This window comes from Leptolyngbya sp. FACHB-541 (assembly GCF_014695875.1).
Lineage (GTDB): Bacteria > Cyanobacteriota > Cyanobacteriia > Elainellales > Elainellaceae > JAAUTN01.
Map to the genome: position 1 here is coordinate 1 of NZ_JACJPC010000065.1, position 57,671 is coordinate 57,671.

Annotated in this window: 41 protein-coding genes and 2 pseudogenes (1 of these 43 running past the window's edge); 20 read left to right on the forward strand and 23 right to left on the reverse strand. The window is 48.0% G+C overall.

The genetic code is table 11. From position 1 onward, the window contains the following. Positions 1–361: 361 nt before the first annotated feature. From H6G00_RS14175 to nrdJ, 3 genes are all read right to left on the reverse strand, one after another. On the reverse strand, positions 362–2,074 hold the full coding sequence (locus H6G00_RS14175) for a GH3 auxin-responsive promoter family protein (protein WP_190646562.1): 1,713 nt from the start codon (positions 2,072–2,074) through the stop codon (positions 362–364). A gap of 653 nt (positions 2,075–2,727) precedes the next feature. Next, positions 2,728–2,943: a hypothetical protein gene (locus H6G00_RS14180; RefSeq protein ID WP_190689463.1), complete on the reverse strand. Its 216-nt coding sequence runs from the start codon at positions 2,941–2,943 to the stop codon at positions 2,728–2,730. 134 nt (positions 2,944–3,077) lie between these two features. Then, positions 3,078–5,252 (reverse strand): ribonucleoside-triphosphate reductase, adenosylcobalamin-dependent, encoded by a 2,175-nt coding sequence (gene nrdJ / locus H6G00_RS14185; protein WP_190797236.1) that lies wholly within the window; start codon positions 5,250–5,252, stop codon positions 3,078–3,080. A gap of 257 nt (positions 5,253–5,509) precedes the next feature. On the opposite strand from nrdJ, the gene H6G00_RS14190 reads away from it, so the two are divergent. Then, positions 5,510–6,091: an Npun_F5749 family FMN-dependent PPOX-type flavoprotein gene (locus H6G00_RS14190; protein WP_190797237.1), complete on the forward strand. Its 582-nt coding sequence runs from the start codon at positions 5,510–5,512 to the stop codon at positions 6,089–6,091. Between the two features lie 127 nt (positions 6,092–6,218). Here the strand turns inward: H6G00_RS14190 and cysE are convergent, their stop codons facing one another. From cysE to H6G00_RS14205, 3 genes are all read right to left on the reverse strand, one after another. Then, entirely contained in the window at positions 6,219–7,046 is an 828-nt protein-coding gene (gene cysE / locus H6G00_RS14195; protein WP_190797238.1) for a serine O-acetyltransferase, read from the reverse strand. A gap of 139 nt (positions 7,047–7,185) precedes the next feature. Beyond that, positions 7,186–7,674 (reverse strand): hypothetical protein, encoded by a 489-nt coding sequence (locus H6G00_RS14200; RefSeq protein ID WP_190689451.1) that lies wholly within the window; start codon positions 7,672–7,674, stop codon positions 7,186–7,188. Positions 7,675–7,902: 228 nt separating this feature from the next. Further along, entirely contained in the window at positions 7,903–9,021 is a 1,119-nt protein-coding gene (locus tag H6G00_RS14205; RefSeq protein ID WP_190797239.1) for a hypothetical protein, read from the reverse strand. A 448-nt stretch (positions 9,022–9,469) separates the two neighbouring features. Between H6G00_RS14205 and H6G00_RS14210 the strand changes: the two genes are divergently transcribed. Both H6G00_RS14210 and uvrA read left to right on the forward strand, forming a co-directional pair. Next, a complete protein-coding gene (locus H6G00_RS14210; protein ID WP_190646569.1) occupies positions 9,470–10,573 on the forward strand; it encodes a calcium-binding protein in 1,104 nt (367 codons plus the stop codon). Between the two features lie 313 nt (positions 10,574–10,886). After that, complete coding sequence (gene uvrA / locus H6G00_RS14215) at positions 10,887–13,997, forward strand: excinuclease ABC subunit UvrA (RefSeq protein ID WP_190797240.1); 3,111 nt, start codon at positions 10,887–10,889, stop codon at positions 13,995–13,997. A 304-nt stretch (positions 13,998–14,301) separates the two neighbouring features. On the opposite strand, the gene H6G00_RS14220 is transcribed toward uvrA, so the two are convergent. Beyond that, entirely contained in the window at positions 14,302–16,698 is a 2,397-nt protein-coding gene (locus H6G00_RS14220) for an NACHT domain-containing NTPase (RefSeq protein WP_190797241.1), read from the reverse strand. Between the two features lie 137 nt (positions 16,699–16,835). Here H6G00_RS14220 and H6G00_RS14225 point away from each other — a divergent pair, with 137 nt between their 5' ends. Next, positions 16,836–17,069: a hypothetical protein gene (locus tag H6G00_RS14225; protein WP_190797242.1), complete on the forward strand. Its 234-nt coding sequence runs from the start codon at positions 16,836–16,838 to the stop codon at positions 17,067–17,069. Here the strand turns inward: H6G00_RS14225 and H6G00_RS14230 are convergent. Further along, complete coding sequence (locus H6G00_RS14230) at positions 17,019–17,189, reverse strand: hypothetical protein (protein ID WP_190797243.1); 171 nt, start codon at positions 17,187–17,189, stop codon at positions 17,019–17,021. The genes H6G00_RS14225 and H6G00_RS14230 overlap by 51 nt on opposite strands. 446 nt (positions 17,190–17,635) lie before the next feature. On the opposite strand from H6G00_RS14230, the pseudogene H6G00_RS35370 reads away from it, so the two are divergent. The 4 genes and pseudogenes from H6G00_RS35370 to H6G00_RS14245 all read left to right on the forward strand — a co-directional run. Continuing rightward, positions 17,636–17,746: pseudogene (locus H6G00_RS35370) on the forward strand (IS5/IS1182 family transposase); the annotation flags it as partial. A gap of 368 nt (positions 17,747–18,114) precedes the next feature. Next, a complete protein-coding gene (locus tag H6G00_RS14235) occupies positions 18,115–18,468 on the forward strand; it encodes a peptidoglycan-binding domain-containing protein (protein WP_190797244.1) in 354 nt (117 codons plus the stop codon). A gap of 49 nt (positions 18,469–18,517) precedes the next feature. Beyond that, complete coding sequence (locus H6G00_RS14240) at positions 18,518–19,366, forward strand: hypothetical protein (protein WP_190797245.1); 849 nt, start codon at positions 18,518–18,520, stop codon at positions 19,364–19,366. 82 nt (positions 19,367–19,448) lie between these two features. Further along, positions 19,449–19,838, forward strand: a complete 390-nt coding sequence (locus tag H6G00_RS14245; RefSeq protein ID WP_190646574.1) for a hypothetical protein — start codon at positions 19,449–19,451, stop codon at positions 19,836–19,838. Positions 19,839–19,993: 155 nt separating this feature from the next. Here the strand turns inward: H6G00_RS14245 and H6G00_RS14250 are convergent. Continuing rightward, positions 19,994–21,226 (reverse strand): annotated as a pseudogene (locus tag H6G00_RS14250) (chloride channel protein). Positions 21,227–21,755: 529 nt separating this feature from the next. Here H6G00_RS14250 and hisG point away from each other — a divergent pair. The 5 genes from hisG (at position 21,756) to H6G00_RS14275 (ending at position 25,874) form a co-directional block, all read left to right on the forward strand. After that, entirely contained in the window at positions 21,756–22,400 is a 645-nt protein-coding gene (gene hisG, locus H6G00_RS14255; protein ID WP_190646575.1) for an ATP phosphoribosyltransferase, read from the forward strand. 141 nt (positions 22,401–22,541) lie between these two features. Then, the gene (locus tag H6G00_RS14260; RefSeq protein WP_190646576.1) at positions 22,542–24,419 is read left to right on the forward strand and encodes an ABC transporter ATP-binding protein; all 1,878 of its coding nucleotides are present in this window, start codon (positions 22,542–22,544) and stop codon (positions 24,417–24,419) included. Beyond that, entirely contained in the window at positions 24,420–24,767 is a 348-nt protein-coding gene (locus H6G00_RS14265; protein WP_190797246.1) for a hypothetical protein, read from the forward strand. Positions 24,768–25,047: 280 nt separating this feature from the next. Next, positions 25,048–25,428, forward strand: a complete 381-nt coding sequence (locus H6G00_RS14270) for a cupin domain-containing protein (protein ID WP_190797247.1) — start codon at positions 25,048–25,050, stop codon at positions 25,426–25,428. A 47-nt stretch (positions 25,429–25,475) separates the two neighbouring features. Then, the gene (locus H6G00_RS14275; RefSeq protein ID WP_190797248.1) at positions 25,476–25,874 is read left to right on the forward strand and encodes a hypothetical protein; all 399 of its coding nucleotides are present in this window, start codon (positions 25,476–25,478) and stop codon (positions 25,872–25,874) included. Here H6G00_RS14275 and H6G00_RS14280 read toward each other — a convergent pair. The 6 genes from H6G00_RS14280 to H6G00_RS14305 form a co-directional block, all read right to left on the reverse strand. Further along, on the reverse strand, positions 25,871–27,877 hold the full coding sequence (locus tag H6G00_RS14280) for an amylo-alpha-1,6-glucosidase (protein ID WP_190797249.1): 2,007 nt from the start codon (positions 27,875–27,877) through the stop codon (positions 25,871–25,873). The genes H6G00_RS14275 and H6G00_RS14280 overlap by 4 nt on opposite strands. Before the next feature lie 11 nt (positions 27,878–27,888). Further along, positions 27,889–28,983 (reverse strand): VOC family protein, encoded by a 1,095-nt coding sequence (locus H6G00_RS14285; RefSeq protein ID WP_190797250.1) that lies wholly within the window; start codon positions 28,981–28,983, stop codon positions 27,889–27,891. A gap of 37 nt (positions 28,984–29,020) precedes the next feature. Continuing rightward, positions 29,021–30,592: a GMC family oxidoreductase gene (locus tag H6G00_RS14290; RefSeq protein WP_190797251.1), complete on the reverse strand. Its 1,572-nt coding sequence runs from the start codon at positions 30,590–30,592 to the stop codon at positions 29,021–29,023. A gap of 125 nt (positions 30,593–30,717) precedes the next feature. After that, complete coding sequence (locus H6G00_RS14295) at positions 30,718–31,542, reverse strand: aquaporin (RefSeq protein ID WP_347278183.1); 825 nt, start codon at positions 31,540–31,542, stop codon at positions 30,718–30,720. 1 nt (position 31,543) lies between these two features. Further along, positions 31,544–34,201 carry a glucosidase gene (locus H6G00_RS14300; protein WP_190797252.1) on the reverse strand — a complete coding sequence of 886 codons (2,658 nt, stop codon included), beginning with the start codon at positions 34,199–34,201 and terminating at the stop codon, positions 31,544–31,546. 2 nt (positions 34,202–34,203) lie between these two features. Beyond that, complete coding sequence (locus H6G00_RS14305; protein ID WP_190797253.1) at positions 34,204–34,986, reverse strand: glucose 1-dehydrogenase; 783 nt, start codon at positions 34,984–34,986, stop codon at positions 34,204–34,206. Positions 34,987–35,571: 585 nt separating this feature from the next. On the opposite strand from H6G00_RS14305, the gene H6G00_RS14310 reads away from it, so the two are divergent. Then, positions 35,572–36,054 (forward strand): DUF2721 domain-containing protein, encoded by a 483-nt coding sequence (locus H6G00_RS14310; RefSeq protein WP_190797254.1) that lies wholly within the window; start codon positions 35,572–35,574, stop codon positions 36,052–36,054. 21 nt (positions 36,055–36,075) lie between these two features. Here the strand turns inward: H6G00_RS14310 and H6G00_RS14315 are convergent, their stop codons facing one another. The 5 genes from H6G00_RS14315 to H6G00_RS14335 form a co-directional block, all read right to left on the reverse strand. Then, a complete protein-coding gene (locus tag H6G00_RS14315) occupies positions 36,076–37,449 on the reverse strand; it encodes a glycoside hydrolase 100 family protein (RefSeq protein ID WP_190797255.1) in 1,374 nt (457 codons plus the stop codon). A 523-nt stretch (positions 37,450–37,972) separates the two neighbouring features. After that, positions 37,973–39,349: an FAD-dependent oxidoreductase gene (locus H6G00_RS14320; RefSeq protein ID WP_190797256.1), complete on the reverse strand. Its 1,377-nt coding sequence runs from the start codon at positions 39,347–39,349 to the stop codon at positions 37,973–37,975. Between the two features lie 486 nt (positions 39,350–39,835). Then, positions 39,836–40,150: a DUF2500 domain-containing protein gene (locus H6G00_RS14325; protein ID WP_190797257.1), complete on the reverse strand. Its 315-nt coding sequence runs from the start codon at positions 40,148–40,150 to the stop codon at positions 39,836–39,838. A gap of 51 nt (positions 40,151–40,201) precedes the next feature. Beyond that, positions 40,202–41,698: an ATP-binding protein gene (locus tag H6G00_RS14330; protein WP_190797258.1), complete on the reverse strand. Its 1,497-nt coding sequence runs from the start codon at positions 41,696–41,698 to the stop codon at positions 40,202–40,204. Positions 41,699–41,807: 109 nt separating this feature from the next. Then, positions 41,808–47,081: an AAA family ATPase gene (locus H6G00_RS14335; RefSeq protein WP_190797259.1), complete on the reverse strand. Its 5,274-nt coding sequence runs from the start codon at positions 47,079–47,081 to the stop codon at positions 41,808–41,810. Between the two features lie 137 nt (positions 47,082–47,218). Here H6G00_RS14335 and H6G00_RS14340 point away from each other — a divergent pair, with 137 nt between their 5' ends. The 4 genes from H6G00_RS14340 (at position 47,219) to H6G00_RS14355 (ending at position 53,687) form a co-directional block, all read left to right on the forward strand. Further along, the gene (locus H6G00_RS14340) at positions 47,219–49,405 is read left to right on the forward strand and encodes an ATP-binding protein (protein ID WP_190797260.1); all 2,187 of its coding nucleotides are present in this window, start codon (positions 47,219–47,221) and stop codon (positions 49,403–49,405) included. Positions 49,406–49,619: 214 nt separating this feature from the next. After that, entirely contained in the window at positions 49,620–50,303 is a 684-nt protein-coding gene (locus H6G00_RS14345) for a hypothetical protein (RefSeq protein ID WP_190797261.1), read from the forward strand. A 58-nt stretch (positions 50,304–50,361) separates the two neighbouring features. Beyond that, positions 50,362–52,227, forward strand: coding sequence for a hypothetical protein (locus H6G00_RS14350; RefSeq protein ID WP_199318482.1), 1,866 nt, complete (start codon positions 50,362–50,364; stop codon positions 52,225–52,227). Beyond that, entirely contained in the window at positions 52,224–53,687 is a 1,464-nt protein-coding gene (locus H6G00_RS14355; RefSeq protein WP_190797262.1) for a DUF1802 family protein, read from the forward strand. The genes H6G00_RS14350 and H6G00_RS14355 overlap by 4 nt, the downstream gene beginning before the upstream one ends. Before the next feature lie 35 nt (positions 53,688–53,722). On the opposite strand, the gene H6G00_RS14360 is transcribed toward H6G00_RS14355, so the two are convergent. Continuing rightward, entirely contained in the window at positions 53,723–53,959 is a 237-nt protein-coding gene (locus tag H6G00_RS14360; RefSeq protein ID WP_190797263.1) for a helix-turn-helix transcriptional regulator, read from the reverse strand. A gap of 226 nt (positions 53,960–54,185) precedes the next feature. Between H6G00_RS14360 and H6G00_RS14365 the strand changes: the two genes are divergently transcribed. Both H6G00_RS14365 and H6G00_RS14370 read left to right on the forward strand, forming a co-directional pair. Then, entirely contained in the window at positions 54,186–54,458 is a 273-nt protein-coding gene (locus H6G00_RS14365; RefSeq protein ID WP_199318483.1) for a hypothetical protein, read from the forward strand. Positions 54,459–54,503: 45 nt separating this feature from the next. Then, positions 54,504–54,863 carry a DUF4351 domain-containing protein gene (locus H6G00_RS14370; protein ID WP_347278184.1) on the forward strand — a complete coding sequence of 120 codons (360 nt, stop codon included), beginning with the start codon at positions 54,504–54,506 and terminating at the stop codon, positions 54,861–54,863. A 53-nt stretch (positions 54,864–54,916) separates the two neighbouring features. On the opposite strand, the gene H6G00_RS14375 is transcribed toward H6G00_RS14370, so the two are convergent. After that, positions 54,917–56,245 (reverse strand): TIGR03279 family radical SAM protein, encoded by a 1,329-nt coding sequence (locus H6G00_RS14375; protein WP_190797264.1) that lies wholly within the window; start codon positions 56,243–56,245, stop codon positions 54,917–54,919. Positions 56,246–56,262: 17 nt separating this feature from the next. After that, positions 56,263–57,671: the 3' portion of a class I SAM-dependent methyltransferase gene (locus H6G00_RS14380; protein ID WP_190797265.1), read on the reverse strand. Its footprint extends 427 nt past the window's final position; 1,409 of the gene's 1,836 nt are visible here — the last part of the coding sequence; its start codon lies off the right edge, out of view; its stop codon occupies positions 56,263–56,265.

Consider the following 57,671-nt stretch of genomic DNA (forward strand, 5'->3'; position numbering starts at 1 on the left):
ACCGCTTGATGCTGACAGCCGCAGGGTTATGGAACTTTTACCTGATGGTTGCTTAGACCAGAGTCACTCCAAAACTAGCAGTCGCTTCCTTACTCTTATTTCCCGACAACTCTTTTATCCAAGTTGAAACTTGATACTAAACCCGTCTGTGGAGTAGCAGTATCGGTAGGGGCGAAGCATTCGGTCAGAATCCTTGCAACTGAAGCACAATTCTTTTGCTGAATGCTTCGCCCGTACACCCAATAGTGCTTTTTCACGAGACAGATTCCGTGTGAGTTGGGTTAGGGTCAATACTTCTTGAGAAAGGGAAAGAGATGAAAACCAGTTTTCATCTCTTTCTCTTAAAGTTTTGCCCTTCCCCTCACTTGACCGCAATTTGTGCCAGTTCTAACTCCGTTTCTTCTGGCAATCGCACCTCTTGCTCAACAGTGAGTCCAGCAAGAAACTGGCGGTCTTCAGTAATATGAGGCAGTTTCAGTTGCGAGTCTGTAATCCCCCGCTGCATCAGGCGTTGTCGCAGTGTGGCAAAGCTGCCCGGCGCTAAAATTCGCAGTCGGGGAGCAGGGACCTGGTCAGGACGCTTGTTGGCGTAGGAAAGGTGAATCTCCTTCAATCTGAAATCAAATCGCTCTAGAAACGCTTGCGGGTTGCTGAGGATATAATTCGGCGTGAGTTCGATGTTCACCAGGTAATGAGCTGGAATTTCATCCTCTGATAGCGTGATGCAAAAGTCTTCAAGCGACAGTTTGAAATCTTGCTGAAGCCGCTGCATGACCTGAATGGCATGAAATTCTGTCGTTTTTTCGGTTGTTGAGGAAAGTAGCCCGCCCAACCGATGCCGAAAGGCGATCAGAGGCGCTTTTTCGTGGAAGCCTAAAACCTCAACCACATCGCCGATGTCGTACCGATATAGCCCGTTGTAGTTGGTCACCAAAACGCGGTAGCGCTCATGTGGCTTGACTTCTTCGGCTAAGAGTGTTTTGGGCTGGTCTACATGCCACTGGTCCTCAGGAATGAATTCGTAGAAGGCATTTTCGATCGCCAAAATTGCATTGTCGTTGTTGAATTCGTAATAGGTGCCAAACGCGCTTTCTGAGGAGGCATAGATGCCGCCAAAGACAGGAGTATCACCAAAGTAACTGGGGAACCGCTCAAAGTAGAAGTTTGATGTGCCGCCCCGTGCCGTGATGATAAACGAGAGATTTGGCCAGACCAATTCTGGAGTCAGGCGACCTTCGGTTTTAAGGATTTGTCGCAGCTCAGCGGCTCGTTCTGGAGTAGCTGAAAAGAGCTGTTCTAACTTGGCTCGTAATTCAGGTTCGAGGTTGAGCCACGGGGCGATCGCCCCTGTCTCCAAATCTCGAATTAAATCTTCAGCGTAGGATTCCAGATAGTCACATAGCCGCAGCGCCAGAATTGGAAATGTTGCCGCAATCACGCTAAGCTGCGGGTCTTGCAGCGAAAACAGCAGACACATATAGTGGCGCGCCAAACTGTCTACGATTTGCAGCGCATCGTAGGGCTGAGCAAACAGTTGACGATAGAGTGGGTTGCTTTGACGCACAGTACTCGCGCTGACCGGGCCGTAGTCAATGCCGCCTGTGGTCTGCCCAATCCCTTGAACTGAGCTGGTCAACAGCATTTTGCCAATCGATACGCCATATTTCTTGGCTTCCTCGACCGCAAAGCCGATGCTGACCTGGTTGATCCGCTGAGAAACTCGTTGCGATCGCCGCGTCACCGGGATCATCTTCTGTTTCCCTGTAGAACCGCTAGTCAAATTGAGGTAAACGACCGGATCGGGGGTCAAAATATTTTGCTCACCCTGGGCAATCCGCTCAATGTAAGGCTCATAGGCGCTGTAGGGCAAAATCGGCATCCGTTGACGAAACTGGTCAACCGTTTTAATGTCCCTCAGTCTGTACTTGCGCCCAACCTCTGTATTTTGATGTGCCCGTAGGAGCGATCGCAAAAATTGCTCCTGCACCTGAGCAGTCCGTTTAGTTTTACGCACAAAACCTGCCTTCGCCTGTCTCGCAAAGACGGGCAAAAGCGACAGCACTAGATTTTTCATTCAGTCAAACCTCACACCACACAAACCCACTCTGGCTCTGATTAAAGCGGATTTGTTAAAGAACTTCAAATTATTGAACTTTCGCCAACATAACGAACAAAGCCATTTCTGTTTAATACACTGCCAATCTCCCAGAAATCTGAAGCTGATCCTCGAAGAATCGGACTGATGCACTTAACTTCAGAATAAGGGGAAACGGTGTTGCATAGATGTTCCTGAGAGACACAAGTGAGACCGACACATAGGGTGGGTCAGTTCGAGCTTGGCTGACCAACGTCGAACTCTACAGATAACCACAACTCGGTACGGGGCGATTTCGCAGACAAAACCCTGTCAGAGCCGAGGTTCAATGGCAGAACTCACCTCGGTATTGCTGATTCGATGCATGAATTTCGTAGGGGCATGGCAATGCCATGCCCCTACAGAGGAGATTGAGATCCATGAATCGTAGCCGCATTCGCCAACGCCACCCACCCCTACCCAAATTGCGGTTAATTGAACAAACTCGACCACCCATTAACGGTAGGGGCGCAGCATTCGGCAGATAAACCCTAGAATGAACCAGAGTTTCTGCCCGAATGCCACGCCCTACAGGGATATTCGCGACTGTTCAAACCAACCTGTAAAACCAAGCAGTACGTTAGTCAATTGCGCTAGTCAATAGATATCGACTGTGGCCCGCCGTTGCTACTGCCATTGCTGCTATTAGTCGTGGAGTAAGACGAGGTACCCGATTGCTGATCAAGCCAGGTTTTAACCGGATCTTCAGCCAGGTTTAGCCGAAACAGCCCTGAAAAGAAACCGCCCGCAAACGCTAAAGGTTGGGCTGTCAATTCTCTGAACAAGGGGGTAAGTTCATCAATAAACATGGCAGGACTTCTCGCTAGAACTTTTGATCATGCTAAGTAAACAAACGCTTATAAAGCCAAGGAGCGCTCCAAGGGGGACTTCCCCGACTTTATAACGGTAATACTGACCCGATCGTAACGCGAAATTCGGAGATTCAACCTTTCTGCTCTGGCATCATGCATTTGTCGCTGTCGCAGCCTGCGGGCCCTTCGACGCTGAGTTCACCGGAGTCGTAGCGTGTGAGAGCCGCATAGAAATCATCGGTTCTTTGACGTGACTGCACCTCACGCTGAAGCTGGACGTAGGTAGGGCGATCGATTTTCTCAAACGGCAAGCGTGGGAACGGCGCGTCAAATCGAGCCAGCAGTGCCGCACTGATGTAGCCCTCGTCATGGGCGATCGCCCTATAAATCCGTTCTGCCAATAGCTCAATTTCGTCTTCCCGCAGCTCAATCGTGGCACTGGTGTTGTGAGCCGTGTAGTGCTGCTGCACCTGCATGTAGAAGTCAAACTGAGCCAGCGCTGAGAATTTCTCAATCTCAATTTCATCGGCTCCCGGCAGATTTGCCCAGGGCACCTCAACTGGAATTTCCACCAGCCATTCCGTGCAGCGGGGATCAAACGGATCATCCAAAAGCTGACCGTTTTCATCCTTATCGGACTGAGACGGCACAATCCTATAGCCATACTCTAGGCAAGCTAGCGCAACCGGATCGTTTTTGCGGAAGGTAATCCGCCGAATGAAACGCTGTGCTTTGGGGGGATGCCATCCGGGACTCGCACCTGTGAGCAATGATTTGGTTCCCGCAGGCTGAACGGTGGTGCAGCGGTTGGGACGCTTGATTTGGTGGCGATCGCAATATTCCCACACAACCCGATGCACAATCTCTTTCCAGCGGCTCAGATATTCCTGCTCTCGCTGCTTAAACTCCAGTCCTTTCATGGTGTCGGGACGACCCGCTTCCCACCAGCGCAGCCACTCCACACCAAACGCCCGCACAAAGAAGTCAAACAGCCCAGTAAAGGAAACTCCGACAATCGGGTCATCAGCACGCGACTCCTGATAGCGCGGCTCCATAAACCGATGCTGAAGTAATGCCGCTACCGATAGTGCCCCAGCAGTAAACGCTTCCTCCTGTTCGGCAAAATTTTCGGGATCAAGTTGATTGAGGTGGACTTCAGCCAGATTGCAGTGAAAGTTCTGCCCCAGAATCTCGCCGCAGGGATTCAGACCATAGCGGCCTTCACCTTCAGCTCGTCTCTCGGCTTCCCCAGCCCACTGAATCGCACCCTCGCCGGAATAGTACTGTTTACGAACGGCTTCCGTGCATTCCTCTAAAGTGGGTTTGCGATGAAACACCCGCGTGTGATTTGCCATGCGTAGCACGTCGCGTTCAGGGTCAATTCGCCAGTTGCCTGCTTCGTCCTGTATCCAGAGATTTTCTTTTGCGGTTGCGGCAGACTGATCTTCGCTGTCAAACTGACGCATTCCAGCCGATCTGCGAATGTTACCCGCTACCACACAGGCAGCGGCTTCATCGATCAGCAAGCAGCATTCGATCGAGCTAAGCTGTCGTCCTAGCGCTTTATTTAGAATTGCAGCACAGCGCTCATACAGTCCTGGTAAACGAATGGGGTTTGCAACACCACCAAATCCCTTTAGCCTTTCCCCAGCAGGACGAACATCGCTGAGGTCGATCGCCACCTGTACGACACCCGAAAACTGCTCATCGGTGGAAAGCTCTAGCAGCGATTGGTAAGACTTGACCCAACCCTGGCGGCTATCGCCAACGCAAATTTGAACTTGGTTCCCAGAGATTTCGACCGTTGTTTCATCTCGTCGCTGCTGGACTGGAGTAGCTCCGATCGCTCCTTGCATCGTCACCACTAACCGATTACGGATTGCGGGCAATTGGTTGATATACTTTGGCTCTAGCACGGCTCCTGTACCGCATCCCATCATCGCCAAATCCATCATCAGCCCAAATGCCCGCCAATCTACGACGTTAGTGCTGGTGCAGTTATAGGCTCCCGAAAAGTTTTCAGATCTTTCTACCCACTTTGTGCCACCAACCCACAGCCAGCGACCAGAGGGCAAGCTTTTAAGCTGTCGCTGCATTCGTCCCAGGAGCTCGGCTTCTGTAGAGGTGAGCTTGCCCAGCCGAATGATGCCGTTGATGGTGCGATCGCACACTTCATCCCAGGTTTCGCGCAGGTTTTCTGCTTTTTCTCCCCGACGGCTGTATGTCCGATAAAATACCGGATTCGCAGCCGGAGCGGCTTCAGGAAACTGGCTACTTTGACGGGTACGTTCGATGTCTTGAACCATAGGTCAAATCTCGTTAGTGTTACAGGTAGGGCTGAGGCGATGTACCCCGTAGATGTAGTGTCTTACCCTTAAAATGAACACTATATACGCTAAAACCCAGAAAGATCTATCAAGATCTATCCAAATAAACACTTTGGCTGAAATAGGCGAAAATTTGAATGCAAAGTTTCCTTGCCTGCTTGATCCGGACGGGCAAGATGCCCACTCCTAAAAAGGCTCGGAACAATGCCATAGCCCCCAACCCTTAGCCCCTTCCTATGCCTTTAGCTCCGTGGCGATCGCCTCTTTCCCGTGCTCTGCACCGCAACCGCTCCCTGGTTTATGCCCGTTACCTTCAACTGGCGACCGTTCGGGCGGATGGTCGTCCTGCCAATCGCACTCTAGTGTTTCGCGGTTTTTTGAACGACAGCAATCAGCTTAAATTTGTCACCGATTCTCGTAGCGAAAAGGCAGACCAAATTCAGCACCAGACCTGGGGAGAAATCTGCTGGTACTTTCCCAGTACCCGCGAACAGTTTCGGCTAGCGGGTGAATTAACTTTGGTAGGACAAGACTTTAACGACGACACACTCACAAAAGCCCGGCAGACACTCTGGCAAGAACTCTCTGATGTTGCCCGTCTGCAATTTGCCTGGGCGCATCCTGGGAAACCCCGGTCAGAGGACGATGCTTTCTCACCACCGCCCTCTGATCCGGCGTTTCCCTTGCCTAACTTTTGCCTGCTTCTGTTAAATCCTGAACAGGTAGACCATCTGGAGTTGCGAGGCGATCCCCAGAATCGCTACCTGTATTTGCGCGATCAGAACCAGGAATGGTCAAGCCAATCAGTGAATCCGTAGGCTGCTGTGTAGGGGCAAAGCATTAGGTCGCAAACTCTGCAATCCAACCACAATCTCTCTACCGAATGCTTTGCCCCTACAGATACCGCTATTCCACGAAGGATTTGGGACTATCTATTTACCAACTCTAGATCCCTGCGCCGTCTAGAAATTCTTCAATGACTTTGTCTCGAATCCGGCAGCTAGCTTGCGCTTCGGGCTGACTACCATTTTTGGACATACCATTTTGGGGCAGGCTTCCATTCAAGCTGTTTCTATTTCTATTTAAGTCAACTGTATCTAGCGCTAAAACTAGTTCACGTGAGTGACCTGCTGGAAGTGAGTTTTGCTGGAGGCTTTGCAACTGTTGCTCCAAGGATTCCAGGCGATCGACCAGTGCTCGAATCACTTGCGCTTCGGAGTCAGGCAAGCGTCCATGTTCCAACGGCTCGACCCGCTCACCCGAACGATAGACAATGCGACCGGGTACACCTACCACGGTGCAGTCTGAGGGCACATCCCGCAGCACTACAGAGCCAGCACCGATTCGCACATTGTTGCCAATTTCCAGATTGCCTAATACTTTTGCTCCAGCACCGACAACAACATTCTCACCCAGGGTAGGGTGACGCTTGCCGCTCTCTTTGCCTGTACCACCGAGGGTGACTCCCTGATAGATCAGCGCATAGTTGCCAATGATTGCTGTTTCGCCAATCACAACGCCCATACCGTGGTCGATGAAAACGCCACAGCCGATCGCAGCACCAGGGTGAATCTCAATTCCGGTGAGGAATCGGGCAATGTGGGAAATCAGCCGAGGCACAAACGGAAGCTTGAGCTTGTAAAGTCTGTGAGCAAAGCGGTGCAGAATTAAGGCTTGTAAACCGGGGTAGCAAAACAGCACCTCTAGCCAGTTACGAGCCGCAGGGTCACGCTCAAAAATGATGCGGAAATCAGCAATCAGAGTGGTTAGCACGAGTAGTTACCCCGTTAGGTAAGACAAACCACTCTCTATCGTAGCGTCACATCGGGTCGAAGAGAGGGACGTTCTCCAAGCGGACTTATTTCATCGCTGAAACTAACGCAAACAAACAGGTTGGTTACCGGTTTAGGCATTATTCACGCACAGTTAGCGTGTATTCATGTCGACTTCCCGACTCAAAGGCACCGACCCAAACCTTGTACGTTCCAGCTTGCCAGCTAGAATCTTGAATGCTGGCATCGGTGTTGGTGCGCCCAGTATCATCGCCGCAACGAACAGTGCTATCGCTTGGACCTTGTACCAGTAAGGTGGTATCGCCGCCGCCACTATTAACTTGAAGCGTGAGTTGAGAAAAGTCTTGCTGAAGCACCAAAATATGGTCGGGCGTGGTGTCAGCAAACCCAACACAAAGGTTTTCGGAGCGATCGCGGTTAGCAATTGACGAAAGGGAAAACGAACCTTGGGTATATCCCTGCACGGTTCCATCGGCAGATGAGAAACCGGGGGACAGCGTCAGGGAGTCGAAGTTAGCGCTTTGGGCTAACACAGGTGCAACTCCTAAGGTCGCTAACAAAGCCAGAAAGCCCGTCCACTTTAAGGACGGGAGGACAAACTTAGACATCAATAAAACTCCTCATCACAGGTGCAATGCAGTCTGACCCACATCGCTAGGGAAACACGGACTGACCAAACTGACAAATCTGATACACAATTCCAGTTTATCGTGTGCGCTAGAAGACTGGTTTGGACGCTGTGATGTTCCTCATCTACGGATGGGTCAAAAAAGGGTTACAGATGGGAAGGGGCACCCGCGTCGCGAATGCCCCTTCCCATCTGTTCTGTATTATCACTAGCGGCCATCTGGATAGCCAGGAAGGCGATCGCCCGGTGTCCATGCGGTGGGATCGTCAAAGACCTGAACGGACTCATTATTCTGGTCAAACGTGATTCTCAAGCGGTTTGTTCTGCCAACCACAAGGTAGCCCGACTGCCAGGAATCGTCGTTGAGAATAGGGCTAAATCGAACCCTATAGGCTCCTGGTGACAGATAAACCGTTTGCACTCCGTTGCCAGTGAAGGAGACTTCTTGAGCGGTATTAATCCCTTCAATCCAAACGGTCGTCCAGTTGTTGTCGAGAGACGTGAGCTCAAGGATAGTTGCCTCAACTAGGGTAGGTCGATAGGTGCGCTGCCAAGTATCCCAGTGCCAGCGCAGCACATTCTGCTGTTCTTCCCAATCTCGCCAAACAGCAGCTTGATGTTCCCGGTTTCTGTAAGCAGCTTCGTCCTGCCGTTCCCGTTCTTCTCGCTCTCTCGCATCCCAATCATCGTCAGCATCCTGGTACCAATCGTACTGGTTACGGCGTTCGTAGCGATCGCTCTGCCAGTCGTCATAACCATAGTCATAGTCATCATCGTGGTCATCGTTATCGTAATAATCATCGTTATCGTAATAATCATCACGATCAAAGTAGTCATCCCGGTCAGAGTCGCGATCGCGATTATCGCGCCACTCTTCACGGGCTTCTTCTTGGCGGTCGCGATCGCGCTCCTCCTGCCATTCCCGCTCGGCTTCTTCTTCCCACTCTTCCTCCTGCCACTCTTGTTCTTGCTGTTGGCGGGCTTCTTCCTGCCGTTGTCGATCTTGTTCTTGCGCTTGCCGTCGTTGCTGCTGCTGTCGGCGGGCTTCAACCGGCCGCTGCCGCTGCTGTTCTTGCTGTTGACGAATTTCTTGACGGCGTTGTCGTTGGGCGTCCTGACCGGGGCGGGACTGTTTCGTGTTTGCTTCTGTTGACTGGGCTGAGTCGCAGGTCAAGCAATCTTGCGAAGCGATCGCAGTTTGAATTTCAATTTCACTCTGTTGAGTTTCTGCATCAGGTGAGGCAAGAGGCAAAACAGAGACAGCTTTAGCGGGTGCGGCAAAGCTAGTAGCTGTAAGTAAAACCAGCGCAGCAATGGGGAGTTTCATAACGCCTTATACCTTAAGCAGGAGCAAAACCAAGTCAAGTATGATCTGATATTCCTTTTGACACTAGCCTGTTTTTTTGGCAACCGGATCGCTTCCTACAACTGGGTCACCCAACTGGGTGAAGTTTGTACTTTTAGAGATGGATTGATCGATCGGTGACGCAGCTTCTTCTAAGAAGTTCCTTCGCAAAATAAAGCTACTTTAATTAAAGCTTTTTTGCGCCAAAGAAAGCCATTTTTGAAATAATTTGTGAGGGTAGCGATCGTCCCCATAGAGGTCTTTTAACTTCCTATTTTTATTGGGTTAGAGAGAAACTTACTAACCCTCTTCTTCGTCTTTGTAGCTAGTTCAAAATCACCTGGTTGGGCTAGTCGTCTGGATGAGGTGTCAACACTTGCACCCAGCCTAATCTGGTCAACAGAGACTCAAAAAACAAAAGCGTAAACCTATGGCAACCTACTACGGAAACTCCAGAGATAATGACTATATCGGCACCTTATCGAATGACTTGATTTACGGCTACGATGGTGACGATCGTCTAGACGGAAATAGCGGCAACGATCGAATTTATGGCGGTGACGATGAAGACATTTTGTTTGGCTATAGTGGAGCAGACCGGCTCGATGGTGGTGACGACGAAGATAGACTCTATGGCGAAAACGGCAACGACTATCTAGAAGGAGACAACGGCAACGATCGCCTCTATGGTGACAGAGGAGATGATCTGCTCTATGGCGGCAGAGACAGGGATTACCTGAGCGGCGGCACTGGCAACGACCGGCTCTATGGCGAGGATGATAGCGATCGCCTGGTTGGGAATGACGGTGACGACGACCTTTACGGTGGGGACGGCAACGACACCCTCTATGGCAGTGATGGCAAAGATTACCTCAGCGGTGGTGAGAACGACGACCGTCTTTATGGTGAAGAAGGCGAAAACTTCTTAGAAGGCGATAGCGGTCAAGACCAGCTATTTGGTGGAGCTGATGAAGACCTGCTCTATGGCGAGGAGGGTAACGACCGTCTTTATGGCTATGCCGACGAAGACGCACTGGTTGGCGGCAACGGCAACGACTACCTTTACGGCAGCACTGGTAGGGACAGGCTAGACGGTGGCAGCGGCAACGACCGCCTCTACGGTGGCAGCGGCGGCGATCAATTACTTGGTAACTCCGGCAGAGATATCCTGGTGGGAGCCGATGAATTTGCGACGCGACCTGGCGCTGGTGAAATTGACAGTCTCACAGGTGGTGCAGACATCGACCGTTTCGTTTTAGGCACTACCCAGAAGGTCTTTTACGACGACAGAAGCAACAGCACCGGATCTGCAGACTATGCGCTGATTAAAGACTTCAATACTGCCGGAGACAAAATCCAATTGAAGGGGACAGCCGCCAACTACTTCTTGCGTCCCTCATCTTCTTCTGGTTCCTTGCCCGGAAGCACAATAATTTACTTCAACAAACCTGGCGGCGAACGAGATGAAATAATTGGTGTGATTCAAGGAGTTAGCAACCTCAGCGCAAACGGTCGCTATTTTTCCTATGTTTAGGCAAAACGAACAGTTTAGAGCAGTGGGTTGAATAATTTGCCTTCTGCCGAAGGCAAGAGGTGAAAGGCAAAGGGCAGAGAGCAGAAGCGGTTTTATCGGCTTAAGCTTCTGCTTTTTGTGCTTTGCCTGCTTCTGCGCCCAAAGATCTACTGGCATCTAAAACGCATGTACTAATGTGGCAAGTCGAGGTAATATAGGAGGCTAATAATCCTATGCCTTGCGTGGGTCTTTCCTGCGACTCCCCAAGAGTTAGCGGTAAGATTATTAAGAACTATTTCCATATTTTCGGTGGAAGCGCAAGAAGTTTGCCTCTATGCCTACTCGTGCCAAGGCTTCAAAGTCCCAGATTAAAGAACAGAATGGACATCCTGTGGATGGCGATCGCCCTAACCCTCCAGTCAATTTGCATAACCCGCAAAACACGATTCGGATTCGGGGAGCGCGACAGCACAACCTGAAAAATATTGACCTGGAACTGCCCCGCGATCGCCTCATCGTCTTCACGGGTGTTTCGGGTTCAGGCAAGTCCTCCTTAGCCTTTGACACAATTTTTGCTGAAGGGCAGCGTCGCTATGTCGAATCACTTAGCGCTTACGCCAGACAGTTTCTAGGACAGGTCGATAAGCCTGATGTCGATGCGATCGAGGGTTTAAGTCCAGCAATCTCGATCGACCAGAAGTCTACCTCCCACAACCCCCGCTCGACCGTGGGCACGGTGACGGAAATCTACGACTATCTGCGGCTGCTGTATGGGCGAGCCGGGGAACCGCACTGTCCCCATTGCGATCGCTCCATTGTGCCGCAAACGATTGATCAGATGAGCGATCGCGTTCTGGCATTGCCTGACCGGACTCGATTCCAAATTCTTGCGCCTGTCGTACGCGGTAAAAAGGGAACGCACAAAAAACTGCTTTCAAGCCTCGCTTCAGAAGGATTTGTGCGAGTTCGAGTGGATGGTGAAGTGCGAGAACTGAGCGACTCAATCGAGCTGGACAAAAACCAGTTTCACAACATCGAAATTGTGGTCGATCGCCTGGTCAAGCGAGACAACATTCAGGAACGCCTAGTCGATTCGCTGGGCACCTGTCTGCGCCGCTCCGGAGGCATCGCCATTATTGACTTACTGAAGGAATCAAAGGGCGATCGCTCGGATAAATCTACAGCCAAGTCAGGCGATGGCTCGAACGTGATCCCAATCGCACCGGGACAGTTGGCGATCGCCGCTGAGCTAGGTGGCAAATACGGTGACCAACCCGCACCTCAACTGGAAACTGACGACTCAGACGAGGACGATCAGCCCGCTGAGCTAGTCTTTTCCGAAAACTTTGCCTGCCCAGAACATGGAGCGGTGATGGAGGAACTGTCGCCCCGCCTATTCTCCTTTAACTCGCCCTACGGAGCTTGCCCCAACTGTCATGGCTTAGGCACGCTTCGCACCTTTTCTGCCGAACTGGTGGTGCCCGATCCCGCTTTGCCCGTATATGCGGCGATCGCCCCCTGGTCTGACAAAGACAATACCTATTACTTTTCGCTACTCTTTAGCGTTGGCAAAGCCTTTGGCTTCGAGATTCAATCCCCTTGGAATCAGCTTACACCCGACCAGCAGCACGTAATCTTGCACGGTTCTGAGGAGAAGATTCATATTGAGTCCGATTCCCGCTATCAGGAAGGCAAAGGCTATCAGCGCCGCTATGAAGGTGTGTTGCCAATGCTGGAACGGCAGTATCGCGAATCCACTTCAGAGGTTTACAAGCAAAAGCTAGAGCAATATCTGGTTGAGCAACCCTGCGAAGTCTGTAAGGGCGAGCGCCTCAAACCCGAAGCGCTAGCGGTGCGATTGGGACAGTGCCGCATCAAAGACCTAACCAGCGTTGCCATCCGCGACTCCCTGAGTCGAATTAATGGACTGGAGTTAAGCGATCGCCAAGCCCAGATCGGTGACCTGGTGCTGCGCGAAATCAAAGCCCGTCTGCAGTTCTTGCTGGATGTCGGACTTGATTACCTTACCCTCGACCGCACCGCCATGACCCTCTCTGGCGGAGAAGCGCAGCGAATTCGACTGGCAACTCAAATCGGCTCCGGTCTAACAGGAGTTCTCTACGTCCTCGACGAACCCAGCATTGGACTGCACCAGCGCGATAACGGTCGCCTACTCCGCACCCTCACTCGCCTGCGCGACCTGGGCAACACGCTGATTGTGGTCGAACACGACGAGGAAACGATTCGTGCTGCCGATTACCTGGTAGACATTGGCCCCGGTGCAGGTGTGCATGGTGGCAGCATTGTCTCTGAGGGATCGCTAGAAGATTTGCTGAAAGCGCCAGATTCCCTCACGGGTGCTTATCTGTCGGGACGCAGCCTCATCCAAACACCAGCCGAACGACGGAAGGGAAATGGGCGATCGCTCAAAATCAGAAATGCTCACCGTAACAACCTGAAGACTGTCAGTGTTGAAATTCCGTTAGGCAAGCTAGTTTGCGTCACGGGTGTATCTGGTTCCGGCAAATCAACACTGATAAATGAGTTGCTCTATCCTGCGATTCAACATCACTTTGGGCGCAAAATTCCCCAGCCCAAAGAGATGAAAGAACTAACGGGGTTAAGTTCTTTGGATAAGGCGATCGTGATCGACCAATCCCCCATTGGTCGCACTCCTCGTTCTAACCCTGCCACCTACACTGGTGTGTTTGATGTAATTCGCGACCTGTATGCTGAAACGATTGAGGCAAAAGCCAGAGGCTACAAACCAGGGCAATTCTCCTTCAACGTTAAAGGTGGACGCTGCGAAGCCTGCGGCGGACAGGGTGTCAACGTGATCGAGATGAACTTCTTGCCTGATGTGTATGTCCAATGTGAAGTCTGCAAAGGCGCACGCTATAACCGGGAAACACTTCAGGTGAAGTACAAGGGCAAGTCCATCTCCGATGCGTTGAATATGACTGCCGACGAAGCCCTCGACTTTTTCCAAAACATCCCCAAAGCGGCTGCCCGTCTGCAAACAATGGTGGATGTCGGTCTGGGCTACGTTCGCCTTGGGCAAACTGCTCCCACCCTCTCAGGCGGTGAGGCACAGCGCCTCAAACTGGCAACCGAACTCTCTCGCCGCGCCACTGGAAAAACCCTTTACCTAATTGACGAACCGACCACCGGACTCTCTTTCTACGATGTCCACAAACTGCTAGACGTGTTGCAACGCCTGGTAGACAAAGGCAACTCTGTCCTGGTAATCGAACACAACTTAGATGTAATTCGCTGCTCCGATTGGGTAATTGATCTAGGTCCAGAAGGGGGCGATCGCGGCGGTGAAATCGTTGCTGTAGGGACTCCCGAAACTGTGGCAGAGTGCGATCGCTCTTACACAGGTCAATATCTCAAACAAGTCCTGGCTCAACATCCACCCATGCCAGCAGAAGCAGAAGAATAGTGAGAGGATGCTCAAATAACCTATAACCGGCAACCCGCAGGGGCGCGGCATTCGGCAGACAACCTCGAAAATAAACAGAAAACTTCCGCCCGAATGCTACGCCCTAGAGATATTCGCTATTCTCCAAAAACTCAAATCAACTCCACAAATTTGAGCCGATCGAGCTAAAACTTCAACTCGATTAACATCTTGCTGTTCTACCTGTTCTATAAATATCCTCTAAAAGGGCGTAGCATTCGGGCAAAATTCCTTAGTCTATTCCAGGGTCTACCTGCCGAACGCTACGCCCCTACGGGTTTCTGGATTACAGATTGGGCTGTTCAACTGTCCTCTCAGTGCTGTTTCTCTGTTGAATGAGTGCGATCGGCAACAGCAACGTCTCCTCAATTTCCTGACGCACCGCTCGACTGATGTAGCACTCGCTCTTTAGGCAACTTACTAGCAGCTTGTTTGCATCATAATACTGTTGCAAACGTTCTGTTTGTTTTCGGCTGAACTGCCAATCATGACCAATATTGCAATATGTAATCGTGACAGCTCTAAGTTGCTTGATCCACGATTGACTATTTTTTTGCCACCATGGCCAAAAGTTCTCTGTATTGTTAAAAGAATTGTCAGGTAATTGGCTTTGCAACTCTTGTAGCTTGCTTTGTAATTCGAAACCAGAATCTAAAACAAGGGCACGGTTAAGGGCACGGTCGAGAGCGAGGGCATGGTCGAGAGCAGAGGTGAGATCACGATCAAGGTCAAGGGCATAGTCAGATTCAAGATCACGAGCGTTATCGAGGGCATAGTCGAGAGCAAGAGCGCGGTCAAGGACCAAATCAAGAGCCAAATCAAGAGCAAGAGCGCGGTCAATGTCATGATCAAGAGCTAAATCCAGATTAAAGGCGAGAACAAAGTAGAAAGCACGAATGGCAGCAGGTTTGTGGGTAGTGTTAATTGACTGTGATTTTTGATTTAGCCAGACAAGAAACTGTTGAAGCTTTCTGTCTCCCTTAAGTAGATTATCAATCTGAGCTTTTATCGATTGCAGCAGAGTATTGGCATTGTCCAACATACCAGCAGTTAATAGAATTACTTCCCGCCAGCGTTTTTCAGTCATGTGATTTATCAACTGCTGTAGAGGGGTTTCATGTTCAACCGGTGATGATTGAAGAGATATGCCTTCGTTTGGCGAAGACAACGCAATTTTGCGGGCAGTAAAGTACTCATGAAAGGTTAGGTGAGAGAAGGAGTAAATTTCTCGTGCCCGTTCTACAAACAGCCCATGCTGCGCTTCAATAGATTTCAACACGGCAACGCTATCCAGTTCCAGTGCTTCTGGGTCAGTGCTAGCATCAGACAAGTTTTGAATGTAGCAGCTGATGTATTTCTCCAGTTCCCGTTGCTTAAAAAAGTAGTTGCCAACTTGAAAAGTGGTATAAGCAATCTGGCTGAGCAAATCTTCCTTACGTTTCAGCGAGAGCCGTTTATAAACCTGATCACGTTCAATATTGCGCTTTGTGTCCCATTTCTTTAGCAGTACATCTACCCCATTCTGATAAAGCTCGGCACGATTAGTAGGAAAGCTGCCAGAATCCTCAAACACTAGACACAGCAGGGTTAGCAACAATGGACTAGTTGCTAGCTCTCGGATGGGAGCCTCTTGCTTCAGCTTTTGCAAAAATTTCTCTGCTTTTATCTCGTCCTTTTTGCTGCAAAACCATTTATTTGAGAAGTCAGCAATTTGCTTATCGTTGAAGTCAGCAATTTCAACTTCGGTAAATTGCTCAAAGGTGTATTCTCGTGCAGCAATGCGGCAGGTAATAACAAATTGGTTTTTGGAAAACTGTTGAGAAAAATCTCGGATTTGACGCAGCGTTCGGCTGTGATCCGCGTCTTTTACCTCGTCTAATCCGTCTAATAGAATCAATGTTTTACCAGCCTGCAAAACCTGCTGTAAAACCTCTTCTAGGGGAAGCTTACTGTCTACTCCATCCTGTGAATTAGCCAGATGTCTCCACGTCTGGGCAAGATACTCCAATAAATCAGGATGATTCTGAGCTTCGGCAAAATCCTTCAGCGTGATGAAAACTGGAATTCGTTCTGGCTGAAATTCACCACCGATGCACTGAATTGCCAGGTGCTTCAGAAACGTGGTTTTCCCGGCTCCCGGCTTGCCTAAAATCATTAACTTTGGGAACTGTGTAACCGCTTCCAATCCTGGCACTCGTCGCTGTCGAAGATCGCCTAAGCAAAACCGCTCAAAGTTTTCTGGGTCAGCATCCTGCATCAGTTCGGCTAGATTCAAACCTCTGCGCCCTGTAATTCTTTCCAGAATGTTGATGCTGGTGTAGATTTCGCCCAGGACGATCGGTTGGGTCATGTCCAATACCCGCATCGTGCCGCACTTCTCTTGAATAAAGGGTTTTACTCTAGCGCGGATTGTCTGAACGAGATTATCGATACTAGGATATTTATCTGGCTCCAGTTCTGGTGAATCTGGTTCTGCAATCTCAACCCAACTTAACCCCAACTGACTACAAACCTCTATAAACACGTCACAGTCTGTTGGATTACCTTGCAACAGACTCCAAATTGTTTGGCGAGAGCAACCTACTGCTCCAGCAATGTAAGTCTGTGACCACTTCTTGCGCTTCAGCGCTTTTTTGAGCGTTTGAATTCCTTGTTCAGATGCTTGAAGCGATCGCCTTGCCATAGGTCAACCAAAATCTTTTCCCTTAATTCTGACAAATCTGACAAATCTAACAAGAAGCCAGACACCTGCTTTAACCATGACGAAAGGTTTTCCAAAGATGCTAAAAGAGTCAACTTCAGAAACTCACTTCAACCATCATGAACACCTTCAAAATTACGCCTGAATTTCAGCAAGTCTTCTTTACAGTCGTCTGCTTCACCCTCCTTTCTGGCGGAGCTTCCATCTGGTTATCTACCAAAGATAATTTGTCACCCCAGCAAACCCGCGTGTTTGAAAACTGCAACACCACCTGGAATATGGGTATCGGCGCAATTTTTGGATTACTCGGTAGTAAAGCAACCGATTTGTTTCAGGCTGAGGAGGACGAGTAGAGGGAGAGGGGCGATCGCTTCTCGTGAGGGGCGATCGCGCTCTACCAAAGCATGACCAACAGCCGCATGTTCAAGCGTGGAATGGGTAAAGGGCGATCGAGTACTAATCGAGTAGTTCAAAACATTTGCTGAGCACTCTTAGACATTCGCCGAGCACTCTTAAGTACTACTTGAGTAACCCAAAGCATTCACGGAGTAAGTTCAAACACTCGTTGAACAGTCTTAAGTACTAGTCGAGTAGTTCAAAATACTCATTGAACAGTCTCAAATACTAGTCGAGCACTCTCAAATACTAGTCAAATAATTCAAAACACTCGCGGAGTAGGTTCAAACACTAGTCGAGTAGGTTCTAAGCTTGCTTCAGTAATCTTAGAGATTCGTGGAGTAGTTCAAAAGACTACTCGGGTAAGTTTGAACACAGTAGATTAACTTTCCAATATTCTAAAAATTCTAATCACATTTCTCTTGTCTGAATTCTGACATGAACGGGAAGGAGTGTGATTAGGTTGGAAGGGCGATCGCGGCGGTGAAATCGTTGCTGTAGGGACTCGTGAAACTGTGGCTTCAAGACTTTTCGCATCTTTGCAGGACGTTGTCGCAACCGCAGAAAACAGTTTGGCTTGCACTTGAACCTGATTGCTGGCTTACTCAACTATGAATTGGTATATACCTCTTGATTCATGCAGGAGCCGTTTGTCTTCACGAATTATTTGCGACACAACCCCCACTGCTGTTGCATCTTGAGCCGCTTGCTCTGCCGTGTAGCTTTTTTACATCAAATACCTCAAAAGCTTACGTTTCTGTTGCTAAAGTGCTGAGAAATAATCATAAGAATTGCCCCTGAACCTTAAAACCGTCCTGCTACAGGCGCAAATCAGAAACCCCCCAATAGGTAGAATTTCTTTTGATAAATGTGTAGTAAGATACACCGTAGTCCTAAAGTCATGTGACCTAAGGGCGTGTGAAGTTTTATGAGTGGCGGTAGTAGAGGTTTAAATGCTGTCTCTTCACACTCAAAAGAGCAACCTTGAAGAAGGAGAACGACATGCTAAATTCAGCTTTGATCGGTCTTTCTGCTTGTAGTCTATTGATTGTAGCTAGTTTATCTGTCCGAGCAGAAGTCCCACAGGTTGAGCCACAGTTGCTCATGCAAGCGGGTCATCCCTTGAGCAACTACGCTGCAACAGATGCAGCACCTGTGCTGCGGCGTGGTGAAACAGGACAGCCTGTTGCTGATGTCCAGCGCTTCCTGAAACAGACTGGACTTTATAATGGAGCTATTGACGGCATCTTTGGTAGTGAAACAGATGCAGCTGTTGAGCAGTTTCAAAAGCAGGCAAACCTTCCAGCAGATGGAATTGTCGGCTTTCAGACCTGGAAAGCAATGATTAATTTGTAGTTTCGCTCTGCGAGACAAGAAAAAATTGCTGACGCGTAGTAACTATATTTTGCAACAACAAGTATACACAGCCAACCCGCTGCACCAGACTCAAGTCCCAGAGCAATACTGGGGTCGAGAGCGTATGTGCAAAGCGAGAAAGCGCACCGAGCGCATTGTAGATTCATCGCGGAGGTGTCACCCGCGATCGCGCCGCTATCGTCGAACTGCCACAACAGCGCGCTTTAAAAGGATTAGAGCACTAGTTGGTGCAGCGACTCTGGTCATACTGGCAGTTGCTTACAAGCTGACTTCTCAAGACGTGACACCCCACGTTCAAAGCGACAGTAGCCATTCCATTTCCTCGGTTCCAATTCCTGACCTCAGAGCAGAAGCTCATGAACTGTTTGCCCATGCTGATAGTGTTGGAGCGATCGCCATAGGTGTTGCTGAAGGAACTCGAACAATAGAGGGTGAGCAAACTGAAAGTTGGAGCAGCCATATTGATTCAGGCAATGGAGTAATCAACCAAGGCACCTTTGCTTGGCAGATGGAAGCAGCATCACCAGAGGCAGCCGACCAAGCCGCAATTCACCACATCCAGAACGAAGTTATTCCTCACATTCTTCAAGATGCTCAACGAGAAGGCATAACGTTAGAGCCTGAAATCTTGGTACAAGCAGTCGATCTATGGAACCAAGCACCTGAAGCCGGAGCTGACTTTATAGAAAACTTCAAGCAATGTCAGCGAGGCAGTCAGCTAGAGGAGGCACTATTGTGTGCTCGGATTTACTCCTATTATGACCCTGTGACTGGAGAACTCGAAGCGCCTGGATTTGACAACGACATCGCGTGGCTAGAGCAGGATCAAAGACGACGACTTAACACGATTCAGCAGGTATTACGCTTCAACCAGTAAAATGGACAACTTATGGAGGGTAGCCGAGATTTACATCAAAGGCATCGTATCCTCTATGGAACTGCTTTCAGTAGAAACTTGAATGTCTAAACCAGGTCGAAATGCAGCGATCGCAATCTTAGTAATCATTGGTGTGATTACAGCTTCTCCAGTCATCACTGCATTAAATCCAACTGGAATCACATCTTTGTACAATGTTACTTTTGAAGATGATGCCATCTTGCTGCTAGTCAGGCATCGTCAGGTCATGCTGGGGGTACTCGGTGCTGCCTTAGTTTACGGAGCATTTCTCCATCATTTGCGAATGATGGTTATTACTGCTGCTGTAGTCAGCAAACTTGCTTTCATTGGACTATGTATCACTACACCAGAATTAACGCAGGGACTTCAACGGATCATTTACTTTGACGCAGTGTCGATAGTTCTCTTGCTCATTGCTGGTGTTATCTTTTGGCGAAACCCTTCAGTGTGAGACAAACTTCTAACCAATTTGCGCGGCTAAGTACTCACCTCAATCCTACGGTGCTGCGTGAATTGAAAACTATTGTCCATGTGATCTCTTTTTGTGAATGACTATGTGACTGATAGAACTGTTTAGCAGTTAGGTTGACAGTATCGACAGAACCCTTAATCGGCTTCTTTGATAGGCTCATTTGCTTTGAGCTGAGATGCGATAAAAGGAATGCGAGGAGCCAGGAAAAAACCAACCATGCTAGCAAAGAGAATTGGCGTGAGCGTGCTGAAGCCTGTCAACTTTGAGAGCAGTAGCGTTGTACTGATTGGAGTGCGAGTGACTGTTACTTGAGAGATGCCATGAGACAAATCATGGCTAGAGCGGCGTTAGATTCAGGATAAACAACAGCGATCGCCTTTCCTAAACAAGCTCCCGTGAAAAATAGGGGAATAATAATTCCGCCCCGCCAGCCTCCGGTGACTGTAATGCAAATCGCCAGTATTTTGGCTGCTGCTAATTGTAAAAGAAATGTCGTGGTTAAAGGTTCCTTTGACAATTTCTTCGAGTTGGTATTCACCAAAATAGCGAGTTAACGGAAACCCCATTGCTAGGATGCCAAGCCCTAACCCTGCCAGAGTAGTGCGTAAGTAGATAGGTCCACGCAGCCTCTCAAATAAGTACTCACATTTGCGAAACACAATGATAAAGAACCAGCCTACGACTGCTCCCACAATTCCATACAGCATTGCTTGAGCAAAATCGTCGATGTTGTCAATGTTGTATTGAGGAAAGTGCCAGATTGGACCGATGCCAAGCTGAGTAATGGCTGCAAAGATTGTATAGCTGGCACAACTGGCAACGATCGCAGGCAAAATTGCTTCGTAATACTCGACAACATGATGATGATGCAGGATTTCTAAGGCAAAAAACGTTCCACCCAGTGGCGCACCAAATAAGACCGTGAAGCCAGATGCCATACCCGCAATACTGAGGCTTCTAAGTGCCTCTCCCTTAAGCTGAAAGCGATCGGCGAGCCATGTCCCAACTGAACCTGTCACTTGCACCATCGGTGATTCTGGCCCTGCGCTTCCGCCGCTGGCAATGCTGATCAGTGAGGATAAAATCATAGAAGGATTTTCGCGGGTTGCCAGTCGTCCTTTGTTCAGGTGAATGTTGTCAATAATGAGTCCAATTTCACCTGGGTTTCTTAATCGAGCAATCACCAAGCCAATCAGCAAGCCCGCTAGTGGCATTACAAACAACAGAGACAGCCCATTGATTGGGGCAAGAAATTGAATCATTCCCGATAAAACAATCCAATATATAGAGGCAAATAAGCCGCAAATGATGCCAAGGCTTGCCCATAACAATACCGATCGAGTGAAAACCAGCGGATTTTGTTTCATCACCTATTTTTGGTTTATGTTGCTAAACCTACAAAACTAATCAATAGGATACTGTCAACTTAACCAGAAAAGGCTATACAGAAACGCAAAGAAGCCCAGAACTACGGCAGGCGATCGCACAAACTTATCAAACAATTGGAATTGAAACATGCGATCGCTTCTTTGCGAGCCATGCCGATTTTTTCAATTGGGCAGCACCCAAGGGAGGATCGACGCCTTTCCAAGCCTGAAGCAAGCAGGGGATGTGGAAGAGTTTTGCGTCGATTTAGTTAATCAGCAAGGAGTTCTACTTTTACCCAGTCCCTATTTTGATTATGGGAAGCAAAACTTTCGGATTGGGTTAGGACGTAGAAATTTGCCAGAGTGCACTGAGAAATTAGATAGTTACTTAAATGATTACTTAGCGACAAACTAACTTGATGCAAGTCTACGGATAAAAGCGATCGCCAAAAATGGTAGAGGGGATTTGCTTGATGATACGCTCTATCAAGATGGCTTTTGCCCAAACCCTCATTCCTATTTTGGTTCTATGTTGACTATTGCAATGCCCAAAGGTGGGCTGTTGGGAGACAGCGTTCGGTTGTTGAAAGAAGTGGGACTGGATTTTAGCATTCTGCTAGATTCCTCCAATCGCCAGCTAGAGGTCTGGGATGCTAGCCACACAGCTAAAGCGCTGCTGGTGCGAAACTATGATGTGCCCGTCTATGTGGAATATGGTCAGGCGCAGTTGGGAATTGTCGGCTATGACATTTTGCGTGAAAAGCAGCCTCAAGTGGCTCACCTGGCAGATTTAAGATTTGGGCTGTGCCGGATGTCGGTTGCGGTGAATGCTGCCAGTTCCTATCGTTCAGCGTTGGATCTACCGCCGCACAGTCGGGTCGCGTCCAAGTTTGTCCGTTGTGCCTACGAATATTTTCAAAGCCTGGACTTGCCCGTAGAAATTGTGCCGCTTTATGGCTCGGTCGAGCTAGGTCCAATTACTGGAATGTCAGAAGCGATCGTTGATTTGGTAGCAACTGGGCGAACGCTGAAGGAGAATAACCTGACTGAAATCGATCGCCTATTCGACAGTACAGCCCGTCTGGTTGCCCATCCTCTCAGCTATCGGCTCAATCAGGATGGCTTACAGGAGCGAATCGAGCAGATTAGAGCTGCCACGCTGGCTCCCGTTTAGTCAGTCTGAAAAGAAGCGCGTGTCCCTGTAAGGGCTTAGATTTTGGCTGAGTCAGCAAGAGCTAGTATCAAATAAAAAGTCTCCTGCGTTACAGTTGGGATGCGTGGCTTTGGGCGACGCGGTTGACGTTCAGGGGTTGGCATGACCAGCACAACGACAGAGGCTCGGGGCAGACGAATTCAAGAAACAGACTGGCGGCTATTGCGGCGGCTAGTTCCCTATGCGTTGCGGAATAAGCGGCTGTTGGCGATCGCCCTCACCTTCCTCGTACCACTTTCTTTAGCAGAAGCCGTTCAGCCCATTCTGGTGGGGCAGGCGATTTCTCTGCTGCGCGAAGAACCTGTGAGCTGGTTTCTAGAAGGGCGATCGCTCTCTCAGGGGCTTAACATTCTGGTCGTTTTGCTCATGCTGACGATCGCCGTTCGGCTAACGTTAGACGGCGTGCAAGGCTACCTGATCCAGAAGGTGGGACAGCGGATCACAGCAGCGATTCGAGATGACTTGTTTTATCACGTCACCTCCCTTGCGGCCCGATTTTTCGACCGCACTCCTGTAGGACGCCTGATTACACGCCTCACTAGTGACGTAGATGCGCTAGGAGATGTGTTCTCAACGGGGGCGGTCGGCATCGTCAGCGATCTGTTCTCGATGCTGGTGATCACCGTCATCATGTTTACCTTGCAGTGGCAGCTTGCCCTGATGCTGGTGTTGATGCTGATCCCGGTGACAGGTTTGACGATTTTCTTTCAGCATCAGTTTCGCGTTGCCAACTACAAAGCGCGAGAGGAACTGTCTGCTCTCAACTCCACCCTGCAAGAAAACATTGTCGGCATTGGAGTGGTTCAGCTGTTTCGGCGAGAGCAGTTTAACTCCGAACTATTTCGCACTGTCAACCAACGCTACATTACCGAAGTTGACAAAACCATTTTCTATGACTCTGCCGTCTCAGCCACACTAGAGTGGATTGCGCTGGTGGCGATCGGGGGAGTGCTCTGGCTGGGCGGCTTACTCGTCCTGCAAGACAACCTATCTCTGGGCGCTCTAGCAACCTTCATCTTGTTTGCCCAACGCCTATTTAACCCGCTGCGTCAGTTTGCCGAACGGTTTACCGCTATCCAGGCAGGCTTCACTGCCCTAGAGCGAGTTAGCGACATCCTCAACGAACCGATCGAAATTCGCGATCCCGAAACTCCTACCCTTTCCACTGACTCATCCCCTCGCACCAAAATCGCTCCCGAAGACCTTTCCCTTCGTCCCTCATCCCTGATCCTTCCTCCTTCTTCGACCGTTCCTGGTGAAATCTGCTTTAACCACGTTTGGTTTGGCTACAAGCCAGATGAATATGTCTTGCGAGACTTAGACTTCGCCATTCGTCCTGGTGAAAAAGTAGCGCTGGTCGGACCAACAGGAGCAGGAAAAAGCTCAATCATTCGCCTGCTTTGCCGTCTCTATGAAATCAATCGAGGACAAATTTTACTCGACAATGTTGATGTGCGAGACATGCCTCAGGGAGAGTTGCGTCGCCGCATGGCTGTGATTTTGCAGGATGGTTTTCTATTTGCGGGTGATGTTAAGGGCAACATTGCTTTGGGAGAAACCTACTCGATCGAGCAAATCAAAGCCGCAGCGGAGCAGACTAACGTCGCCAGCTTCATCGAGCAACTACCTGAGGGGTACGATACGTTGCTGCGGGAGCGGGGTACAAACCTGTCGGGCGGACAAAAGCAGCTTTTAGCATTTGCGCGGGCGGCAATCCGTAATCCTCCCATCCTGGTGTTAGACGAAGCGACAGCTAACCTGGATGTAGGGACAGAAGCGATGATTCAGCAGGCTTTAGATAAACTGTTGATTGGGCGAACTGCAATCATTATTGCTCACCGCCTCTCAACGATTCGCAAGGTCGATCGCATCTTAGTTCTGAAGCAAGGGCGACTGGTGGAATCGGGCAGCCATGAAGAATTGCTGGAACAAGGCGGACTCTATGCCAGCCTGTATCGCCTACAAATGTTGGAGGCTTAAATGAATTTACAATTAGAGGGCGATCGCCTCAAAATAAACCTAACCTTTCTAGAAAAACTGTTAGCGCTACAGTTTAACTACGCCTTTGAGATTCCTCTTGCTCACATCGAGCAAGTTTCCACTGAGAAACCTTCTTCTCGGTTGCAGTATAGAATGCCTGGAACTGCGATTCCTGGTTTATTTGCGGCAGGCACCTATTACAGCGATCGCGGCAGAGAGTTTTGGTATGTGACGGGTGATCGCCACTACCTCGTCCTCGATCTCAAAGATGAGTTTTACCAAAGGGTTGTTTTATCCTTAGATCAAAACGAAACTTGGGCAGAACGCTTAGCTGGAACACGGGTTTGAGCCATCTCGATTGTCCAAAGGTTACTAATGAAACAATGTTTTAGGGTATTCAGTGAAATAATCGTCCTATACCAAATCTGTCTGTAGAGTAGCGGCATCGGTAGGGGCGGAGCATTCGGTCACAGTCCCTACCCCTAAAGCACAATTCTTTTGCCGAATGCTTCGCCCGTACACCAAATATTGCTTCTTTACGAAACGGATTCCGTATTGTAGAAATATCTGGGAAAACCAGCACTATGTTGGTGGATCTGCCCCATTCTTAGCAAGGTAGAGCGCAAGGATGAGTATCACTAGAATATTCAACAGTTCTCAGTTTCTTCAACCAGCAGACGGGGAACCGATCCGCTCAGTGATCACAGAATCTCAGAATGCGGTTGTGGTTGCCTGGTACGTTAAACCAGGACAGGAAATTTCTCCACACCTTCATCCTAACGGGCAGGATACCTGGACTATTTTAGAGGGAAGCGGCAAATATTATCTGGACAAGATGGGCACGATGAAGGCGATCGCCGCTGGAGATGTTGTTGTTGCTCCAGTGGGCTGCGTACATGGTGTATTCAACGATGGAGATAAGCCACTCGTTTTCATTTCTGTAGTGTCACCTGGTGATGCGGGATACCAACCGATTTTGATAGAAACGACTGTCACGCTACATCTTTGAACACTCATTTTCCAGATTAGGGAAGCTAGAAGAGTGCTGAATGAGATATGAAAGGGCTAATTCAGTATTTCTATAAGATCAAGTCAAATAAAGCTATTCTGTGGTGCTACTTGATTTGGTATGTTGCCATTGTTTATTTCTACTTTGATCCCTCACCTAAGATCTGGATTAACGCAATTGGCATCAGCGCTGTGATTGGAACGGCTCTATTGTTAAGCGTCTCATCTGGAAAGCCGAGTCATGGTAAATGGGATCATTGGCAAACGTTCAGGCTCTATTTGATGCCATTTTGTGTTTCAAGTTTTTCAGCGTTAATTAAAGATCAAGGATTTATCATTATCTTCTCGTCAAGAATAGGAGAAAACCTGGTTGCGGCACTGTGCTGTGGGTTATTTCTGCTGGTCGTTTCAGCAATCAAATTGATCAAAAATAAAGTTATTTTCTAATCCTCAATCGCTAACCAGGCACGCAGAATTTCTGCAACTGTCCAGGCTTGGGCAATGCAGCCTTTTGCAGTCATGGGAGCATCACCATCAAAAATTTCGCTGAGGTTTCCTAGTCCGTGTGTGGTGTGGTGATTTGCCATCGGTTCTAGGAGCTTTTGCGCCTGTGTAGGATTGTTGTAGACTCGCAGATGTGCCAGGGCAAAGGCACCGAGTAGCCAACCCCAAACGGTTCCCTGATGGTAAATGTGATCGCGTTCGGCTCCATTCCCAACGTAGCGTCCTGCATAATCAGGGTGGTCAGGCGAGAGCGATCGCAACCCATGAGAAGTGAGCAGCTTTTGCCCACAGACATCCACCACTCGCTGCTGCTGAAATGGCGTGAGCGGGCTTTGAGGTAACGACACGGCAAAGATTTGATTCGGTCGTAGGGAGTCATCATCTCCATCGGACGTGTCAATTACGTCGTAACAATAGCCCGTTGCGTTATTCCAGAAGCGAGAGAACTTGGCTAGGGTGCGATCGGCGATCGCCTCATACTCCTGATGGGGTTTACCAATCTGTCGCGCAAACTTTGCCATAGTACGAAGAGCGTTATACCAGAGCGCGTTGATCTCAATCGGTTTGCCAATCCGAGGGGTAATCACCTGATCGCCAACTTTGGCATCCATCCAGGTCAACTGCACGCCTGCTGTTCCGGCATAGAGCAAGCCATCTGCCGCATCCAGGTGAATGTTGTAACGAGTGCCGCGACAGTGCCAGTCGATTACGTCTGCCAACACAGGAAACAGGTCGCGCAACAAGTCATCGTCTTCCGTTGCACCATAGTATTGGCGAATGGCTTCAAAGTACCAGAGCGTCGCGTCAACCGCGTTGTATTCGGGGGTTTCTCCGGCATCAGGAAAGCGATTGGGCAACATTCCCTGATCGACATATTGGGCAAAGGTAAAAAGAATCGATCGGGCGATTTCCGGGCGACCCGTAGACAGTGCCAGTCCCGGTAGACTAATCATCGTGTCGCGTCCCCAGTCTCCAAACCAGTGATAGCCAGCAATAATAGTTTTGCCCACAGGATCGTTAGATGAAGAGCGAGAGTGTTCTGCATACGCTTCACGATCAACAATAAACTGATCGGCAGCTAACACCAGTCGATGAATCCAGTCCGGAGTTTTCTCCGCGTGAATCGGACGGCTAATTTCAAACAGTTGAATTAACTTTTGCTCATGAGCTGTTCTTAATTTAACAGCGCTCTCACCCTCTAAACTGGGTTCGGACTCAGTGCTGGCAACGATTGTGATAGATGCCCCTGGATCGAGAGTGACAGCAAAGGTTGCAGAATGGAGATGGTCTTCTCGATCGCTTAATCCGCGATCGCGTTCTGCCGCTAAATCAAAGTTGTAATACCACTCATGAGCCGGAGTGACGCTGGCAGAATTGCTCAGTAAATAAATTGGAGCTGCACCCGGAAAGGCAGTAATTTGGATGCCTTGGGCGATCGCCTCAACGCTCATTTGCCAGCTATCGCCTTGAGTACTGCCGTGATAATCGCGGTAGTTAACAAATGCCTGAAGCGTGAGTTGCAGCGGTTGCGTGGCGCGGTTCAGCGTGTATTGCACATAGGTGGTATTGCTTCCGGGCTGCATCCAGATTCGCTTTTCGAGTTGGACATCGCTAAAGCCAAACTGCCAAACGGGAGTCGTTCCATCTAGAAAAAAACGCTCGATGTGATAATATCCCACCGGACTGACCGCACCGCCTACCCAACGATTTGTAAAAAGCGAATAAGACTGTTCGTTGTAGTAAACAGTCTCATCCAATTTGGTGACGAGTAAGGTACGTCCTAATGGTGGATTTAGTGCTGCCATGAGTAAGCCATGATAGCGACGGGTCAACAGTCCTGCGACTGTACCAGAGGCATATCCGCCAATACCGTTGGTGACTAGCCATTCTCGCGATTCGGCTGTTGGCAGCGTACCGCAAATTTCTCGCCCAAATTCAATATTCATGTGTAAAAGTCTTATTGCTCCACAATTCGGATCAAGTGACCATCAGGATCGCGCACTAGAAAGCCTTCGCGAAATCCTAGCTGATCATCCGGCAACCGAATTACACCTGATGAGACGAAATCATAGCCACCCGATCGCACTCGCTGTGCCGTTGCATCTACATCTTCAACTACCAATGTAGTTTGCCAGCCTATCAGGTCATTTGCCTGAGCATCATTCGGTAGCGATCGCCCATCAGAAGGCGTGAGATATTCCAAAAATTCAACGCCCATGCCCAAAGGTGCCCGCAGTCCAGTGATTTGCAAATGTGCCCCAAATACTTGATTGAGATGGGCTTGTTCCATGCCGTAGTTCTCACTTTCGCCTGCAACTGTTAGTCCTAGCAGATCACGGTAGAATGCGAGACTGGCTGATGTGTTGGAGATGGCGATCGCCGTATGGTCAATTCCTAAAAACAACTCATTACTAGATTCTTGCCAGCGAGGATCGCCCTTGCCCTCTGGATAGTAAATAATTTCTAAATTGTGTCCTTCTGGATCGCGAAAATAAAACGCCTCAATCCCTGCGGCGGCTGGAATGTAATCGGGTAGCTGTTGTGGGGCGGTAGAAACGTGCTGAATGTTGTGTTGTCGCAGATGTTGATATGCTTCATCCATATCGCTCACGACGATTGCAATGTGTTGAAACCAATGGTCGTTGCTGCGTGAGTCGGCTGGAATCGGTCGCCCCTCAGGGGTGAGATAGTCCGTCAGTTCAATTACCTCATCGCCTAGCTGTAACTGCACCACTCGCATTCGCACCCCAAATATACCTTGCAGTTGTTCATACTCACTGCCCCATACTTCCACATCTGAAATTTTGCGGAAGGGTAAGACTTCGGTGTAAAACTCCAGGATGCTCTCCATGTCTGATACTGTCATTCCTACACTGGCTACCGCTTGAACCGTTGACTCTGCGACAGTCGCTTGAGTGAGGATAATTGGGGCTGATGAAGTTTGACGTGGCTGATTTTGGGAAATGGCGCGATTAGGAGCAGTTAGGGCGATCGCCCCCACCACCCCAAAAGAGAGAAAAGTTCGCTTGAGTACCTTACCGAATCCTGGCATTATTCTGATTTTTGAAGGAACATAATTGTTTAGGCTTTTATTTCACCCGATCTTTTAAGTGATCTGCGACTCGCAGCGCATTCGCGATAATTGTCAATGTGGGATTCACGCCAGAATTTGAGGGAAAGAAACTGCCATCTACCACATAGAGATTGTCTACATCATGGGTGCGACAGTTAAGGTCAAGCACTGAGGTGGTTGGATCTTCGCCCAGACGACAGGTACCGCACTGATGTCCCACTGCCTGTAAGGGAATGCTGTTACGTGGATAAATGCCCATTGGAATGATAAAAGGCTGCATCGAGTGATCATTGGTTTCCAATACTTTGATCCAGCGCTGCACCAAGCGATCGTGCGCTTTTGTATTGTTGGGTTTGTACTCTAAACAGACCTTGTCACCCATTACCCGAACCCGATTGTCTGAATCAGGTAAATCTTCGGACTGTAGCCACCAACCCGTTGAATGGCTGGCAATTTGTTCAAGCCCGAAGCCTGGAACCAGTTTAACAAGCGGTGTTAATACAGCAGGTGTTTCAGCCGGAATCATGTCTCCCAGCACATTGCCCGTATTTTGGACTTGCCCCATTGGATAAGGAAAATCTGGTTCGCCCCAGTAGAAGTCGTTAATGGCGATCGTCTTTTGATAGACGGCTGGGTTTGGCTTGGAACTAAGCGCCAGAATTGCCGTTGCCAAATGCTTCATAAAGTTGCGTCCTACCTGATCTGAGCGATTTGCCAAACCATTGGGATGCTGATCATTGGCAGAACGCAACAGTAAAAGCGCAGAGTTAATTGCGCCACAGGAAACTACGACTATATCACTGGTGAAAAGCTGTGATTTTCCCTCAATTTCTGCTTCCACACCAGTCACTTCTCGTCCCGACGCACTGGTGTGCAGTTGCACCACTTTGGCTTGGGTTACTAGAGTGACATTGCTGTACTGTTGAGCCGGGCGCACTGCATTCACATCAGCATCGGCTTTAGCGTGAACTAGGCAGGGAAAGCCATCACAGGTATTGCAGCGAATGCAGGGACTAAAGTCTGGATTTGTTTCATCCAGCTTGATTCCTAATGGCAAATGAAAGGGATGCAAGCCCTGATGCCGAAAACCATCGTTGATATCTTGCATCCTAGGCTCATGGCTCACGGGGGGATGGGGATAGCCCTCACTCATGGGTGGTTCAATCGGGTCTTCACCCTGCAACCCATGTACGTTGTAGAGCTTTTCTGCTTCCGTGTAATAGGACTCGAAGTCCTGATATTTTAAGGGCCAGGCAGAGGAAAACCCCTCATGGTGAGTGACTGTATCAAAGTCTCGTTCTCGCATTCGCAGGAGTGCCGCGCCGTAAACCTTGGTGTTACCGCCAACCCAATACCCTACACCTGGACGAAAAGATTTGCCCTCAAGGTTGTACCACTTTTCATCAGTGTGGTATCGCTCTTTTTGATAAACCTCTTTGGCACTCCAGTTAGCTTTTTCGCGCGGTAAGAAGCTCCCACGCTCCAAAATCAAAATCTTCTTTCCGGTAGGGGCAAGCTGATGGACGAGTGTGCCGCCTCCTGCACCTGTACCGATAATGATGAGGTCGTAGTGAGTGTTGGGGATCATAGAAGCTACTTTTAGAGATGAGGAATTAAAAGATGTAGGTTGGGTTAAGGAACAAGACTCAACGTGTAGAATTTCGCTAATGTGTGGATTCTGTGGATGTTGGGTTATGCTTTGGTTCACCCAACCTACGGTTTGGGGAGTGAGAGGCGATCGCTTAAATCGACCTCACCCTCCTGGTTGTAGTTGCAGCGAAAAATACAGCGTTTGTGGGTATGGTGATTGAGTTTGGCGCACTTGACGGCACGTTGCCCAAACACAGACAGATATAATTCACTAGCAGAAAACATGCCAATCAATGGAGCAAAGATATAGAGCGGAAATGCCGTCCAAACCTGGGCAGGAAAAGCAGAGGCAAAACTGCGGGCAGGATTCATCCCAAACCCGGAGAGTGGGGCTTCTAGAAAGACGTAGAGCATTACCAGACAACCTGCAAAGATGCCTGTATAACGACTGAGTTTTTTGTGGTTGCTGGTGAGTAAGACTGTGAGCATCATAATGAAGGCAATCACAAATTCACCTAACAGGGCGGCAATCCAGCCCATTGCTCCGGGTATGGTGACGATGTAGTTGATGGGCGGTTGCGTAAATCCATTTCTGAAGGCTAAGGCGACTAGGTAAACTCCCAGCAATCCACCCAAGCATTGAAATAGAACGTAGAAAGCTGTATCCTGTCGTTTTACTTTGCCCAGTCGGTAAAAGGTGAGTGTGATGGCGGGGTTCATGTGTGCGCCAGATTGTTTACCCCAGGGAGAATAAACCAGGGCGATTGCCGTCGTTCCCATCGCCACACCGATCAGAAATCGACGCAAATCAGCATTGGCGATCGCTTGATGAATCGGTGAGTTGGGATGCTCAAAGATGACTGTAAACACTCCCGCAGAAATCATAAACAGCCCTAGCAGTGCCGCTTCCATTAAGTATTCGGGCCAATGCTGTTTAAGTGTGTTCACTTTAACCTCCTTGTGCCCGGTGTTCGGCATTCTGCAGGATCATGGCAGCCACTAATCCTGTCCATCCAGTTTGGTGACTGGCTCCTAACCCTGAACCGTTGTCACCGTGAAAATATTCGTGAAACAGAATGTAATTGCGCCAATGCGGATCGGATTGAAAAGTCTCCAAGCCACCATAGAGCGGACGGTGACCCGACTCATTTTGCTCAAACAGGGCAACTAAACGGTGAGAAAGGGCGATCGCCACTTCCCGCAGCGTCATTTCCTGTCCCGAACCTGTCGGACATTCCACCTTAAACGCATCACCAAAGTAGCTGTGAAACTGCCAGAGCGCTTCAATAATCAGATAATTGACTGGAAACCAGATTGGGCCGCGCCAGTTGGAGTTGCCGCCAAACAAACCAGTTGTTGATTCAGCTGGTTCATAGTGGACGTAGTAGCTCTCACCAGAACATTCCAGCACATAGGGATGTTCCTGATGATATTTGGAAATCGCCCGAATGCCGTGAGGACTGAAAAACTCACTTTCATCTAACATTCGCTGCAAGATTCGCCGTAGTTTTGCGCCGTACACAATCGACAATAATCGTCTGGCTCCCGTACCAGGAGTTTCCATGCAGGCAACATTGTCTTTCAGATCTGGGCGATTCTGAATGAACCACTGCATCCGCTTTTTGAAACCTGGAAATTGCTCTAATGTTTCTAACTCTAGAACGGTCACGGCATAGAGGGGAATTAACCCCACCATCGATCGCACCTTGAGCGGCAACTGCTGTCCGTGCGGCAATTGCAGCGCGTCGTAGTAGAACCCGTCTTCGTCATTCCACAAGGCAATATTGGCATCTCCAATACCATCAATCGCGTCAGCAATATAGAGAAAGTGTTCAAAGAATTTGCTGGCAATGTCTTCGTAAGAATTATCTTCCTTTGCCAGTTCCAGGGCGATCGCCAGCATATTCAAGCAATACATTCCCATCCAACTGGTGCCGTCTGCTTGATTGAGATAGCCGCCCGTAGGCAGTTCTTTGCTGCGATCGAATACTCCAATGTTATCCAGTCCCAAGAAACCACCCTGAAAGACATTTTTGCCTGCTACGTCTTTACGATTAACCCACCAGGTAAAGTTGAGCAGCAGTTTGTGAAAGACTCGCTGGAGAAACTGGCGATCTTTGCGTCCATAAAACTTCTGCTCAATCTGATACACCCGCAACGCTGCCCACGCTTGCACAGGCGGATTCACGTCACTAAATGCCCATTCGTAGGCGGGTAACTGACCGTTGGGCTGCATGTACCATTCACGAGTCAGGCGATCGAGTTGCATCTTGGCAAAATCGGGATCAATCACCACCAGCGGAATCAGGTGAAACGCCAAATCCCAAGCGGCAAACCAGGGATATTCCCATTTGTCAGGCATCGAGAGAATGTCTTCACTGAACAAGTGGCTCCACTCGCGGTTTCGTCCTGCTTTGCGTTCAGGTGGGGGTTGTGGCTGCCCAGAATCGCCATTGAGCCAGTCTTGCACCACATAGTGATAGTACTGTTTGCTCCACAGTAAGCCTGCAAACGCCTGTCGCTGGATATTGCGTTCATCCTCTGACATGGGGAATGGATTAATCCGCTGATAAAACTCATCGGCTTCCTGTTTGCGCGTATCGAAAAGATGAGTGAATTCTGCCCCAAACGGCTCAGCAACCGTCGCGACATCACTCAGGCGTAGACGAATTGTCTTTGTTTCTCCCGGTGCAATCGATAGCTGATAGTGAGCCGCAAACTTGGTGCCAATGCGATCGCCATTCACGGCATCCTGTTTTTCCTGAACCACATAATCATTGATGCCGTCTTTTACATAAGGGGATTTGTTGGGCACCCCAAACAGCCGATCGTAGTTCGTTTCATTATCCGTAAAAAGCAAGTCTGAGCCACTTTCACAGTAAAGCCAACGAGTTCCCAAGGTTGGATGAGCCGCTTCAACCGCGCTAAACTCTTTCTCGTCCACCACTTTAATGAACGGCTTTTTACTCTCCGAATCCCAGTCCCAGGTGTTGCGAAACCAAAGCGTGGGTAGGAGATGTAAGGTGTGTGCTTCTGAGCCGCGATTGGCGATCGCCACCTGAATCAAAATATCTTCAGGTGAGGCTTTAGCATATTCTACAAACACATCAAAGTATCGATTTTCAGCAAAAATCCCAGTATCCAGCAGCTCAAATTCTGGCTCATTTTTGCTTCTATTGCGGTTTCCTTCCACCAGCTGAGCATAGGGAAATGCCTGCTGTGGATACTTATACAGGCACTTCATGTAGGAATGGGTGGGCGTGTTGTCAAGGTAAAAGTAATACTCTTTGACATCCTCACCGTGATTTCCTTCACTGCCCGTCAAGCCAAATAGCCGCTCTTTTAGGATGGGATCATTACCATTCCAAAGGGCGATCGCAAAACATAACCGCTGCCGACTGTCTGAGATGCCTGCAATGCCGTCTTCACCCCAGCGGTAAGTGCGCGACCTTGACTGTTCATGGGAAAAGTAATCCCAAGCTGAGCCATAAGGACTGTAATCTTCCCGCACCGTTCCCCACTGCCGCTCACTAAGGTAAGGTCCCCAGCGTTTCCAGTAGGCAGTTCGTTCCCGATCTTCTTGCAATCGAACTTCTTCTGGAGTCATGACTACTGCTCCTGATAGTTCCATAACAACCCACCGTCCACAAAGAAAGTGGTGCCCGTCACATAATCCGATTCTGCTGATGCTAGAAACGTGACGATCGAGGCAACATCTCCTGGCTTGCCCAATCGTCCTAACGGAATGTTACTCAGCAGTGCGCCTAATTTTTCTGGATCTTTTAATAGTTTGGTGTTGATGGGTGTCTCGATCGCTCCAGGAGCCACATTGTTAATCGTGATCCCAAAGGGAGCCAGCTCAACCGCAAGGTTGCGAGTGAGCATTTTTAAGCCGCCCTTGCTGGCGCAATAAGCCGCAAAGTGAGGAAAGGGCAATTCTTCGTGAACCGAGCTAATGTTGATCACTTTGCCCGGTTGCTTTGCCTCCATCACATGTTTGGCGAAAGATTGCGTGGCAAAGAATACGCCCTTCAAATTCACATTCATTACGGCATCGTAATCTGCCTCGGTCACATTCCAAAAGTCTGCGTTCTTCTCAATCCCGGCATTGTTGACTAAGATATCTAACTTGCCAAAGTGAGCGATGCTATCTGCGATCATGCGCTGCACATCAGTAACCATACCCGTATCGGCTTGAACGGTGAAGCCATCAACCATATGACATTCACCACCCACTGCTTTTACCTTTGAAAGGGTTTCCTCTGCCCCTTCAGGATGGGAGCGATAGTTAATCACGACGCTTGCTCCCTCTTGAGCGAGACGAATGGCGATCGCCTGTCCAATTCCTTGGCTGCTACCCGTAACCAGTGCAACTTTGCCTTCCAGTTTCATACTTACTCCAAGTGATGCTGTTAATTCAACCACGAATGAACGGATGAGTTAAAACTTTTTGAAATGCTTTCATGAAGCATTAAGCAAAGCTCAAAGAATTTGAATCCTATGACTTGCTTAAATGCAACGTAAGTTAGAGAAGTTAAAGGTTCATTTGTGAAATATTGAATGGCTTACGCCTATTACGAATACTTCAAACGCTCTACAGACGTTGATGGACAGCTTTTTACTTCAGGAATAGAACGACCCTATCACACTCAAACTTAAATTACATCAAAGTTAACCTAAAAAAATGACATTCATGATACTTTCGTCGTTTCTAGCAGGGTTGCAATCATCTTGCTTGCTGATCGTAATTCTCCCCTGAGCAGCTTACAAAGTTAATCGCTAAATGTCACTTATAGGTGAGACTGTTTCTGATCATTAAAGTCATCAGTTTTGACCTACTCTTAAAGATAGGTTGCCTCCCAACTTTTGGTCAGGTCTAAGCTATAGAATTACGATAATGGTGTTCTTTGGGGTCTTTGACCCCAAGCTCGATTTGGCAAATTCTTCAAGTTTTTAAACAAAAAGTGAACAGTGCTGATGACTGCGGTGGATATTGCTCAAACCATTCAACTAATTATTGCTCCAGTCGTATTAATTACAGCCTGTATGTTGTTTCAAAATGGAGCTTTGGCACGATACGCCAGCGTTGGTCAGGGCATCCGTGCGCTATCCCACGAACGGTTTGAGTTAGTGCGCTCTGAGAAAATCGGGAACACGTTCACCTTAGAACGACTTCAAGCGATCGATCGCCAGCTTCCTATCCTGATTCACCGTCATCGATTGATTCAACGGTCAGCGTTGTTAGCTTACAGTGCAACCACCATTTTTATCTTCACTATGTTTGTGATCGCCCTATCTGTCGTACTGAAAGCAGGAGCAATTGGAACCATCGCATTGATATTATTTCTGATTGGCACAGGCGTTTTGCTAGTAGGCATATTCCTCATGGGGCTAGAAATTCGGATGTCTCATCGGGCAATTTGCTATGAAGTTTATCAAATCACCTCGTTGGGAAAATGAGTCTCTTTCACAGGCGAACCTTTAAATTAGGCAAGCATCTACTTCTAGATCTTCGTCAAAACTAATCAGAGCAAGGTGACTAGGATTTTCTAGCAACGCTTTAGAAGCCAGGAAAGCAGCGATCGTCCAGGTCTGATATTTCCTGGCTTCCTTGCCAATCAGTTTCCCCGTTCTGCCGTCATAGTATTCGGGCCATTGATCAGGCAATAGGCGTTTCTCAGCAATTTCTAATGCTTTATAAGCTAGATCGTCTCTGCCCATCTTTAACATTGCGGCAGTTAGAAACCAGAGTAAAACGGGCCAACTGCCGCCATTATGATATGACCAGGGAATGTTCTTAGGATCGCAGCCCGTTATGATTTTCCAATCCTGACCTTCTACTGCTGGAAAGCAAATTTTTAGCGGCATGTATCCAATCAAATCTTGCCAGCGTTGTTCAATCAAATTCACGATTGCCTGAGATTGTTGCCCAGTGGCAAGTGAAACAATCACAGACATTAAATTACCCAGTCCAAAGAAGCGAAAGTCAATTTGCCCTGGGCCAAGATTCCCTGCCAAATAGCCGCTGGTGCCAGAGAGCCATTCAATCAGCCAGGAAGGAATGGTATCTGGGTAAACATTGAATCGATTCACGGCCATATCACCAAATTCTTCACCTTTATAGCGGTAAATCTCATTCAAGCGCTGAAGGTCAATCCAGTAATATTTCCGTACATGATAGGTGAGATGACTGAGTCGAGCCTCAGCTGCCTCTAGATAAGTCTTGCCTGTACCGTCTGGTAACAGCAGTTCACGGGCTGTCCGCAAAGCCGCATAAAAGAGTGCCTGAATTTCTAACGGATGCCCATACACCCCCATACGCCGGTCAATCATGAATGATCCGTCGGGTACCAGTAGCGTAGGGAATAGGTCAAATCGAGCTTCCAGACAAAGCTGCAATATCATTTGAATGCCCTGCTGAAAGTCGGCACGGTGAGCCAGGGCTAAATCACCTGTTGCTTTGACATAAGCCCGCAGGAGAACTAACCACCAAAAGCAGGAATCAATTGGGGCAACTCTGGCGATCGCCTGCTCCCCAAAGTCAGCCACTAGATATTCTTTCCCTGCCTGCACTTCTACTTTAAAGCTGGCGGGGTGCAGTCCTTGTCCAGGCTGAAAGCAATCTAGTCGTCGTTCGCGGCTCTGAAGCCCCAACACTGCTACTAAAAAGTTACGAACGATGTCTGGCTTGCCTTGCACGAGGAAAAACAGGGCAGACGAGACAAAATCACGCACAAAGCACTGATCATAATTCAGTGCCTCCGCTTCGGGATCGCGAGCGGCTACTGTGCCAATCGGCTCACCCTGATAATAAAGAATGGCGGCTTCAAGTGCTGTTTGAGCCTCATCAATCATCTGTCTGTACATTGCGTGCAGTTTGTCCCACCTTGCTTTCCACTCACTCAAACTTGACGGGTGTGCCTGATGTCAAAATGCGATCACCTTCTCCCAAAATCAGCTTGAAATTAAATAAAACATCCTCACCTCTATACAAACTCAGGGTCCTTCAAATGGATAGTCATGGCGTATGTGACCTTATCCTACCAAGCCTTTATGATGTAGGTTGGGTTGTCAACGGGAAACCAACATTTATCCAACATTTATCCAACGTGTATCCAACATTTACACCTGCTTGGGTTGAGCCACGCACAACCCAAGCTATTTAAGCCTGCTTAACACTACTAACTTTCAAACTTAGCAACTCCAAACTTAGCGCTGACTTTGACCAGGGTAAGCAGTATGAATTTCGTAGGGGCATGGCAATGCCATGCCCCTACAGAGGGAATTGAGATCCGTGAATCATACTCGCATTCAGCAACACCTAAATTTCATCGTCAAACCTCTTGAATGACATGAGTTTAAAGGAATAAAAGTCCAATTACATATTGGGACACGAAGGCATATCGTCTCCAATCAGCAATCTGGCTAGGCTGGGCAACGCTTCACCGTAGGTGGGATGAATGTGAACAGACTGCTCTAACAGTCGCCAGGTAGCTTTAGCCTCCATCAAAGACAGGAAGACGTGGACGAGTTCAGCCGCCTCATATCCCACCAGCGTTGCACCCAAAATTTGGTCGGTATCCCGATCAACGACCATTTGATAAAAGCCGAGGTCATGTCCCCACTCAATTGCTCGCGCAATGTGAGCCATCGGCAAGGTGACACAGCGCGCATTAATGCCCTGGTGCTGAGCCTGTTCTAACGTCATGCCGACGCGCCCAACCTGGGGCTCAGTGTAGACTGCATACCCCAAAACGCGATCGCTGCGGGTGCGCCGTTCTCCACACAAAATTGCCTTTAAGCGGCGGTAGTCTTCCCAGGAAACGTGCGTGAAAGCAGGCTGTCTTGCCGCATCTCCGATCGCATAAACCCCAGGGCTGGAGGTTTGAAACTGATCGTCAATTTTGACAAAGCCTTGTGAGTCTAACTCCAGATCGGCCGCCGCTGCATTCAAAGTACTGGTGTTGGGCTTGCGTCCAATTACGACGAGCAAGGCTTCTCCTTGCAGTGTTTCACCATTATCCAGCGTTAATGTAAATACGCCATCCGCATGAGTTACCTTTTCAGTGTTGACATTGAAATGAAGTGAGATACCGTCCTGCCGGAATGCTTCTGCTAGCGTGTCGCTGACCTCGGCTTCCTCTTGAGCCAGGAGGCGATCGCCCCTCACAATCAGATGCGTCTCACTGCCCAGACGCGCCAACCCTTGCCCTAGCTCCAGACCAATGTAGCCCCCGCCAACCACTAGCAGGCGAGGCGGCAATTCCTGTAAGTCAAAGAAGTTGCGATTGGTGAGAAAAGGAGTGTCCGCTAGACCCGGAATATTGGGAATCAACGACGATGTGCCGGTGTTAATCACGATAAGAGGTGCCTCAACGGTGACATCTCCTGCTGTAACGGTGTGATAATCAGCAAACGAGGCTTCAGCACAAACAACTTGAACCCCCGCACTTTCCAGCCGTCGTTTTGTCCCCTGATTAAACTGATGACGAATTCCTCGAACTCGCTCCATTACAGCCGGAAAATCAACCTCAACCTGAGCATGAACGCCTAGCTTTTTGGCTAAACGGGCGCGACCGGCGTTATGAGCTGCTGCTAAGAATGCTTTAGAGGGGGTGCAGCCATAGTTAATGCAGCTTCCACCTAATGCATCCCGCTCAAATAAGACAACTTTGCGTCCTTCCTTAGCAAAGTCAGCCGCAAGGGGAACTCCACCCTGTCCACTGCCAATCACAATCAAATCTGCGGTTTCCATAATTTTCTAACTCATATCAACGATGGACAACCGCGATCGCTCTAACATTTGCCTGACGGTCAAATAGAAATCGCGGTTTAAGTAGGATTTTAAGCAGCAATCCCAAAGATTCCAACTTTAAGGAAAAGGAACTTCCTGTTGACGCTCTTTTCTGAAAACTCTCAGGGCTAACTCAGGCAACTCTCAGTTCTACCGTGCATTCTAACGGTTAGTCCGATCGCCCAAACAACAGATCATTCCAAAAATTCTAACCAAGAGAGGTTTCTAGCATGAAGCTCAAGTCAATGAAGCGTCATTCAATAGCCTCAATTGGGATAAGGCGTAGGCTGGGTGGAGCGTAGCGTAACCCAACAAAACCCAAGCCAACGTTGGGTGAAGCGAATGCGTAACCCAACGTACAGTTCCTACTTCGCCTATCTGATGGTCATCCAGAGTGTTTGCAGTACAATTCCGATGAGCTGGAATGAGTTGCGTCAATGCGAATTGCTACCACTGAAAATTTAGACATTGATCTCCTTGATAAGTCAGAATCCCTTTCTCACCTTCAGCGATCGCGTCGTACAAACTTCCTACTTTCAAGGTTATGGTTTCCCCTGATTTCAACTCAAAAACAACATATCGTGGAGCAGAGGAATAGCCTCCCCGTGCATCCCCAAATTCTCTCGCACTAGAATATTTCGCGGCAACTCGTGCGGGGGAAGACAATACAGGTTGCTGTTGCAGTTTCAGTTGCTTCCGTATCTCCAGGAAGATGGAAACAGCCGCGAGAACGAAGAAACCGACAACTAATAATGTATCCATTGATTCTCCTTGAAGCTCCTACTGCATCATTTGCTCATTCATGACGGTACTCTAAACCTTGGCTGTGTAAGGTAGGATGACAGTAAAAGTTGTTCCAACATCAAGCTCACTAGTGACCTCAATTTGTCCTTGATGCAGTTCCACACACCGTTTGGCGATCGCTAACCCCAAGCCTGTTCCTTGAAGCAGTTGAGCGTTAGACGCTCGAAAGAAGGATTCAAATAGTTGGGCTTGTTCTGACTGGGGAATACCAATGCCCTGGTCTTGCACCTTAAACACAATCGTTTGTTGTTCTAGCACATAGGTGTAGTCAAGATGAACTCTTCCACCTGTAGGTGAGTACTTAATGGCATTATTCAGTAGATTGGAGAGGATCAGACGGAGGAGCGTTTTATCCATCCAGGTTTCTGGCGCATCATCTGAGTGTGTGAATATGATCTCATGGGAATCAGAGAGATTGAGGGAGTATTCTTCCAGTAGATCCTGGCATAACGGCTCTAGATCGATTGGAGCAGGATTGAAGGGTAAACGCTCTGCTTCAACTCGCCCCATGATTAACACATCTTCCATCAGTTGATTCATCTGTTGGACGGAGTCTCTAATTCGCTGTATGTAGCCTCTCATTCTGTCGTCAAACATCTCTCCCCCTCGTAGCTCTAGCAATTCGGACGCTGTCCGAATCACAGCTAGGGGGTTGCGAAACTCATGCGAGACGGTTGAAATAAATTGAGATTTGAGTTGATTCAACTCTTGTTCTGTTTCTAATGCTTTTTGCAATAACTCACTTTGACGGTAAGCACTCATGTCCCAAAACACCACAACGACTCCACCAATTCCCTCTAGCTGACGATATAGAGGAGAGGCACTATCACCAATGGGGATGCGATCGCCATTCCGGTTTATCAGAGCCGTGAATTCTTTTAGGAAAGCGACTTCCTGAGTTTGTAGAACTTGCGTTACAGGATGCTCAACCGGCAGATCGGTCACTTCATCTACAAGACGCAACACCTCCGTTATGTCCTTGCCAGAGGCCTCAGCTTCTCGCCAACCCGTCAAGCCCTCTGCCGCCGGGTTCATGAAGGTGATTAACCCTTGTTCATCTGTTGCGATGACTGCATCGTTCATGGAGTGTAGTAGCGTTGCCAGGTAAGACTGATTGGTTCGCAGTTCCTTTTCGACCTGATGCTTAAACAGCGCTAACTCAACCGCAACGCGCAGTTCTCCTGAGTTGAAGGGCTTAACAATGTAGCCCAAGGGGAGAGTGTTTTTTGCTCGCTGTAACGTGTTTTCATCGGCATAAGCAGTTAAAAACACAATGGGGATATCGTGTTGGCTGCAAATTTGGCTAGCCGCAGTGATACCATCCATCTCCCCCTTTAACATCACATCCATCAGCACCAAGTCGGGTTCAGTACGGTTCACTTTGTCGATCGCTGCCGCACCAGAGGAGGCTGTGCCAACGACGGTGTAACCGAGCTGCATTAGCTGACTAGCAATCGTGCGGGCAACGATAACCTCATCTTCAACCACTAAAATTTTGGCTTCCATTAGAATATCCTACTGGAGACAGACGGCAAGTTTCTCTCGATCATAGAGAATCTGACCTTCAAGACTGGCAGTGATATCCTACTTCAATTTTCTGCAATTATTTCTGCAATCAATTGGGATTCAAAAGCGCTGCTTGCGGAAACTTAATTCTAAAGGTTGTTCCGTGGTCTCGTTCAACGGTCAGACTGCCCTCTAGCTGTTCAACGACCAGGTCATGGACGAGCGAAAGTCCCAAAGATTGGCTATATTTCCAGTCCACAGTTTCTGGTAAACCGACGCCATTGTCTCGAATGGTTAACTCAATCTGCTGGTGTGAAGGTGACGGCAGATAAATCTGAATTTCGCCAGTGCGATCGCCCGGAAATGCATACTTTAGAGCATTCGAGATCAATTCATTCACAATTAACCCACAGGGAATTGCCTGATCAATGTTGAGCAAAACCCTTGCAATGTCCATGTGCAGGTTGACGTGCCCAGGACCGAGTTGGTATGAGGTAATTAGGTTACTCGCCAGACTGGGAATATAGTCTGATAAATCAATTTCACCAAAATCAGATGAAGCATATAGCTTCTTATGGATCAGTGACATTGACTCAATCCGATGCTGGCTTTCGCGCAGAATGTTAGTCGCTGCGGTATCCGTCACGCTTTGAGCCTGGAGCTGCAGCAGTCCAGAAATAATTTGTAAGTTGTTTTTGACGCGATGGTGAATTTCTTTAAGCAGCACTTCCCGTTCACTCAAGCTGTGTCGGAGTTGTTCTTCAGCCCGACGGCGATCGCTCACTTCTTGCTGCAAGGCGTAATTATTTGCTTCTAGCGTTTGAGAATAGATTTCTAACTGTTCATACAGTCGGGCATTTTCCAGGGCGATCGCCGCCTGTGCCGTCAAAACCTGCAAGATAACTGCCCGATCCAGGGTAAACGCATCGGTGGTGAGATTATTTTCTAGATATAGAATTCCGGTCAGCTTGCCGTGTCCTTGGATGGGCGTACACAAAACGGATTTGGGCTTTTGAGACTGGATGTAGCGATCGCTAGCAAAGCGCATTTCTCGAGTCGCATCTTCCAGAATGATGGTTTTCTGTTTTCGGAGCACATACTGAATCAGTGAAATCGGTAGTTGATCCGTGTCTTCTAGGGGAATGGATGAGTGGACAATGACCTCGATTGGATCAACGGTTCCAGTTGCCTCAATGCGGAAGTGCTGATTGGTTTGCAGCAAGAGTGTTGCGGCTTGCGCTCCAGCATTTTGCAGCACCAGAGTCATGAGTTGCTCTAGCAGTTTTTCCAGATTGAGTTCTCCAGAAAGCACCCGAGACGCTTTGACCACAGTTGCTAAATCCAGCGTTTCAGCATGGCTGCTGTTTGTCGTAGTCAAGGAAACATTTAGATTAACGCCTGTCGATGCGCTCCGGTGTTGAAATAGATTGGGATAGCGTGCTTCTAGCGCGTCTACTTTAGCCATTGCTCCCCACCTTAGGTAGCAATACTGCGCTTCTTGCAGATAAGCTCTAGCCAAGATTTCCTTGCCTCGCTCCAGATAAAACAGAGCTGTCCGTTCATAGGCTAATGCTTGCTCGTGGATATAACCGTGTTCTTTCGCAAGATCCACTGCACGATCATAGTTAGCGATCGCTTCTGCATCTTCTCCTAACACTTGATATCGCTCTGCTTCGATCAAATGCCATCGGTGCAGATTATTTGTCGGCGCGTGGTATGCCCAAAGCTGCATTTTCTCCTGATTCTTGGTTATCCGTTGCAGAATAGCTGACTGCACTTCCGGGCTGGCAGTGGGGTATTGCATCAACCGCGCCAGAGAATCATAGAAGTAAAAAATTGGAAAGACTGCGTTAGAGCGTCCACCCTCAGGATAGCGGTTTGCCTGATTAGCATTTTCTACAGCCCTGTCTGCATCCTGAAAATAGCAGCTCAGTAACAGTTTATTGAAGTATAGATAGAACAATCCCTTATGGTGGTTTGCCTGCTGCAATAGCGGTAATTCTTGGGACTCATTATAGGCTTCACCTACCAACAGGGTTGGATTGAGGGTAGATTGTGTCAAGTTTGCAATCGTTTGCTGGTAAACCTGAAGTGCATTGGTATTCGTTGATTCTTTGAGCTGCGTTAGTGCTTCAACATAATCTGTGATCTTGTGTTGTACCTCTGCTAATGGCATTCCCACAAAGAAACAGTGATCGCAGTGATGCAAAATGCTGTAACCCGCAAATTCAATGTCGCCTGACTCAATCCCTAACTGATAAGCCTCTTGTAACGGCTGAATGGTTTCTCTAAGATGAACTTTGCAAAATCGAACCGAGCAGTTTGCCATGAATAAGGTCTTACATCGAAGCAGAGAATTGGGAAATTGCGCCAACAGGTGAAGCCCCAATTCAACAAACTGATAGCTTTGATCTAGATCTAAAACTACACAGTTTAAGATGTTGGCATAAGCTGCATAGGCAAATGCCGACAGTTCATGGTTGCCATACTCAACAGACAAATTCACCATCTTGAGGATGAGCAGAGGAAAGAGCGGCGGCGCAGCCTGATAGGAAGGGGCAAGCAGATGAGTCAAAATTCGGAGACTCTGAATGGCGATCGCATCGGTCATAGGCGGCAAATCAATGAGGGTCTGAATTTGCCGATCAGCCAGCATTGCAGCCGTTTCACCAAATGCAGACTCAATCTCTGCGGCAGTGGGTGATACTGGCAAAATCACCCCTAACTCCTCTAAGGTCTTGAGTCCGATTTGCAGTGCAGCTAAAAACTGCATTTGAGAGCCATAGGCTTGAATCTGCACTTCGTAGATCTTGACCTTATCGGGTAGACTTTGGGCGTGTTTCAGCACAGTGGCCGCAAATTGCTCGGTCTGCTCCAGATCGCCATTCAGATAAGCCGCCTCAGCCGCCAGAGTATAGAGTGCTAGCGTCAGGTAATACTCGGTGTGCCAGGAATCTTGGGGTAACAGGGCTAGGGCAGTTTTGAGATACTGCATAGTTGCGCTAAAGGCAGCAGAGGCTTTGGCTTTCTGGGCTGCAATCAGGTTCAACCGCACTAGTTCTTGCCGTTCTACCGATGGAGCAAGCTCTACGCCTATATTCAGATGGTTCACAATATCAAAAATGTGCTGTTCTCGTTGTTCTGGTGGGGTATGTTGCAAAATTTTCTGTCCGATCTGCCAGTGAATCGCAGGTCGTTCTGCCACTGAGTTCAGGGAATAGGCTGCTTGCTGAATCCGGTCGTGGGCAAACTTGTACTCCATTCGTAACGCATCCCCTAATTTGGGAATGCCCAACTCAATTCGCTTATAGCTATCATTAAGCGGAATGATCAAACCCATGTTGACCGCTGCTTTGAGCAGCGCAATTGCCCGCACGGCATCAGCTTCTTGCAGAACACCCGCTGACTGTAAAACAAATGTCAATGTTTGCAGATCAAATTGATTACCAATACAGGCCGCATATCGCAATCCAGCCTGGCTATTTTGCTGTAAACGTTGAATTTTAGTGACAAGCAGTTCCACTACGTTGTCGGTGATATTGCGTTGTTGAATCTCGGCGATCGCCCATTTCCACTGGTTATTCTGATAATCAAAGATGAGCAACTGTTCGACATACAGCGCCCGCAAAAACTCATTAACGAAGAAGGGATTGCCATTGGTTTTGGTCAGCACCAGATCTGCCAGGGGTGCAACCTCCTCCATAGAACGATTTAGGGTATCCACCAATAAGTGTTGGATATCCAGTTTTTGTAGAGGTGAGAGGGCGATCGCCTGAATGGGGATTCCTGCGCTTTGCATCTCTGCGATCGCTTGAGTTAAAGGATGAGTAGCACTCACTTCATTGTCTCGATAGGCTCCAATCAAGAATAGAAAAGGAACCTTTGTCGTCGTCAACACCTGGATCAATTGCAGCGATGCCGCATCAACCCACTGCAGATCGTCTAGAAAGATAACGAGCGGGTGATGAGGCTGTGCCAAGACCTGAATAAACTGCTGCAATACCCGATTGAAGCGATTTCGGGTTTCTGTGGGCGGCAGTTCTGGTACAGGGGGTTGTGGCCCTAAAACCAGTGCCAGTTCAGGAATCACGTCCACCATCACTTGAGTGTTGGGTTCTAGTGCGGACAAGAGTTGCGATCGCCAATCATTCAATTGAGTTTCCGGCTCGGTCAACAACTGCTCTACCCACCCAGAAAACGCATTGACGAATGCAGAATAGGGAATATTACGCTGATATTGATCAAACTTTCCGGTAATAACATATCCCCGCTGCTGGGTAATCGGCTTGTAGATTTCCTGCACTAACGATGTTTTACCAATACCGGAGTAACCGGAGATGAGCATGAGTTCGCTTTGAGGAGAGACAATGTTCGAGGCTAGATTCCCCCATTCCTTATCCTCTATTTCCTCCCCCTTCCTATTCCCTGCTCCTACCACCCGCTCAAATGCCGCTAACAATGCCTCAACTTCTTGATTTCTACCATACAGTTTTTGAGGAATCTGAAAGGTTTCTGAACTGTCGTATCGCGCCAAAGGGAAGGCTGCAACTTCTTGTGTAGTTTGCAACTGAGTCAGACAGGTTTCAAGATCAGATTGAATGCCCCGACAGCTTTGATAGCGGTCTTCTGCGGTTTTTGCTAGCAGTTTCATCACGATCGCAGAGACGGGTTGGGGAATCGTGGAGAGGCGATCGCTCGGCGAAACAGGATTTTTGGCTAAGTGACAGTGAACTAATTCCAGTGCATCATCGGCAGTAAAGGGAAGTTGCTGAGTCAGCAGTTCATATAGCGTCATGCCGAGAGAGTAAAAGTCAGTGCGGTAATCAATCGATCGATTCATCCGCCCAGTCTGCTCTGGAGACATATAGGCAAGAGTACCTTCTAAGATATCCGGGTTACGGAGCGTAGGGGTTTCTCGGGTAATTCGACTGGCAATGCCAAAATCAATCAGCTTAAGCTGCCCAGTCGTCGGATTCCAGACAATGTTAGAAGGGTTAATGTCTTTGTGAATGACCTGCTGTTGGTGTACTTGCCCCAAAATCTCAGTGATCTGAATTCCTAGAGTAAGCGCTTCTGTAAGAGTAAGCGCCCGCTGAGTCAGCCAGTAGGCTAAAGATTCTCCAGCAAAATCTTCTAGAAACATCACCAGGGTATTTTGATAAGTTTCAATGCCATAGACCTGGATTACCCCTTCCAGACTGAGCGATCGGGTAATCTCATGCTCCTGTTGATACCGCGTCAACTCATCGGGGGTGGGATAGTCAGGCTTTAGCGCTTTGAACACCAGCGGCTGCAAATCTAGCTCCCGCACCCCTCGATACACTAGCGAATTCGCGCTTTCATAAATCTTTGAGCCAACAAGATAGCCAGAAAGGGATAGCATGATTGATTCGCCTCAAGCAACTGCTATGCTCCTTCAATTAAATCACTCCTGGATATAGCGCTACACGCATCCTTTAGGACACGATTTTCGATGAGGGATCACGGGAATCCTAAAGCTGCTGACTTCCCCTTCCTCCCATGAAGATGCCTCAACTCCGCAGCAGTAAAGCACTACCTTTGCAGATCGTTCTAGTTGTTCCCTTTGTTCTGCAAATTTTCGGAACGGTTAGCTTGGTCGGCTACCTGTCTCTCAAAAATGGGCAAAGGGCTGTGAACAATCTGGCAGAACAGGTGATCGATCGCACCAGCAATGTAGTGGATGAACACTTACAGTCTTACCTTTCTATCCCGCAAACGCTGAATCAGATTAACGCAGATGCCATTAAGAGAGGAATTCTGGATGTGCGCGAGCAGGAAGCCGTTGGCGAGTATTTCTGGGATCAAATGCAGGCGTATGACCTGTCTTACATTGGCATAGGTCTAACCACAGGGGAAGGAATTGGAACGGCTCGGTACGATGGCAGAACTATCACCATTGATGATTGGGTGGCTAGACAGTCGAATAACACCATCAACTACGCCACTGACCGCCAGGGACGCCGAACCCGAGTGAATTATCGCTGGACTTGGAACAGTTTTAGCGAAGCTTGGTACACCGAACCGATTGCTGCTGGTAAACCCATCTGGAAGATTTATGCTGCAAATTTGCCCAACGGGCCCTACATTGCGGCCTCTGCCAGTCGCCCCATCTACGATTCGCAAAATCGCCTTTTAGGAATGATTGCCTCTGATATTCATCTACTCAAACTCAACGATTTTCTAAATAGATTAGAAGTTAGCCAATCTGGGCAAGTCTTCCTGATGGAGCGAGATGGCACACTGATTGCTAGCTCTGGCACAGAAAGACCTTTTACCCTGGTCAACCGAAAAATTCATCGACTGCGGGCGATTGATAGTTCCAATCCAATTATCCAAACTGTTGTTCAACACTTCCAAACTTCTAGTGGGTTACAGTCAATCACCCAACATACTGACTTTCGGCTTGAGATTCAGGGGCAACAGCACTTTGTCAGTGTTGTGCCCTGGCGTGATGAGTATGGTTTGGATTGGCTATTGGTCATCAGTGTGCCGGAAAACACATTTATGGCTCAAATTGATGCCAACACGCACATTACGATCGCCCTTTGTTTGGGTGCATTAGTGCTTGCTTTAATTATGAGCGTGTTGACCTCACGTTGGATTGTGCAACCGATTCTTCACCTCAGCCACGCTAGTGAGTCAGTAGCAGACGGCAATCTAGAACAGACGGTAGAAAAAAGCAGAATTCGCGAACTCGATGCATTGTCCAATTCCTTTAACCACATGGCAAACCAGCTGTATCAATCGTTTGCCGCACTGGAGCAAAGCAAGGCGGAATTGGAAGATCGGGTGGAAGAGCGCACGGCTGAACTCAGAAATACGCTGATAAAATTGCAGCATACCCAGATTCAAATGATTCAAAGCGAAAAGATGTCGAGTCTGGGACAACTGGTTGCTGGAGTAGCCCATGAGATCAACAATCCAGTCAATTTCATTCATGGCAATCTCGACCCGGTGCAGGAATACACTGAGGATTTATTGAGACTTGTGCAGCTATATCAGCAGTACTATCCCAACTCTGCCACTGAAATTCAAAGGACTGTTGAAGAGATCGACCTGGAGTTTTTGCAACAAGATTTGCCAAAGATACTGAATTCTATGAAATTGGGAACCGGGCGCATTCGACAAATCGTGTTGTCTCTGCGAAACTTTTCCCGAATGGATGAATCCGAATTTAAGGCAGTTGATATTCACGAAGGCATTGACAGCACCTTACTGATTTTGCAGCATCGCTTTAAAGCTAAGTCTGAACATTCAAGGATTGAATTAATAAAAAACTACGGATCACTTCCTCTGGTGGAATGTTTTGCTGGACAGCTCAACCAGGTGTTTATGAATGTTTTGGTGAACGCTCTAGATGCATTAGAAGAAAGTATTCAACGTACTCATGAGGAAGTGAAGAGCCAGCCAAGCCAAATTACAATCCGTACATCTGTTTTAAGTGAGGAATGGGTAGAAGTGGCGATCGCCGACAACGGATCAGGGATGCCCGAGGCCGTTCGGCAGCGTATTTTTGACCCCTTCTTTACCACCAAACCTTTTGGCAAAGGCACGGGCATGGGTATGTCTATTAGCTATCAAATTGTTACAGAGAAACACGGTGGCAAATTGGAATGCTACTCCACTCCAGGGCAGGGAACTGAGTTTGTCATTCAGATTCCTCTGCAGCAAAAAGTTTTGATCTAATCTAACGGATATGCTAGTTGAGCGATCGAATCTGTTAGCTTCAAGGGCAAAAAACGTAATCTCTAGACCATCTTATATAGAGGATCTTATACCTTAGCTTCACATAGCCTTATCGGCATTTTATGATTTTCCAATGAATTGCTGTGATTCAATTAAAAAACAGGGAATTCTACTGAGGGATGGCACTTAACTGCACTCATTCAGGAAAACTATAATGTCACCAGCGACACAAACAAAGACGAATTCTCATTCTTTAGACTCTGCGATCGCTCCCCGTTCAGTTCGTTTACTTCTAGCCTTATGGTTTCTAGGGGGTAAGGACGTTAATCAGGGAAAGGTTAGCGATCGGTTGAAAGTAGGCGGAAAGAAGAGTCCCGACTGTGATGAGCTTTATGCTCGTTTGGAGCGAGAAGAAGCGATTGAAGTTGCCAAGAAAAAGGTTTCTATTACAAACAAAGGAATTGAATTACTGGGTCAAGGTTTGCAAAGTTCTGATCTTGCTATAGAAGGGACAATTGTGGGTTCCTGGATGGCAAAAGCTTTGTTAAAGTGGATCCAACAATCGGATGTAAGTGTGAATGGCGCTGCAACCAATGGTAAAGTTGCCCATTCCGAAATTGCTTCTTACGAAGAATTTAAGCCTGAAGCGCTAAAACTATTTGAGAAATTGGATAAAGGTTACAACTACAGCGGTCTGGTTCCAATCTGGCACATGCGACGTGAGCTAGGCGATCGTGTCGGACGTGTGGAATTTAGCGACTGGATGATGGAAATGCAGGCAGAGCAAAAATTTTATTTGCAGGGTGGTGAAGCTCGTGAAGCAACTGAAGATCAAAAACGAGATTCCATCACCAATGAGATTAGGGGACTGCTGTTCTTTGCCAGCAAAGAATCCTGAGTTTTAATCAGCAAGCTAGTTCAATCAATTCAGTATTCAGAAGTGGAGTCAAAAGCGAATGATTGCCGTGCAAGATCCGTATGCCCTGTTTGAGGAAGCTCGTCAACAGGGACCAAACCCTTTTAGGAAAGATTTGGTCATTGCGGCCGAAGAGGTTTGGGGGGAAGTTATCAGCGATTTATCAGGTATTAATCAGCATATTGAGCAGAAAATTGATCAGGCAATTGCTGAGGTTCGTCAAAGGTATTTGAGCAAAGTTGGTATTGTCGTAAAGGGGGAGAAAGGCACTGGAAAAAGTCATGCGATCCGCCGGGTATGGAAGAAAATTGAGCGGGAAGGCGGTGCACTATTCTCCTATATCTCTCCCTGTGCAAATCCAAAAATAATTGATGCTCACGTGCGCTTTCATCTAGTTGAGAGTTTCACTCATCAGGATTCTCATAAAGTAACTCAGTGGCAGCGGTTTGCTGCTACGTTAATCTCAAGCTTAAAAGGTACAGATTATGAGGAGGCGTATGAAGAGTACATTGAGAAATGTAGTCAACCTAATGAACTGAAGAAGCACATTCAAAAAACAATCAGCAGCTCTAACTTAGTTGATTTCTTTGGAGCTTTAGCTGAGGCAATTTTAGAAAGCCGTTCTGGGTTAGACCACTACTTTACTAAAGCAGTTCTCCTATCGCTGCTTGGAAGTGCTCTTTCTGCACAGGTAGCGCTGTCGTGGATTAAGGGAGAAGATTCTCCTGATGTTAAGAGATTTGGTTTGCCGGAGTATTCGCCAGAACAACAGCAAACAAGAAATATTTGGGTCATCAAGCAGATCTGCAAACTTGCCGAAGTTGCTTCGTTACCCGTTATTATCTGGTTTGATCAAGCTGAATCGTCAGAACCTGATGTTGAAACTGGCGATAGTGCTGCTGAAGTTATTGCTAAATGTATTGACAGAATTTACTTCGATTGCACTAACATCGTTCTTCTGTCTTGCTTTTTAAGCACCATATGGAAAATAGTTGCAGAATTGCGTGGTGGAATTCCTGACCGGGTAGGTCAAAGAATTTTAGAAGCCAAACCCCCAACCGCAGAACAGATGATGGAGTTAGTTCAGATGAGGATGAATTGGTTTTACGAATGCAAAGAACTTAACCCCCGTAATTATCCACGCTTGTACCCCTTTGAGGAAGCAAGAATTAGAGAAATTGCAAAAGCGGGAGCTGGAGTGCGTACATTATTAAAGACATGTGCTGAAGCTTTTGAAGCGATAAAACTGGTTGATTCAGATCCAGAACAAGTTGCTCTAAATCCAAAACCAGTTGAGCTAGATCCAAAAGAGAAGCAAAAGAAGCAAGTTTTAGAAACATACAACGAGTTGCTGAATAAAATTTCTCTTCCAGGCAAGGAGGACGAGAAGATTGCAGCGATCATTACTTGTGCAATGAAAATGCTTCCTCAATCAGGAACAGCAAATGTAGTGATCAATCAAATTCAAACCGTTGGCTCTTCTTCAAACCATGATTTGCACTTGATCACATCTGGCTATGATGTGACACAAAAGAAAGAAGTCACTATTGGGGTTAGAATCTGTGAAACAAAAAATGCTAAAACCTTCAATGCGGTAATGAAGCGGTTGACTGATTACAGAAAGTACAAGATTACGCGTGGTTGTCTAATCCGCTCTACCTCAGTACCGCAAAGCTGGAGGATTGGGCAGCAGCTTAAGCAACAGCTCGTAGAACAACAAGGTGGAGAAGTTGTGGTGCTTCAAAAGGAGCATATCAAACCTTTAGCTGCTTTAGAGCGGATTTACGAGCAGTCGGCAGACTACGGGTTTGAAAAGGAGGAGCTAGTCTCCCTAGTGCAGGAACTTGACTTGGTAACAAACAACCCACTAATTCAAGAGATTTTAAGCGCACCAGTTTCGGCATGAGCATTCAAATATTCAAAGGGATTCAGCTTCCTGCACTTGATCTTGAGATGCTGAACTTGGGCAAACTGATTGCTGTTCCATTTAAGCAATCAGTATCAGAGGGTCAAGTGTTTTGGCTCTATCCAAGCCAACAACTTCCATCGAGTCTAACGCTTGAGCAATATTACAAGCCGGAATATCTGAGCTTTGCCAACAGATCACTGCAAAAAAATGCTGCTGCTCCCATTCAGATGCCAACTTGGGGACAGTGTGAATATCACTGGCAAATTCATCCCAATAATAAGCATCTTCTACCTAGAATTGCTCAATCTACGATTTGGAACTTAAGTGCACTGGAGTATCTTTTTGAGCAACACAAAGTTCTTAAACTGCTATTTCTTCGGGTTTGCCGCTTTTCTGAACCTTGTGTGATCAACTCCTTGCTTCAATCAGGTTCTTTCTTCTGGACTCAAGCAGAAGACAAAATAACGGCACCTAGTGAACACGACGAACCTGTTGTTTCCAAAGTAAGTTTTGACCGACGTAAAACTCTTCTGATGTCAGGAGAAGCTTACCCCTACACAAATTTGGAATCTTTACAGCTTCAAGTTGAAGAAGTTGTGATTGAAAACCCAAATGTAGGTCAATTAAATCATGACCTCAAACAACTCTTGGGTTGGACAAGTCACAGCAAACTTGAATCCAAGGAACCGGAGTGGATGGATAAAATTGCTGTTTTGGGCGATCGCAGCAAAGAAACTGAAGGCACAAGCAACTACCAAGCCGGGACAGATTTTGAAATTGTTGTTCGCCAAAGCTTAGAATTTCTAGGCTTCAAGATTGACTATTCTCACAGGGGTGGCGCAGGAGGACTGGATCTATTCTGTTCTGAGCCTTATCCCTTAGTTGGCGAATGTAAATCAGGTAAAAAAATTCCTAACGACACGGCAGTTCAACTTCTAAATCTTGGAACAATTCATCTTGAAGACAAGGACACCTTCAGCAAAGCCGCAAAATTAATTATTGGACCAGGTGATCCTACAGACCAACTTAAAAAAGCAGCCAAAGTACACGGTATGGCAATCATTCATCCTACAACCCTTGAAAAACTCGTCAAACTTCATCACAAGTATCCAATCGACCTGTTTAAGTTGAAGGATTATCTTGTGGATGGACAAGCAGATGATGAGGTTGAAAGATATATTCATCAGAATATTCAAGCAGCTAAGCTGAGAGCATACATTATTCACCTCGTCAAAAACTTTCTAGAAAACTCGCTGGATGAAGATGCTGATATCGCTCAGCTTCACGCAGTGTATGTTGTTTCAAAACCTCCTCAACTTCTTAAGCGAGAGGAAGTTTACGAAATTTTAGTAGAAATATCTTCTCCCTTGACAGGTTATCTAGGGCGAAGAAAAGGAGATGATGGAAGCGATCGCTTTTACTTCCTCCGTCACATGCCTGAAATAGTAGAGCAGTAAGCTATCGCAGAATGAACAAAGCTAATTAGTCATTGTCAATCTAATGGTTTGAAATCGTCCGGCAAGTCCTCAACAGTCCATCTTAGAACCCGACAAAGAGCTTTCACTTGGGGCAGGGTAAGCCTAACCTCCTTGAATCGACCTGTCTCCCAATTGCTAATGGTTTGAACAGATACGTCAATAGCTCCAGCAACCTCTCTCTGAGTTAAGCCCAGTTCATCACGTCGCCTCTTAAGTGGAGACTCCTTTTCTATAGGTTGTTCTTGGGACATTGCAACAGCTTTATAAACTGCTTATATAAGCTGTTGACTCCTGACTATAAGCAGTTTATAGTTGCATGAGAGAGTCAACAGGTGGTAGGCGAAGCAGGCATATAAATGCCTGTGGCTCCGCCTCTTAGTTTCTCATTAATAAAGCTATTTACAGATGTTTCAAGCCAGTCAGGTGACTGTTTGCTCTGCTTGCTTTTGAGCAGTCCAGTCATGCTGAAGCTTTGCCGTGCCTATTTTCCCTTACTGCGACGCAATAGCGCGATCGCCCCCATTTCCCATGCCATCCTATCGAGATTCCTTGCATCCCTGGTGCATTATCCGCTCCTTTCCCAATTCTCATACCCTGATTGTTGCTCGTTTTCGCCGTCGCAGCGCTGCAGAAGCTCAGTTGAGAACCTTACAGCGTTTGATACCGACAGTTAGCTTTTGCATTGTGTTTGATGCAGGACAGCATTTTGACTCAGAGCAATTACCGAACAAACAGGATGAGCCGAAATGAGTAATCAAAATCCAAGTTGCTGTCCTCAATTCGCAAAAGATTACAGTGTGTTTATTGAGCCGCACCCCTGCTGAATCAGCCTCACCAGGTAGTCATGCGATAATTGAAATGGTGATAACCATCATGGCGTATCGATTTGAGCAGTTGAGCCGCAAGGAGATAGAGTCGATGCTAGACATCACGCTCAAGGAAACACGGGTTTATCGGGAGATCAAGGAAGAAGGTCGCGAAGCAATGGCTCATGCTATGTCTCAACTGTTGACAAAGCGATTAGGAGAACTTCCTCAAACTGTGAATTCTTCTGTGATGAATTTGTCCTTGCCAGTGTTGCAAGAGTTGAGTGAGGCGCTGCTAGATTTTGCGAGTTTGGACGATTTGCAGGCTTGGTTAGCAGAACAGGGCTAGCGATCGCCTCTCATTCCCAAGCGATCGCTCCACGCCTAACGATTGGTTCGTTTCTAACTGGTGCAGGTTTCAATTAGCTGATCAATCCCATTAACCGTGAGAATAGGGGCATTCAACTGCTGGGAAAGGTCTTCCAGCCTCATATCATCTAGAAAGCGAGAGTCGTCGTGCTTGAGCATCAGAGATGGCAGCAAAATTCCTTGCCCCAAATCTTTGCCCGACAAGGCACGAAGTAAGTCTTGCCCGGTCAATAGCCCCGTAACCGTAATTTCCTGCCCCCAATATTGGCTGTTTAGCGCCACCATTTCAACTTCTAGCCCTTTTACCTGATTTAACCGTTGAAGAATGGGCTGAAAAGCTTGCTCAACTGCATTGCCAACCACCCAGGTAAAGCGACGGGCGGGTGAAACGCTAACAGGCAATTGTTTTGCGGCAGACTGAAACTCTTTGAGAAATTGGCGAATTGAGCCTACCCCATTGCCAATTTGCGGGTAATCTTCGTAATGCGACTCAGGCGGCAGGTCTTGCCCACCGATGAGGAACCATTCGTCTGCAAGCCAAGCAAAGGTAGAGCCTAGCTGATGCTGAAATTTGGACTGCAATGCCTGCACCTGGGCGATTACTTCTCGTGCCTTGGCAGGCGTGACGGGCACCAGTTCATCTTCGACAGGGCGGAAGCGAGTTAAACCCACGGGGACAACCGCAACGGAGGCAACAGCAGGAATGTCTCCCTGATGAAACTTCACCAGGTCAAGTAGCGATCGCTCCAAATGTTCACCATCATTGATCCCCGGACACACGACAACCTGAGCGTGAATTTGCAGCTCATGCTGCTGAAACCAGCGTAGATGATCAAGAATTTGTCCAGCGCGAGGGTTCTTTAGTAGACGAATGCGGATCTCTGGCTCGGTGGCGTGAACCGAGACGTAAAGCGGAGAAAGCCGCATTTGAGCAATGCGGCTCCATTCTCGCTGGGTCAGGTTGGTCAGGGTCAGGTAGCTGCCGTAAAGAAAACTGAGGCGATAGTCGTCATCTTTAAGGTAAAGGGTTTGCCGCATTCCAGGTGGCTGCTGGTCAATGAAGCAAAAGGGACAACGGTTGTTGCACTGAATCAGTCCGTCAAACAGCGCAGTTTCAAACTCCAGTCCCAGGTCGTCGTCATACTCTTTTTCGATTTCGACCTGATGGCTCTGTCCTTTTGCGTCTAAGACTTCCAGTTCTAGAACCTCGTCCGCGCAAAAAAACTGATAGTCAATTAGGTCGCGCAAGGGTTGCCCGTTAATCGAGACGAGGCGATCGCCTGCCTCAAAGCCGATTTCTGCTGCGATCGAGTCGGGCAGCACATTAGTAATTAGGGCAGGACGAATAGAACAGTCGCTCATGGGATTAGGCTGGGGAGTTAGGCTGAATCAGTCAGCTTTTCGACAAAAACTTGGTAGGACTTGTGGGTTATTTTGATCTTGTCACGAAAAATCGTGAGGAAGGCATCGATCCCGGCTTTAGGGTTGTGCTGGGTGTTTTGGTCAAAGGAAAAGCCATAATCGTCAAACACGATCAACCCTCTTGCTTTCACCAATCTCCAGCCTAGCAGGGCATCCTCCAAAACATCACTGGCGATATGGGAACCGTCGATGTAAAGCAGGTCGTAGGTGTTGAGAGGAAGCGATCGCAGCTTTTCTTGAGACTGCCCAATTTGCTTTTGTACCTTTTGCGGTACGCCAGTTTTAGCAATGTTAGCGTCAAATCTAGACTCAAGAGACTGCACATAATCGGCATCAAAGCGACTATGTTCGGCACTTCCCTGAAACGTATCAATACAGGTAACTTGAGCTGACCCGTGAGTCAAAATGTGGTCAAGTAGCCAACAGGTTGAGCGACCTTCCCAACTGCCAATTTCCAAAACTTGCAGATTTCGTCCGGCGAGCGGCAGTAGGTGCTGCTCCCAAACCAGAATGTTATTGCTGAACCAATCCTGGGTAAATTGGTAGCCTCTAGACTGTACCTGAAGCTGATAGCGGGTTCTCGAAAGCTGATATTGTGCCTGGGTCAAATGAGGGTCTGCCTCACAAGCCTGTTGGAATAGCGCTAGCGCCTGCTGAAGCTGCTCCTGGTCAAGCAAAACCATTCCAGCATTAAAACAAATTCGCGCTAGATTAGCTTTAGAAAAATCAGGCTGAAGGGCGATCGCCTGCTGAAAACATTCAATCGCCTGATCTAATTCTTTTTGTTGGTGAAGAGCGGTACCCAAATTGTTGTAGGCTCTGGCAAGTGCATTCTTGTGTTCTGCGGCGATCGCCTCTTTTATTTCACTACTTTGCTGATAAAAGGCGATCGCTTCGACCCACTTTTCTTGTGCTAAATATTCAGCAACTATGGGTTGCCAATTAATGAATTCAGTTGGGATGAAGCGCTGGTCTAATTGATAGAGCTTTTTGAATAGGTAAAGCGTTTTTTCGGATTCTAGCTGGGTGGCGATCGCATGTAATTTATTTTCCTCTGGTGTCCAGTCAAGCTGATAGTCTTCTGGTGGCGTTTGAAACTTCTTAAGTTGGCGATCGAAGCTATTGCCAGGATAACGGACATACTCAACCGTTTCTAGATCAGCTCTAAAGACCTTGAAAAACTTGCCAATCCAATCTAGATAAGCCGTATCTTCTCGCCCTCGAATCTGCTTGTAAACTGCTGCTTCAGGAAAACCTTCCACAAACTCGTGACAGTCTCGTCGCAGGCAAAGATTAATTAACAAACTATTGTCGATTGCGGCTCTCCAATGCGGATGAAGCTGTTCTTGAATCTTGGCTTTTGTCT

Coding starts and splice junctions, on each gene's coding strand:
- H6G00_RS14175 (WP_190646562.1), bottom strand. CDS start 2,074: ATGAAAAATCTAGTGCTGTCGCTTTTGCCCGTCTTTGCGAGACAGGCG.
- H6G00_RS14180 (WP_190689463.1), bottom strand. CDS start 2,943: ATGTTTATTGATGAACTTACCCCCTTGTTCAGAGAATTGACAGCCCAA.
- nrdJ (WP_190797236.1), bottom strand. CDS start 5,252: ATGGTTCAAGACATCGAACGTACCCGTCAAAGTAGCCAGTTTCCTGAA.
- H6G00_RS14190 (WP_190797237.1), top strand. CDS start 5,510: ATGCCTTTAGCTCCGTGGCGATCGCCTCTTTCCCGTGCTCTGCACCGC.
- H6G00_RS14200 (WP_190689451.1), bottom strand. CDS start 7,674: ATGTCTAAGTTTGTCCTCCCGTCCTTAAAGTGGACGGGCTTTCTGGCT.
- H6G00_RS14205 (WP_190797239.1), bottom strand. CDS start 9,021: ATGAAACTCCCCATTGCTGCGCTGGTTTTACTTACAGCTACTAGCTTT.
- H6G00_RS14210 (WP_190646569.1), top strand. CDS start 9,470: ATGGCAACCTACTACGGAAACTCCAGAGATAATGACTATATCGGCACC.
- uvrA (WP_190797240.1), top strand. CDS start 10,887: ATGCCTACTCGTGCCAAGGCTTCAAAGTCCCAGATTAAAGAACAGAAT.
- H6G00_RS14220 (WP_190797241.1), bottom strand. CDS start 16,698: ATGGCAAGGCGATCGCTTCAAGCATCTGAACAAGGAATTCAAACGCTC.
- H6G00_RS14225 (WP_190797242.1), top strand. CDS start 16,836: ATGAACACCTTCAAAATTACGCCTGAATTTCAGCAAGTCTTCTTTACA.
- H6G00_RS14235 (WP_190797244.1), top strand. CDS start 18,115: ATGCTAAATTCAGCTTTGATCGGTCTTTCTGCTTGTAGTCTATTGATT.
- H6G00_RS14245 (WP_190646574.1), top strand. CDS start 19,449: ATGTCTAAACCAGGTCGAAATGCAGCGATCGCAATCTTAGTAATCATT.
- hisG (WP_190646575.1), top strand. CDS start 21,756: ATGTTGACTATTGCAATGCCCAAAGGTGGGCTGTTGGGAGACAGCGTT.
- H6G00_RS14260 (WP_190646576.1), top strand. CDS start 22,542: ATGACCAGCACAACGACAGAGGCTCGGGGCAGACGAATTCAAGAAACA.
- H6G00_RS14265 (WP_190797246.1), top strand. CDS start 24,420: ATGAATTTACAATTAGAGGGCGATCGCCTCAAAATAAACCTAACCTTT.
- H6G00_RS14270 (WP_190797247.1), top strand. CDS start 25,048: ATGAGTATCACTAGAATATTCAACAGTTCTCAGTTTCTTCAACCAGCA.
- H6G00_RS14275 (WP_190797248.1), top strand. CDS start 25,476: ATGAAAGGGCTAATTCAGTATTTCTATAAGATCAAGTCAAATAAAGCT.
- H6G00_RS14280 (WP_190797249.1), bottom strand. CDS start 27,877: ATGAATATTGAATTTGGGCGAGAAATTTGCGGTACGCTGCCAACAGCC.
- H6G00_RS14285 (WP_190797250.1), bottom strand. CDS start 28,983: ATGCCAGGATTCGGTAAGGTACTCAAGCGAACTTTTCTCTCTTTTGGG.
- H6G00_RS14290 (WP_190797251.1), bottom strand. CDS start 30,592: ATGATCCCCAACACTCACTACGACCTCATCATTATCGGTACAGGTGCA.
- H6G00_RS14300 (WP_190797252.1), bottom strand. CDS start 34,201: ATGACTCCAGAAGAAGTTCGATTGCAAGAAGATCGGGAACGAACTGCC.
- H6G00_RS14305 (WP_190797253.1), bottom strand. CDS start 34,986: ATGAAACTGGAAGGCAAAGTTGCACTGGTTACGGGTAGCAGCCAAGGA.
- H6G00_RS14310 (WP_190797254.1), top strand. CDS start 35,572: ATGACTGCGGTGGATATTGCTCAAACCATTCAACTAATTATTGCTCCA.
- H6G00_RS14315 (WP_190797255.1), bottom strand. CDS start 37,449: ATGATTGATGAGGCTCAAACAGCACTTGAAGCCGCCATTCTTTATTAT.
- H6G00_RS14320 (WP_190797256.1), bottom strand. CDS start 39,349: ATGGAAACCGCAGATTTGATTGTGATTGGCAGTGGACAGGGTGGAGTT.
- H6G00_RS14325 (WP_190797257.1), bottom strand. CDS start 40,150: ATGGATACATTATTAGTTGTCGGTTTCTTCGTTCTCGCGGCTGTTTCC.
- H6G00_RS14330 (WP_190797258.1), bottom strand. CDS start 41,698: ATGGAAGCCAAAATTTTAGTGGTTGAAGATGAGGTTATCGTTGCCCGC.
- H6G00_RS14335 (WP_190797259.1), bottom strand. CDS start 47,081: ATGCTATCCCTTTCTGGCTATCTTGTTGGCTCAAAGATTTATGAAAGC.
- H6G00_RS14340 (WP_190797260.1), top strand. CDS start 47,219: ATGAAGATGCCTCAACTCCGCAGCAGTAAAGCACTACCTTTGCAGATC.
- H6G00_RS14345 (WP_190797261.1), top strand. CDS start 49,620: ATGTCACCAGCGACACAAACAAAGACGAATTCTCATTCTTTAGACTCT.
- H6G00_RS14350 (WP_199318482.1), top strand. CDS start 50,362: ATGATTGCCGTGCAAGATCCGTATGCCCTGTTTGAGGAAGCTCGTCAA.
- H6G00_RS14355 (WP_190797262.1), top strand. CDS start 52,224: ATGAGCATTCAAATATTCAAAGGGATTCAGCTTCCTGCACTTGATCTT.
- H6G00_RS14360 (WP_190797263.1), bottom strand. CDS start 53,959: ATGTCCCAAGAACAACCTATAGAAAAGGAGTCTCCACTTAAGAGGCGA.
- H6G00_RS14375 (WP_190797264.1), bottom strand. CDS start 56,245: ATGAGCGACTGTTCTATTCGTCCTGCCCTAATTACTAATGTGCTGCCC.